The organism is Providencia sp. PROV061 (assembly GCF_011045655.1).
Taxonomy (GTDB): Bacteria; Pseudomonadota; Gammaproteobacteria; order Enterobacterales; family Enterobacteriaceae; genus Providencia; species Providencia hangzhouensis.
The window spans coordinates 3,114,260-3,171,930 of the sequence record NZ_CP042861.1; the positions used below are offsets into that span (position 1 = coordinate 3,114,260).

59 protein-coding genes, 1 tRNA gene and 2 pseudogenes (2 of these 62 running past the window's edge) are annotated in these 57,671 nt (G+C 40.7%); 17 read left to right on the forward strand and 45 right to left on the reverse strand.

Annotation, left to right across the window (positions count from 1 at the left end; translation table 11 throughout):
- From FVA72_RS21740 to FVA72_RS14235, 3 genes and pseudogenes are all read right to left on the reverse strand, one after another.
- Positions 1-9: pseudogene (locus FVA72_RS21740) on the reverse strand (IS3 family transposase); its annotated part reaches 183 nt to the left of the window's first position; the annotation flags it as partial.
- A gap of 672 nt (positions 10-681) precedes the next feature.
- A complete protein-coding gene (locus FVA72_RS14230; RefSeq protein WP_137019097.1) occupies positions 682-969 on the reverse strand; it encodes a hypothetical protein in 288 nt (95 codons plus the stop codon).
- 885 nt (positions 970-1,854) lie between these two features.
- Positions 1,855-2,043 (reverse strand): hypothetical protein, encoded by a 189-nt coding sequence (locus FVA72_RS14235; RefSeq protein ID WP_137019099.1) that lies wholly within the window; start codon positions 2,041-2,043, stop codon positions 1,855-1,857.
- A gap of 1,077 nt (positions 2,044-3,120) precedes the next feature.
- On the opposite strand from FVA72_RS14235, the gene FVA72_RS14240 reads away from it, so the two are divergent.
- Positions 3,121-3,540, forward strand: a complete 420-nt coding sequence (locus tag FVA72_RS14240; protein ID WP_008915279.1) for a hypothetical protein — start codon at positions 3,121-3,123, stop codon at positions 3,538-3,540.
- A gap of 69 nt (positions 3,541-3,609) precedes the next feature.
- On the forward strand, positions 3,610-3,981 hold the full coding sequence (locus tag FVA72_RS14245; RefSeq protein ID WP_126436657.1) for a hypothetical protein: 372 nt from the start codon (positions 3,610-3,612) through the stop codon (positions 3,979-3,981).
- Positions 3,982-5,018: 1,037 nt separating this feature from the next.
- Here the strand turns inward: FVA72_RS14245 and FVA72_RS14250 are convergent.
- The 20 genes from FVA72_RS14250 to FVA72_RS21745 all read right to left on the reverse strand — a co-directional run bounded on the left by FVA72_RS14250 (position 5,019) and on the right by FVA72_RS21745 (position 16,973).
- Entirely contained in the window at positions 5,019-8,354 is a 3,336-nt protein-coding gene (locus FVA72_RS14250; RefSeq protein ID WP_137019103.1) for a hypothetical protein, read from the reverse strand.
- A gap of 11 nt (positions 8,355-8,365) precedes the next feature.
- A complete protein-coding gene (locus tag FVA72_RS14255; RefSeq protein WP_243154711.1) occupies positions 8,366-8,707 on the reverse strand; it encodes a hypothetical protein in 342 nt (113 codons plus the stop codon).
- Positions 8,707-8,880 (reverse strand): 3-hydroxybutyryl-CoA dehydrogenase, encoded by a 174-nt coding sequence (locus tag FVA72_RS14260; RefSeq protein ID WP_080641485.1) that lies wholly within the window; start codon positions 8,878-8,880, stop codon positions 8,707-8,709. Before FVA72_RS14260 ends, FVA72_RS14255 begins: the two co-directional genes overlap by 1 nt.
- A gap of 184 nt (positions 8,881-9,064) precedes the next feature.
- Complete coding sequence (locus tag FVA72_RS14265) at positions 9,065-9,580, reverse strand: hypothetical protein (protein WP_137019105.1); 516 nt, start codon at positions 9,578-9,580, stop codon at positions 9,065-9,067.
- Positions 9,581-9,657: 77 nt separating this feature from the next.
- Complete coding sequence (locus tag FVA72_RS22080; protein WP_137019060.1) at positions 9,658-9,876, reverse strand: tryptophan synthase subunit alpha; 219 nt, start codon at positions 9,874-9,876, stop codon at positions 9,658-9,660.
- 12 nt (positions 9,877-9,888) lie between these two features.
- Entirely contained in the window at positions 9,889-10,326 is a 438-nt protein-coding gene (locus tag FVA72_RS14275) for a ProQ/FINO family protein (protein WP_137019107.1), read from the reverse strand.
- 4 nt (positions 10,327-10,330) lie between these two features.
- Positions 10,331-10,825 carry a hypothetical protein gene (locus FVA72_RS14280; protein WP_137019109.1) on the reverse strand — a complete coding sequence of 165 codons (495 nt, stop codon included), beginning with the start codon at positions 10,823-10,825 and terminating at the stop codon, positions 10,331-10,333.
- Between the two features lie 158 nt (positions 10,826-10,983).
- On the reverse strand, positions 10,984-11,121 hold the full coding sequence (locus FVA72_RS14285) for a hypothetical protein (RefSeq protein WP_165119736.1): 138 nt from the start codon (positions 11,119-11,121) through the stop codon (positions 10,984-10,986).
- A 23-nt stretch (positions 11,122-11,144) separates the two neighbouring features.
- The gene (locus FVA72_RS14290) at positions 11,145-13,892 is read right to left on the reverse strand and encodes a DUF927 domain-containing protein (protein WP_137019111.1); all 2,748 of its coding nucleotides are present in this window, start codon (positions 13,890-13,892) and stop codon (positions 11,145-11,147) included.
- A complete protein-coding gene (locus FVA72_RS14295; protein WP_137019113.1) occupies positions 13,889-14,233 on the reverse strand; it encodes a hypothetical protein in 345 nt (114 codons plus the stop codon). The genes FVA72_RS14290 and FVA72_RS14295 overlap by 4 nt, the downstream gene beginning before the upstream one ends.
- Before the next feature lie 14 nt (positions 14,234-14,247).
- Complete coding sequence (locus FVA72_RS14300) at positions 14,248-14,844, reverse strand: hypothetical protein (protein ID WP_137019115.1); 597 nt, start codon at positions 14,842-14,844, stop codon at positions 14,248-14,250.
- Positions 14,844-15,029: a hypothetical protein gene (locus FVA72_RS14305; RefSeq protein ID WP_137019118.1), complete on the reverse strand. Its 186-nt coding sequence runs from the start codon at positions 15,027-15,029 to the stop codon at positions 14,844-14,846. The genes FVA72_RS14300 and FVA72_RS14305 overlap by 1 nt, the downstream gene beginning before the upstream one ends.
- On the reverse strand, positions 15,029-15,202 hold the full coding sequence (locus FVA72_RS14310) for a hypothetical protein (RefSeq protein ID WP_165119738.1): 174 nt from the start codon (positions 15,200-15,202) through the stop codon (positions 15,029-15,031). The genes FVA72_RS14305 and FVA72_RS14310 overlap by 1 nt, the downstream gene beginning before the upstream one ends.
- Complete coding sequence (locus FVA72_RS14315) at positions 15,199-15,780, reverse strand: ORF6N domain-containing protein (protein WP_004255428.1); 582 nt, start codon at positions 15,778-15,780, stop codon at positions 15,199-15,201. Before FVA72_RS14315 ends, FVA72_RS14310 begins: the two co-directional genes overlap by 4 nt.
- Positions 15,777-15,986, reverse strand: coding sequence for a hypothetical protein (locus FVA72_RS14320; RefSeq protein ID WP_105880952.1), 210 nt, complete (start codon positions 15,984-15,986; stop codon positions 15,777-15,779). The genes FVA72_RS14315 and FVA72_RS14320 overlap by 4 nt, the downstream gene beginning before the upstream one ends.
- Entirely contained in the window at positions 15,983-16,162 is a 180-nt protein-coding gene (locus FVA72_RS14325; protein ID WP_004255431.1) for a hypothetical protein, read from the reverse strand. Before FVA72_RS14325 ends, FVA72_RS14320 begins: the two co-directional genes overlap by 4 nt.
- Positions 16,159-16,320, reverse strand: a complete 162-nt coding sequence (locus FVA72_RS14330; protein WP_004255433.1) for a hypothetical protein — start codon at positions 16,318-16,320, stop codon at positions 16,159-16,161. Before FVA72_RS14330 ends, FVA72_RS14325 begins: the two co-directional genes overlap by 4 nt.
- Complete coding sequence (locus tag FVA72_RS14335) at positions 16,317-16,511, reverse strand: hypothetical protein (RefSeq protein ID WP_165119740.1); 195 nt, start codon at positions 16,509-16,511, stop codon at positions 16,317-16,319. The genes FVA72_RS14330 and FVA72_RS14335 overlap by 4 nt, the downstream gene beginning before the upstream one ends.
- 2 nt (positions 16,512-16,513) lie before the next feature.
- Positions 16,514-16,687 carry a DUF4222 domain-containing protein gene (locus FVA72_RS14340; protein ID WP_004265088.1) on the reverse strand — a complete coding sequence of 58 codons (174 nt, stop codon included), beginning with the start codon at positions 16,685-16,687 and terminating at the stop codon, positions 16,514-16,516.
- Positions 16,680-16,973 (reverse strand): host cell division inhibitor Icd-like protein, encoded by a 294-nt coding sequence (locus tag FVA72_RS21745; RefSeq protein ID WP_137019122.1) that lies wholly within the window; start codon positions 16,971-16,973, stop codon positions 16,680-16,682. Before FVA72_RS21745 ends, FVA72_RS14340 begins: the two co-directional genes overlap by 8 nt.
- Before the next feature lie 67 nt (positions 16,974-17,040).
- Between FVA72_RS21745 and FVA72_RS21750 the strand changes: the two genes are divergently transcribed.
- Positions 17,041-17,220 (forward strand): hypothetical protein, encoded by a 180-nt coding sequence (locus FVA72_RS21750; RefSeq protein WP_111751002.1) that lies wholly within the window; start codon positions 17,041-17,043, stop codon positions 17,218-17,220.
- A gap of 706 nt (positions 17,221-17,926) precedes the next feature.
- On the opposite strand, the gene FVA72_RS14355 is transcribed toward FVA72_RS21750, so the two are convergent.
- The 7 genes from FVA72_RS14355 to FVA72_RS14385 all read right to left on the reverse strand — a co-directional run bounded on the left by FVA72_RS14355 (position 17,927) and on the right by FVA72_RS14385 (position 22,183).
- A complete protein-coding gene (locus tag FVA72_RS14355; protein ID WP_137019124.1) occupies positions 17,927-18,535 on the reverse strand; it encodes a BRO-N domain-containing protein in 609 nt (202 codons plus the stop codon).
- A gap of 12 nt (positions 18,536-18,547) precedes the next feature.
- Positions 18,548-18,943, reverse strand: a complete 396-nt coding sequence (locus tag FVA72_RS14360; RefSeq protein ID WP_094960712.1) for a hypothetical protein — start codon at positions 18,941-18,943, stop codon at positions 18,548-18,550.
- Positions 18,943-19,161, reverse strand: coding sequence for a helix-turn-helix transcriptional regulator (locus tag FVA72_RS14365; RefSeq protein ID WP_036951665.1), 219 nt, complete (start codon positions 19,159-19,161; stop codon positions 18,943-18,945). The genes FVA72_RS14360 and FVA72_RS14365 overlap by 1 nt, the downstream gene beginning before the upstream one ends.
- A gap of 290 nt (positions 19,162-19,451) precedes the next feature.
- Positions 19,452-20,180, reverse strand: a complete 729-nt coding sequence (locus FVA72_RS14370) for a hypothetical protein (RefSeq protein WP_137019126.1) — start codon at positions 20,178-20,180, stop codon at positions 19,452-19,454.
- Positions 20,181-20,192: 12 nt separating this feature from the next.
- Positions 20,193-20,507 (reverse strand): hypothetical protein, encoded by a 315-nt coding sequence (locus FVA72_RS14375; protein WP_137019128.1) that lies wholly within the window; start codon positions 20,505-20,507, stop codon positions 20,193-20,195.
- A gap of 212 nt (positions 20,508-20,719) precedes the next feature.
- Positions 20,720-21,931: a tyrosine-type recombinase/integrase gene (locus FVA72_RS14380; RefSeq protein ID WP_137019130.1), complete on the reverse strand. Its 1,212-nt coding sequence runs from the start codon at positions 21,929-21,931 to the stop codon at positions 20,720-20,722.
- A 164-nt stretch (positions 21,932-22,095) separates the two neighbouring features.
- Positions 22,096-22,183: transfer RNA gene (locus tag FVA72_RS14385), tRNA-Ser, on the reverse strand.
- A 182-nt stretch (positions 22,184-22,365) separates the two neighbouring features.
- On the opposite strand from FVA72_RS14385, the gene FVA72_RS14390 reads away from it, so the two are divergent.
- The gene (locus FVA72_RS14390; protein WP_004256090.1) at positions 22,366-22,695 is read left to right on the forward strand and encodes a TusE/DsrC/DsvC family sulfur relay protein; all 330 of its coding nucleotides are present in this window, start codon (positions 22,366-22,368) and stop codon (positions 22,693-22,695) included.
- Between the two features lie 7 nt (positions 22,696-22,702).
- Here the strand turns inward: FVA72_RS14390 and FVA72_RS14395 are convergent, their stop codons facing one another.
- Positions 22,703-22,981 carry an acylphosphatase gene (locus tag FVA72_RS14395; protein WP_004256093.1) on the reverse strand — a complete coding sequence of 93 codons (279 nt, stop codon included), beginning with the start codon at positions 22,979-22,981 and terminating at the stop codon, positions 22,703-22,705.
- A gap of 220 nt (positions 22,982-23,201) precedes the next feature.
- On the opposite strand from FVA72_RS14395, the gene hspQ reads away from it, so the two are divergent.
- Complete coding sequence (hspQ, locus tag FVA72_RS14400; protein ID WP_004256095.1) at positions 23,202-23,522, forward strand: heat shock protein HspQ; 321 nt, start codon at positions 23,202-23,204, stop codon at positions 23,520-23,522.
- 83 nt (positions 23,523-23,605) lie between these two features.
- Here the strand turns inward: hspQ and FVA72_RS14405 are convergent, their stop codons facing one another.
- Entirely contained in the window at positions 23,606-24,019 is a 414-nt protein-coding gene (locus FVA72_RS14405; protein ID WP_096864214.1) for a CoA-binding protein, read from the reverse strand.
- A 114-nt stretch (positions 24,020-24,133) separates the two neighbouring features.
- Between FVA72_RS14405 and FVA72_RS14410 the strand changes: the two genes are divergently transcribed.
- Entirely contained in the window at positions 24,134-24,592 is a 459-nt protein-coding gene (locus tag FVA72_RS14410; protein ID WP_110591470.1) for a methylglyoxal synthase, read from the forward strand.
- Between the two features lie 56 nt (positions 24,593-24,648).
- Here FVA72_RS14410 and helD read toward each other — a convergent pair whose 3' ends face one another.
- Positions 24,649-26,700 (reverse strand): DNA helicase IV, encoded by a 2,052-nt coding sequence (gene helD, locus FVA72_RS14415; RefSeq protein ID WP_110591469.1) that lies wholly within the window; start codon positions 26,698-26,700, stop codon positions 24,649-24,651.
- A 23-nt stretch (positions 26,701-26,723) separates the two neighbouring features.
- Between helD and yccS the strand changes: the two are divergent.
- Positions 26,724-28,972, forward strand: a pseudogene (gene yccS, locus FVA72_RS14420) (YccS family putative transporter).
- 98 nt (positions 28,973-29,070) lie between these two features.
- On the opposite strand, the gene FVA72_RS14425 reads toward yccS, so the two are convergent.
- Positions 29,071-29,685 (reverse strand): TfoX/Sxy family DNA transformation protein, encoded by a 615-nt coding sequence (locus FVA72_RS14425; protein WP_094960708.1) that lies wholly within the window; start codon positions 29,683-29,685, stop codon positions 29,071-29,073.
- Between the two features lie 231 nt (positions 29,686-29,916).
- Here FVA72_RS14425 and sulA point away from each other — a divergent pair, with 231 nt between their 5' ends.
- Both sulA and ompA read left to right on the forward strand, forming a co-directional pair.
- Positions 29,917-30,438 carry an SOS-induced cell division inhibitor SulA gene (sulA, locus tag FVA72_RS14430; protein WP_036957904.1) on the forward strand — a complete coding sequence of 174 codons (522 nt, stop codon included), beginning with the start codon at positions 29,917-29,919 and terminating at the stop codon, positions 30,436-30,438.
- 355 nt (positions 30,439-30,793) lie between these two features.
- Positions 30,794-31,885: a porin OmpA gene (ompA, locus tag FVA72_RS14435; protein WP_004256113.1), complete on the forward strand. Its 1,092-nt coding sequence runs from the start codon at positions 30,794-30,796 to the stop codon at positions 31,883-31,885.
- Between the two features lie 171 nt (positions 31,886-32,056).
- On the opposite strand, the gene matP is transcribed toward ompA, so the two are convergent.
- Positions 32,057-32,524 (reverse strand): macrodomain Ter protein MatP, encoded by a 468-nt coding sequence (gene matP / locus FVA72_RS14440; RefSeq protein ID WP_004256123.1) that lies wholly within the window; start codon positions 32,522-32,524, stop codon positions 32,057-32,059.
- A 173-nt stretch (positions 32,525-32,697) separates the two neighbouring features.
- On the opposite strand from matP, the gene FVA72_RS14445 reads away from it, so the two are divergent.
- The 3 genes from FVA72_RS14445 to fabA all read left to right on the forward strand — a co-directional run bounded on the left by FVA72_RS14445 (position 32,698) and on the right by fabA (position 35,434).
- Positions 32,698-32,874, forward strand: a complete 177-nt coding sequence (locus tag FVA72_RS14445; protein WP_071585857.1) for a GhoT/OrtT family toxin — start codon at positions 32,698-32,700, stop codon at positions 32,872-32,874.
- Positions 32,875-33,082: 208 nt separating this feature from the next.
- Positions 33,083-34,819, forward strand: coding sequence for an AAA family ATPase (locus FVA72_RS14450; protein WP_110591468.1), 1,737 nt, complete (start codon positions 33,083-33,085; stop codon positions 34,817-34,819).
- A gap of 96 nt (positions 34,820-34,915) precedes the next feature.
- A complete protein-coding gene (gene fabA / locus FVA72_RS14455) occupies positions 34,916-35,434 on the forward strand; it encodes a bifunctional 3-hydroxydecanoyl-ACP dehydratase/trans-2-decenoyl-ACP isomerase (protein ID WP_004256129.1) in 519 nt (172 codons plus the stop codon).
- 130 nt (positions 35,435-35,564) lie between these two features.
- Here the strand turns inward: fabA and rmf are convergent, their stop codons facing one another.
- The 6 genes from rmf to rlmKL all read right to left on the reverse strand — a co-directional run bounded on the left by rmf (position 35,565) and on the right by rlmKL (position 43,618).
- Entirely contained in the window at positions 35,565-35,735 is a 171-nt protein-coding gene (rmf, locus tag FVA72_RS14460; RefSeq protein WP_004256131.1) for a ribosome modulation factor, read from the reverse strand.
- Between the two features lie 350 nt (positions 35,736-36,085).
- On the reverse strand, positions 36,086-36,640 hold the full coding sequence (gene pqiC / locus FVA72_RS14465; protein WP_004256133.1) for a membrane integrity-associated transporter subunit PqiC: 555 nt from the start codon (positions 36,638-36,640) through the stop codon (positions 36,086-36,088).
- Entirely contained in the window at positions 36,640-38,289 is a 1,650-nt protein-coding gene (gene pqiB / locus FVA72_RS14470; RefSeq protein WP_110591467.1) for an intermembrane transport protein PqiB, read from the reverse strand. The genes pqiC and pqiB overlap by 1 nt, the downstream gene beginning before the upstream one ends.
- Positions 38,286-39,560, reverse strand: coding sequence for a membrane integrity-associated transporter subunit PqiA (gene pqiA / locus FVA72_RS14475; RefSeq protein WP_071585858.1), 1,275 nt, complete (start codon positions 39,558-39,560; stop codon positions 38,286-38,288). Before pqiA ends, pqiB begins: the two co-directional genes overlap by 4 nt.
- 30 nt (positions 39,561-39,590) lie before the next feature.
- Positions 39,591-41,498, reverse strand: coding sequence for an ABC transporter ATP-binding protein (locus tag FVA72_RS14480; RefSeq protein ID WP_110591466.1), 1,908 nt, complete (start codon positions 41,496-41,498; stop codon positions 39,591-39,593).
- 11 nt (positions 41,499-41,509) lie between these two features.
- Complete coding sequence (rlmKL, locus tag FVA72_RS14485) at positions 41,510-43,618, reverse strand: bifunctional 23S rRNA (guanine(2069)-N(7))-methyltransferase RlmK/23S rRNA (guanine(2445)-N(2))-methyltransferase RlmL (protein ID WP_110591465.1); 2,109 nt, start codon at positions 43,616-43,618, stop codon at positions 41,510-41,512.
- A 98-nt stretch (positions 43,619-43,716) separates the two neighbouring features.
- Here rlmKL and FVA72_RS14490 point away from each other — a divergent pair, with 98 nt between their 5' ends.
- Entirely contained in the window at positions 43,717-44,832 is a 1,116-nt protein-coding gene (locus FVA72_RS14490; RefSeq protein WP_110591464.1) for a YcbX family protein, read from the forward strand.
- A 125-nt stretch (positions 44,833-44,957) separates the two neighbouring features.
- Here FVA72_RS14490 and FVA72_RS14495 read toward each other — a convergent pair whose 3' ends face one another.
- From FVA72_RS14495 to pepN, 3 genes are all read right to left on the reverse strand, one after another.
- A complete protein-coding gene (locus FVA72_RS14495; RefSeq protein WP_110591463.1) occupies positions 44,958-45,503 on the reverse strand; it encodes a cell division protein ZapC in 546 nt (181 codons plus the stop codon).
- 271 nt (positions 45,504-45,774) lie between these two features.
- The gene (pyrD, locus tag FVA72_RS14500) at positions 45,775-46,785 is read right to left on the reverse strand and encodes a quinone-dependent dihydroorotate dehydrogenase (RefSeq protein WP_036958164.1); all 1,011 of its coding nucleotides are present in this window, start codon (positions 46,783-46,785) and stop codon (positions 45,775-45,777) included.
- 324 nt (positions 46,786-47,109) lie between these two features.
- Positions 47,110-49,728 carry an aminopeptidase N gene (pepN, locus tag FVA72_RS14505; RefSeq protein WP_110591462.1) on the reverse strand — a complete coding sequence of 873 codons (2,619 nt, stop codon included), beginning with the start codon at positions 49,726-49,728 and terminating at the stop codon, positions 47,110-47,112.
- Between the two features lie 544 nt (positions 49,729-50,272).
- On the opposite strand from pepN, the gene pncB reads away from it, so the two are divergent.
- From pncB to FVA72_RS14525, 4 genes are all read left to right on the forward strand, one after another.
- Complete coding sequence (gene pncB, locus FVA72_RS14510) at positions 50,273-51,487, forward strand: nicotinate phosphoribosyltransferase (RefSeq protein WP_110591461.1); 1,215 nt, start codon at positions 50,273-50,275, stop codon at positions 51,485-51,487.
- Between the two features lie 490 nt (positions 51,488-51,977).
- A complete protein-coding gene (gene asnS / locus FVA72_RS14515; protein WP_036957910.1) occupies positions 51,978-53,378 on the forward strand; it encodes an asparagine--tRNA ligase in 1,401 nt (466 codons plus the stop codon).
- A 568-nt stretch (positions 53,379-53,946) separates the two neighbouring features.
- Entirely contained in the window at positions 53,947-55,038 is a 1,092-nt protein-coding gene (locus FVA72_RS14520) for a porin (RefSeq protein ID WP_282550849.1), read from the forward strand.
- A 411-nt stretch (positions 55,039-55,449) separates the two neighbouring features.
- Positions 55,450-56,640 carry an amino acid aminotransferase gene (locus FVA72_RS14525; protein ID WP_110591460.1) on the forward strand — a complete coding sequence of 397 codons (1,191 nt, stop codon included), beginning with the start codon at positions 55,450-55,452 and terminating at the stop codon, positions 56,638-56,640.
- A gap of 101 nt (positions 56,641-56,741) precedes the next feature.
- On the opposite strand, the gene FVA72_RS14530 is transcribed toward FVA72_RS14525, so the two are convergent.
- A protein-coding gene (locus FVA72_RS14530; protein ID WP_110591459.1) for an anthrax toxin-like adenylyl cyclase domain-containing protein crosses the window boundary here: on the reverse strand, positions 56,742-57,671 show its end. The gene runs 6,309 nt beyond the window's last position; only the last 930 of its 7,239 coding nucleotides appear in the window; the start codon falls outside the window, past its right edge; the stop codon is at positions 56,742-56,744.

A 57,671-nucleotide genomic window follows, 5' to 3' on the forward strand; every position in this document is an offset into this window, starting at 1 on the left:
CACCGCATGATGTACCCCTATATGTGCCACCTAAAGGGGATAGTTTTCAATAGACGTTAGTAGATATTGGGATAATGGGATTTAGTTGGAATGCTTGTTTGCTTGTTTGTATAACTTAAGGGGATTGGAAGACTTTAGAAAATGTTGCTAGAAGTGAAGATGGCGGAGGAGGAGAGAACCATACACATCACTCATTTCATTGATATTAAATAATTATTTAAATTCTAACTTTATAGATACCCCCAAATGTACCCCCTAATATTTTTGTCATGCCTGTTTTGAGGTGATTTTTAATCTCAATGTTAGCCCTACACTTTCCAGTAACATCATTGCATAAATATCATCAATGGCAACTTCATTGCAGATAATGAAACACCAACCAGAAATAACCCTCCCCGTGTTTTTCACGACTCCGTTTCAAACGGAACTGTAAAATTAACACTTGTGAGATTTAAATGACGGCAGTGATTATTTGCGCACCTCAATATGGGTTATACAAAATAGAATAGGTAGGCTGGTGGACCTATTCGAACTGCCCCGATATTTTCGGGTTAGTTGAACTGGTCATCTTAAAGAGGGTCAGTTAAAGGTAGGTAACTAATTGTGGGTTAGTTTAAAGAGGAGAAATAGCCTATTTAGATTTTCCGATTTCAAATCGGCTTATGATGATACTAACTTTTACTAACCTGTAACTATCTGCGCCCCTGTTAGCTGATAACCATTAAACCATTCATAACGACCTGTAGCAGTTACTTTGTTTCCTTTCTGGCAGGTCATTAGCTCCAGCGCGTTAATATCGAATGCCACTATCTTTAATGGGTACGGGCTACGCTTGTCACTCTCAGCCTGAATAGTCATTGTGGCCATAACTTTACCTGTGGCTGTTTTAACTCGCTCAGGAGCTTTTATTACCGTTCCTGATGTGGTGATCCTGATTGATTTTGCTTTTCTCATTTCTGGTTTATTCATCTTGATACCATCACAATATAAGCCAGTGGTTAAAATATAATGCTAGTGGGATTCTGGAAGATCGGATAATAATTCTAATTTCTATGGTGATCTAAACGTTAATTTATCCATGATGATACGGGATAATCCCGTATGTAGCTATAACCTATTGATTATACTTAATTCCGTTAAATCGACGGAATCAAAATATAACTGATTGATAACGCTTAATTCTGTCACAAAACCAGATTAACGCTCATTGGTCATCGTTTCAGTGACCAATGGTAATAGGTGGCAATACATTGTTTTCATTACTAACGGTCAAATTGACCGCCTGAAACCTTAGCGTAACCTTAGTGTTAGTTTCCATTTGCTAAAGTGCGTTTTCACTGGAAACCTCGCCGTAATCTCGCCCTGATTCCTTACCGTAACCTTACCGTTATCGACTTAATCCTCACCGTAATCTCACCGTTCAACCTTGCCGTAACCTTGCCGTAGTTCGTTATTGTCGCTACCTATCTCTCCCTCATTAGTGAGGGCAACATCAATTTTTAAATTTTGCGGTAATGTTTATTTTGGCTCCCTCATTGATGAGGGTAGCATAGTTTAAGTTGTTGATTTTTATTCAGAGTGCTTATTTGCACTGTGGGATTACTCCCTGAGGACAAATTTGTCCTGTGGTTACTTTTGGTGGTTACCAGAGTGGTTACTTTTATCTCGTGGGCATTATTGGAATATTGCCAGCCAGTGACGAGCCTCCGATTTCAGAGCCTCATGTCTCCTTAATATCAAGGAGTCCTATTCAGTCGCCTTAAGTGCCCTTGATTTCAAGGCAACCTATAGCCTGTATACCGTCGCACTTTTTCTTGCATCGCTTAATATTTGACCATTGCGATTATCTTCGCATCACCGTTTCTGTGCTGGCTTCGTCCATTGGTAGGTAGGTGCTGTCATTCTCCGTCTGTGCCGTTCTTTAGCCTGTATCGTCTGCGCTACACCTGTTCTAATGGCTAACCTATCGCGTCCGTTGAGTGATTGCCCTTGCTGGTGGGCTAACTCCATCATAACGGCTTCTATTGCTTCACGTTGTAACATGGCTATACCTCAAAGGTGTTGTGATTATCGCTATACCTTGATTGTGCTGAATTGGAACAATCAAAGCCCATCATTCCACTAGCATAAAACATGCTGTTTTGCTGGCAACCAGAGTGGCAACCGTCAAAATGGCAACCAAGTTATATCTGTCAAGACTAGTCCAAACTTATTACCCTTGTTTTGCTGCGTACCATTCTGCGTACTTTTCCACAACATCATGATTTTATTTAATTATAGCGAAATGCGAGAATTAAACACATACCTACTGCGTACCTATTTGATTTTGGACGGGGCTTATAAATTTCTTTGGCGTGATGACAAGTTTTGACAAGTTTTCGACCACAACAATTAACAACATTTACTTTGTTCTCATGTCAGGTTTTGTCAGGTTCCCATGTCTGGTTTTGTCAGGTTCCCATGTCTGGTTTTGTCTGGTTCTGATGTCAACAATTGTCAACATTCAGCGGAGGGAGTATCCAGTAAAATATAGCCTTTTCGGTGGATACCAAAACGGATACCTTACAATCACTATAGCAACACGATAGTACCACCGTGGTTTATATTAGTACCATTTTGGTACGTTATTATTGCGATTCTTTTTGATATCAAAATAGCTACACCGTGTTTTTTGGATAGTTAGCTGTATTGCCTAATACTTAGCTACTTTGGCTAAAGGCACTAATTTTTTGTGGTTTTGATATGAGAGCTTCATTTCAAACCGTCCTCAGTATCAAGGGTAGCATTTCAACTGTCACCCTTTCCGACTATGGCCATAATCACAATCGTTACCTCTCCTCAATTTTGAGGGCATTGTTTCTATTGATAAATACAGGCTCAAAAATGAGCCGATTGATTCTATTGGTAAAATTAGACTGCGCTCAAACTTGAGCTTTGTCATGTATTCAGTCAGTTACAAAGCGCAATAATACGCTTTGCTTGTTTTACAGTGAGTTACCCTAACTTTAAGTTATAGAATTACTCGTTAAATCCACCAGCAATTTTACATTTTCTAATCTGTATAACACCGTTATACGCTGATATAATAGCCACTCATTGAGCTAATAACGGACTATTATCATGAGTAAATCTAATCTTATTGCCTTTCGGTTACCTGCTGAACTGCAAGCCCTGTTTAATGATGCTGTATCGAACTCTGGCAGCGATAAAACAGCGTGGATAGTCTCAGCTATCAAAGAGAAATTAAACCGCCCAGACAGCAATCCTGACGCTCGTATGTTATCGCTAGTGGAACGCCTAGAATCATCTGTAGCGTCTTTAATTGCTGGTAAGGCAGATATTCCACCGTATACCTATAATGAGTCTGCTGTCGTTTCTGTGGTTAATTTAGTGCTATCAGAGGGTATAGATAACGGGCGCATTATCGCTGAACGGATTAATGAGGCTGGATATCAAACTAAAGGCGGTAAAGCGTGGGATAAGGATATTTATTCAGCGTGGAAGCGTCACAAAGATATTTCGAACAAGTTGAGTTTCTGATTGTTATAAGTAAATATTTATATCAAACATCTGTCACTTGTCTACTTGTAGCAACTTAAGGGATTCAAAATGAACAATACTGAAATCTATGGGATTGAAAAAATAAATAAAGCCTATCGTTTACGCCTACAAGAGATTGAGTCTTGCCATACTTCGGGGGAGAGAATGTCTCGGATAATGGCTTGGAATGCTTTTATCAATGACCAAGTTAGATTAGATGATACTAACTCTTCAACTGATAAAATAGCCAGTTTAAAGTATATGGAATCAATTGAGCTAAATGACGGTGATATTGGAATAAGTGAGCCTGAATTTATTAACTATTTTTTTGATGAAACTTGCGTTATCAATAAAAGGGTCACACAAAAGAAAGTTAAATTTGTATTTTACTTATTTCTTGCTTTAGCTGCTTATGGAATTTACGCCATCTTTTTTAAATAAAATCAACATCCGTAATTACGTTTATTAACATCAAAGATAGTAATTTACTTGCGCACGAGACCTTATCAAAACTTATCATCTAGTGCGCAATTTACCGATACATTCCGATACATATCAAACTGCGAATGATTACTAAGTTTTACTAAGTTCAACCTGAAGTTTTATGAAGTAGCAAACTGCGAACAACCTTAACAATTGTTAACAGGCCATCATTGAATAAAGCCACCCAGAAAGGGGCTTCAACACTACATTCCCACTTCATGGCCAACTGCGAATTCGCACTTTTATTCGCACTTTTGTTCGCAGTTTTAGTGCGCAATTTTGGCATCAATGCGCAGTGCGATATTTCACTAAATATTATTTATTTCTCGACATGTTAGCTACCATCTCAATCAGTCTAAAACGTTAGGATTTGTTAGGATTAATGCGTGAGGTTTCGTGAGGTGGTATTGACTGAAATATGTTATCAAATGTTATCATTTACCCTTAAGAAACCTTAAGATTTCATCTGAATTAACGTTAGGATTTGTTAGGATTTTGGCATTAGAAAAACGTTAAGAATTGTTAAGATTTAATATCTATATTTGTCGCTAATTCAACCCTTTTTTATGGACTCCGAAAGCTCTTGCTACGATGTCCGAAAACTCCCGTTCTACGATGTGTAAAAACTATCTAACTATCTTTGCTAACGTGCCCGAAAATCATCATTCATAACGTGTCACTAAATCGTCAAAGATTTACAGCCTCGCGCACGCGCACGTAATGTTGCATAAATCATCAAAGTTCGCGCTGTAGCTTCTCAATGATTGCTTGCCTCACAAACTCCGCACGATTGCCCCTCGTCACTCTATCGGCTCTAATGTGAATATCTACCATATCAATGACTGACTGCTCACACGTTACGATTAGGCGCGTTGTCGGCACATCATTAAAATAACGGTTGGTTTTCTTCTTGGTTGTTTTCTGCATGTTTCCCCTCGCGCGTACTGGTATCTAAATCATCAAAGTTAAGGGCGATTTCTCGCCCATGCTAACTTTTATATCCTAGGTCCTGCTGTTGTATTTTCTATTACGGCACGATGTATTCTTCCTTTTTCTCTTAGGTCTGTTATCACTATTCTTGCTACATCCTCACCAGTAAGCCCTTTTTCCATTCTTGGTTCGATGGCGGCATTTGCCACATGGTTTTCAATTATCACTTGAAGAGAAGCACCACCGTTGCCAGTACCCATTAAATCTTTATTCTGTATTGCTCGCTCATTATTCTTATGGTTCAGATATTGCTTACCTGTAGGCGCTTTGGGTATCACTGGTGCGCCTGTTATTTCGTCATAACTGAACACCCTCCCGTTATTACCGGGTATGCCGATCAGCTTGTTTCCTATTTGCATCAATTCTGGCAGATTCTTCTCACCAAGTTCATAAGCTGAACCACCTTTTACGGGTCCACCGTTATATCTTGCACCGGCTAACCCGATAGAGAGAGCTTGACCAGATAGCATTGATGCTTGGAAAGCACCTAACCCTGTCGATGAGGCTGCCCCACCTGTAGCAATCGATGCGGCTATTGCTGCTGGCGTCCATGCTGCTAATGCTGCTGCTCCACCAGCTTTGGCTGCTAAAGCATTGGCAACTTGAGAGGCCTTACCAATAGTCTGCTCTATGATGAAGTTTTTCAGCATCTCAACGCCAACCTGCACGATAGAGTTAACGACACTATTTAGAATCGTATTACCCAATGAGCGCATAGCATCAGCCGCTGACATAGTGCCTGTCATTAACCCAGTAATAACGTTTGAAGCATTCCCAGCCAGAGAATCAACCGCTGAAGCCAACATTTCATAGCCTAGGTTCTGCTGCCTCATTAGCTCCCATTGCGCCGCTAATTGCTGCTGTTGATATTGCTTATCCATTGCTGTGATTAACAGATGATATTGCATATCGGTTGCAGATTTAGCCGCTGTGTACTGCTCGTGGGTCATTTGCTGCTTAGCGTATGAATCATCCAGTAGCTTCTGTTCCTGATCGTAATACTCTTTCATCATTGCAAGCTTACGGGTGTTTTCATTAGCCAATGCTTGGATAGGGTCGAATTTAGCGCGGTTTTCACCAATATCTGTGATGATATTGTTTGAGGTTGTTTCTATGCGAATATCAGACATGCCCTGCTCAAATGCCTGAGTTGCCTCTCGGCCTAATCGCGTGAACGTTTCTTTATCGATGAATCCCTCATCAAACATACGACGAATAGTTTTAGCTTCCTCCCCGAATTCACGGGCCAGCTTTAATTCTGGTGTGGCTTCTTGCGCTTGGATGAAGTCATTGACCTTTTGAGTAAGGTCATATATTTCTGCTGCTTCTTTTTCAGTGGCTTCTTTTTGCTTATCTGTAGCCTTAGCGCCTAGCTTCTGGACGGCTTCAAACATAGCCATATCTCTATTAGCATCAGCTACACCAGTGCTAAGTAATTCAAACCTTTTATTAAGTGCGGCGACTTCATTTTGTTGGCGTTTAAGCTCGTCTCCTGCCTTATCTTTTTTGCCGCCACTGCCTTTTTTCTTTCCGTTAGATATTTGCGTTTGAAGTTCATGCTGCTTTCTTAATCCACTAATTAAGCGATCAAGCATACCATCATCGCTAACGCCAGCCTTAGCCATTTGGACAGTAGCCAAATACTCTATAGCAGCGTCTTTGCCTTCTTCCATCTCTATCTTTAAGGCTTGGACGTTTTCCTCAATGCCTTGAAGCATTAATTCAAAGCTGTCAGCCCTTCCAGCTTCTAATGTTTGCTTTAAATTGGAAATTTGAGTTTCAGCTTCTTCTGAGCTAATTCCTGCCGCAGATAAACTTAGTTCAAGTGCGGAAACTTCCATTTCCATCTTGGCCAGCGCAGGAGAGCCTAGCTCTATAGTTTTGGCTAGCATTTTGTTGGATTCAATAGCACCTTTAGCAGCATCGTTAAAGATGTTCATCGCATCTACGCGTTCATCTTTAAGTCCTTTCCTATCTGCTTCAACTTTATTTAGTTGTTTTCGTTGGGCTTCTTGCTCTCTTATTCTTCTTGTTCCCTCAACAATAACAAGATTGTATTCCCCTAACTGTTTAGTAGCCAACTTGATAGATTGTAATACATCCGAGTTCTTATTGGGGATGGCATTCATCCTTTCTAGGGCACCTTCTAGCTTTTTAGCCTGTTCAACGCTTTTTGCTAATTCTTCTTTTGTTTTGGCAATCCTGATGCCAAGCTCTCTAGAAACTACTTCCGCTTGTTTAGATGTGAGCGAGTCAATCTTAGTGATCATCTCATCGATTTTAGCGTTGTACTCTTTTATTGCCGTGTCATCAGTCATTGCCTCATAGAGAGCGTAAACTCCTGCGGCTGCCAAAAGAAATAAACCAGTAGGCCCACCAAGCAAAGCCATTACACCACGCAAGCCATTCATCGCTATAGCTTGTGCTTTGGTTGCCGCTGTCGCTTTTGCGCTAGCTGTAGCAACTGCTTCATTGGCGGTTGCCAGTGTCGCCTTAGCTTTCTGTTCAAGCGCTGTAGCGGCTGTTACTTTTGCGCTTGCCGCTATTTCTGCTTCTTTAGCTTTTTTCAGGGCCTGTGATGCGGAAACTTGCTCTTTGTCTATCTGATTACCGATGGCTTGTATTTTCTTTTCGGTAGCCATCATTTTATTTCTAGCGACAACAACATCTTGAAAATTTTCATCTTTTGGCGCTATTTTATATGTTTCTTTAGCGTCCCTTAATATCTGCCTCTGGACTTTTACCTGCTGCTCTAGCTCTACTCGCTGTTTTTCTAACGATATCGTCAAGCTATCTGCTGCCGCCACTTTATCTTTAGCGAGTTCAATTGCTGATTGTGCGGCTGCTTTTTCTTCTTTGGCATTTAACACCATTTGCGCCGCTGATGCTTGATAGGTCTCAGCTTGTTTCTTGTTGGCTTCAGCGTTCGCTAATTCCGCCTGTGTCGCTTCTAAGGCTGCTTTAGTATGATTGATTAGTGATGCCGTAGCGCTACCTACATTACCAATATATCCAGCGCTTAATTGGCTTGATACGGTGCTAAGTACACCTGTAAATCTATTATGTGACTGCATGGCCTTATCTGTTGCGATGGAGTTAGCCCCCATCTTCCCTGATAATTGAGCCATATCTCTGGATAGCCTATTTAGCTCGGGCATTTTTAATGAGTTAGATACTGCCATTGCTGCTTTATCTAATCGGGCAATCCCCTTACTGGCCCCATCAAACCCTTTCTCAAGCTTGGTTAGTTCTTTTTCTACAGCCTTTCCACCTCCGACTAACCCCTCAATATTCATGTCTACATCATAATGAATACCACCTACACTTTGACTGTCAGCCATATCATCACCTATTAATTACAATTCGTTTTATTGGATAAAATATTTCGCGCTTTTAATGCTTTCGCATTTAAAAAATTAATCACGTTATAAGCACGCTCTGTTAGTGAGTAAGGCTTTGTTGAAAGGTTAATCAGTGGTGACAGTAAATTAAACGCCTTACCTTCAACGTCAATTTGCTCTCCATCCGTTTTAACGATATACACCGCATTATCAAATAGCCCTGCCGCCAGCAATTCAGGGATCACCTCGCCTGTAATGCCGTTATAAGACACTAATGTTGTTCCCGTTTCCGCTTTTAGCCCATCAACATAAATCTGAGCTATGGTACTTGCTAACTGCTGTAACTTTTCCATTAGAACCCCTCACGCTGTAAGGCATCACTTAATAGACCTTGAATTAATTGACCAATAGGCGCTCGTTGAATGAAAACATCTTTTTCACCCTGTTTTTCTTTAAATTTTTTAACACGGTCTACTATGTCGCTTTCAATTGACACTGCCTTGAAGGTTCTTTTTTGCTTATCCATGATTTTTTATCCACCCTGTTGTTATATACACCACAATTATAATTCAGAGTAAAAAATAAACAATAATATATTGCTATAAAAAGATATAAATATAGAAATATTTTCTACTTAATTTGATTTAATTGAAATTTAAGACAACAAAAAACCGACTCAAGGTCGGCTTTCATTTCTAAGTTTTAAATAGTCATTTTTTGGGGATTGTATACTCTGTTAGTATAAATACGGCGTCATTTTTACCATCTACCATATACAAGTTTACGGCATATCCATCTTTATTAAACTTGGTGGCAAATTCAGCACAGCCAGCTTTTTGTAAGCACCCAAACAAATTAGAGGCATCATCCAATCTTTTTATATTTTGTATTGGGCTACCATAAACCGCAGTCAAATTGGTGATTGCCCGTTCATATTCATTAAGCGCCTGCTCTTCGCTGGTATTCATGATTTCAAGCGTATTTGTATAAAGTATTTCAACTAACTTTGATTCTTTGTTAAACATTAGCACGGCCTGTCCGCGGGTGTGGTCTGGCATTTCTTCAACATTACAAACAGCCCCCTCATAGCATATTATCCCATCTAAGTTTAACTTTTGGATATCCTCCACCGACTGCCCCCACTTAAATCCGTAGGGTGCTGGTGGACTGTTATCACATCCCGATAGAAACAAAGCCAATAGAGCCGTTATCATGATTTTTTTCATTTGGTGATCCTTTTAGTTGATAAGGCCAATTATACATAACCGCCTCGGCTTATGCTTTGGCGGTGTTCAACTAATAACTATCTGTAACGCCTAATCAGAGCCTTTCTAGCAATTTTGATTTGATCTGGCGTACCTGTAATAACCATGCGTCTAAATATAAATCCTGAAGTTTTGACATTAACGTCAGCGATACGCCTGACGGCTTGCATGGCATATTTAATTTTATCAAGCTCAAAGATTGTATAAGCCAATTCAATTACATCTTGATTACCTTTGCTTCTGTAAATAATTTTCATAAGGCTCCTGTATCATTTCTTTAGCCACTCTATCAGTTTTTGCTCCGCTATGCTTTGTTGTTCTGGCGTAACCTCTCCGTTAGGTTGCCCGTACATATCAAACCGATTGCCGCCCAGAGTAAGGGCTTTCAAATAAGCCTTGCGGCTGATGTATGACCGTAATCCCTGTTTAATGTGGCTCTCTGGGATATCCAGCCCTTTATCTTTAACATCAGCAATCATAGCTTCCTTGATACCAATCATTAGCGGCTTGGCTTCTGGCTCACTGAATAGAGTCCAGTGCTTCGCTATACGGTCGATACGGTGTTGTTTCTTCTTCGCGTGAACATCTGCCTTGTTTTTCTTCTTCGGTTGCTGTGGGGCTTCCTGTGGCGTTTTAGCCTGTGTGTTTTTTGGTGTGTTCGTCGCTGGTGGATTTTTCCGTTTTAGTATTAATGTTGCTCTTGCCATTTAATTACTCCTTGATCCATCCGTGCGTTTGATATCCCTTTGGCTCTGCGAGTTCAGCATTTTTTAATAATCGTTCCGAATCTTCACGGACGTACATATCAAAAAACTGATTATTTTCATCACCAATAATGAATTTCCCCGTTCTTCTTTCGAGGTAGCAACTACCGCAAGCACCAAGAATATATCTATAGTATCTAGCGTTTGCTTGTGGCTTAGGTGTGAGCTGATTACATAATGATAGCGCGTATTTTTTACGCTCAGGAATTAGTTCTGGCGTATAGTCCCACCAAACACTGATTCGCAACTCGTCATATCCAGCATCTCTCCAATTAATAATTGTCGGCTTATCAAAAATAACCGTTTCTATATAGGCCGTTTGCTTGTCTGTGTCTTCGGTTTGTGATTTTCCATCAAGATCAATACACCCTTTGCTAATGATTTCATTCAGTGCAGAAACCATCACTTTTAATATGTATTTTTGTTTTTCTATTTTCTTCATTTAAATATCTCTCTATAGGCGAAAATCGATTTTTCTTTGGGATAACGGGATAAGTTGGTTATTTCTATTTAATATCATCAGGTTAACTTATCCCAAACACCCTATTTTCTTATCCCAGACTTTTTATTTTTGGGATAACTTTGGTTTTTAATTAACATTTATAACAATTTATTATCATTACCTTTGGGATAGCTTGGGATAACATGGGATAAATAGAAGTAACCTAACTTAATAATACTGTTATCTTTTTTAGTTCTTATCCCGTTATCCCACTTATCCCAGCGTTTTTGATTCATCACAAGGATTCTGTTCTGGCTGGCTATTCTTCCTCACTATCAATTAAGACAACAAATCGCTGCTGGCTACCGTTGATGCTGATAGTTTTACCGTCTACGCGCCCTGATTCTGGTCTGACTAAAATACCTGCCTCGTCGAGTGCTTCAGCCCCTAGTTTCTTTTGGATGCCTGAGAGTATTTCATCTTCGAACACTGACGGGATAATGTGATATTCGTCCTTGCCGTCCTCTCTGCGCCCAGAAACCAAATAGCCCGCAAGGTTTGTTATCCTGCCTGCGTAAGTTCGGTCTAGGTCTCCGTTACGCTTGCCATAGGTGTATGGCTGAAAGCGATTCAATCCATAGCGTTGAATGAAATCCCTTGCCCGTTTAACAACTTGGTATTTTTCGCGGTTCCCTGTGCCGTAGTTCTCCAGCCACTCATTGAAGCTATTACGAATAAAACGGCTACATTCGGCAATATCCCAACCCGTTATTGATGTTGCTAGCTCTGCGGTAGCGTCCAACATGGCAAAACGGGTAGCGACTCGTTTAACCTGCGGTGATGCTTCTTCGGGTAAACTCGATAACCATTCGTTTTCTTTGAAGGTTACTTTCTGGTTGGCCATGTCCTGATTGTTGGCTAAATATTCAATCCATGCCCTACCGACTGCCCCGCAATGCTGCGTTGATGCGCGTTTTATTGCTCGTGAATGCAAATCACCATCATCAAGGCTGTGAAACTCAACAGTATCGGTAAATGGCACGCTAACCAACCGCACTAATTGCCCTGCTTTGGGGGTAACGCCATTACGAATGAGGTAAGTTTCAAAATCTTCCTCACCCGTTGATAACGCCACAATCGCCCAACGTAAAACGGCTTTGTTTCCACCGTCTTTATTGCCTTGTATGCGCCCCGTACCATTGAATAGGCTGTAGGCACTTCCTGCGACATGCCGCACATCGTTACCCTGTCCAATTTCATCAATCGGCATAAACCCATCATTTCGTGAAGCGGCTTCAATCGTTAGCCCGTACTTCGTCGCATCCCATGTTAATTTCAGTTCATCGGGTACACCGTAGATACTTGAGGCAGCTTCTACAGTGGTGGTTTTCCCTGCTGAGGATTGAGCAAATAAGTGAATGCCAAACGAGCTACCGCCCGATAATGAGTTCAGAGGGGCAGCTAACGCGACTAAACCACCTAAAATCATGGATTGGTTGCCTTTCATTAAATTACCGACATTCTTCCGCCAGCTTTCCGCGGTTCCCCTGACGATATAACCCGCAACGGCAGACGTTCCGCCACAAAAAGCAACAGGGCGGCTAGGTGTGCCAATAATATGACCATCAGGCATCACGTATGCCCCATCATGCCAACCAGCGGTATGTGTGATCGTCCATTCGTCGCGCGTTCCTTTTCGCTGAAGATAGTTAGCCAGTAAATCCAATTGACCGCGCTTAGTTGTGATATTTACGCCACGGGAGCGCAATCTTCCCCATCCTTGAGGTGAGCCTAATTCACGCCTCGGAATGGCTTCATAAATTATGCGGTTGCTGCCCTCTTGCTTCATTTGGATAACTAAATAACTGTCTTTGCCATCAGAGCCAATGCCTACCGTTGCCATTTCATCCGAAAACCATGTTTCTTTTTCGTCAATTTCGCCCGTCGTGTTGTTTTGTTTGCGTTCGATGTAATACAAACCACCGTGACGCTTATCAAAAAATGGGGCTAAATCATCGTGTGTTCTAACTTTCTTTTTCGCGTCAATTTGGATCACGTTATCCTCTTTCACTTCCTCACCTTCCTGCTGACCCACTTGAGCATTAAATGCCTGTCTTGCTGCCTCAATACCGTGTGATAAGCGATAATCATCCCAATCGGCTTTATCATCGGTAGGCGGTAAAACCGTAATGCCATTGACTGCCTTAGCTGCCCTTTCTGCCGCCAATTTCCCTGTATTGTCTTGGTCTGGCTTAATATCGTTGTCACCTGCAATGATAATCTTGCTCTCTGGGTACTTCGCCCGCATCACCTTAGCCACATGAATTAAGTTACCCGCATCAATTGCCGCTACTGTGTGCGCTTCTGGTTGAATTAACTGGCACGTCATGGCGGTTGCCAATCCTTCAGCGATAATCACCGTAGAAACATTTACAGGCTCATTGATAGGGTAATAGCTGCCATTCTTCGTACTATCGAGTAATAGCCGTTTATCGCCATTGGGTTTAATGGTCTGTGCGGCTGTAATTGTGCCGTCAGTGTCTATCAATGGAATAATTAGCGAACCATCAGACAATAGAGTCACGGTGGTACTATCAAACCCTTTCGCCTTGAGATACTCAGACTCGCCCTGTTTAGCTTTGGCAATAGTGCGGTTGTATCGCGCTGTAAAACGTTTATGCTTCTCTATCTGCTCGTTAGCTTGGCTCTGGGCTTGCTGCGCTTTCAATGCGTCCTGTTGCGCTTTTACCTCATGGCTACGGTAGGCTGGTGGATTATCTGAACGGGTATCAATTCCAATCATGCCAGCCACTTCATACGCGGCTTCTGTCACGCTACCACCCAGAACACGCTGAACTAAATCCAACCCATCACCCGAGCCGCACTGACTACAAATAAACGTGCCGTTGCCGTCTTTATCATCGAATCTAAAACGGTCTTTACCACCACAATGAGGACAAGCCGTGTGAGTGTTTAGGGGCACTTCTGCCCCAAGGTTAGATAATATGTTTTGCCATTGCCCGTTGGCTTTCAGCTTCACCTCACGGATAACATCAATCGGTTTCATTGAAACGCCCCCTTATCAGCTAAAGAGTCGCCCATGTCATTAATCATGCTTTGCCAAACCTCGCGCCCGTACCCCGTGATATAACCATTAATCACGCACTGTTCTATCAAGCTAATAGCGACGGCCTCCCATGTGGGATAGGCCTGTTTGAGAGCTTCCAGCAAATAACTATCGACGAGCATTCGAATACCTTTCACACCGTCAATAATGGCAACCTCAATGGCCTTGTTGCCTACATTCATTGGAAACCAATCACCGCCATTACGTATGGTTACATCGTGATAAATAGCGGCTGCGTAGCTATTCGCCAGTGAATTAACTTTAAAATTCTTCGTTATCATGTCATTACGTCCTTTTAATGAATGGTCACGGTGTCGCTAAACTCACCATCTTCTATTGCCCGAATGAGATCATCGTGAAGAATAGATAACCCCTCGCGCCCTCGGTCTGATAGTCGGCAACCTTGTTTAGGCTCAAGATTGATAAAATCCCTATACATTCTTATGGCCATAGCAGGAGCATATCCTGATTCGTAATGCTCGTAAGCTGCGCCCTCAACATGGTTTGCTAATAACATACGTTCGCTTGCTGCATAGACAGTTAAGGCTGCGTGTTCATTGCGGTACACTGCTGCGGTAATCTTTCCACCTTTCCCGTTATCGGTTTGATGAAATCCGTTGTTGTCGGCCTGTTCCATGACAAACGAAGCAGCAACAATCCAACGCCAGAGAATGACGTTTTGCTCAATGGTGGATTTAAAAAAGCCTTCAACCTCACCTTTGCTAATGGCTAAAACCAACTCAAAACCCATTGATAAATCACCGTCAAAACTACCGTCATTTAATGCGTCCAATGCCTCGGTATAGCTGATAGCCTCTTGGTTAGCTGCGTCAGTAATGAGAATTACACCGTGTTCGCTGTGCTCGAATGCGTTAATGTTAGAAATATTCATTATTTGCCCTCCATAGCAGAATCAATAGCCTTAACAGCATCACTCACCATAAAGAAAACAACATCTATCATGTGGGCGGTTTCCTCGTCCTGATTCGCCTCTTGCCAAACGCTTAACAGTGTCAACACTCGGTTTACTTTCATGCGTGGTACTTCCAGTGATAAAACCATCTCTTTGTTAGCCATTACTTCACCTCACGCACATAGTTAATTCGGATATCGGTTAAACCGTCACGTTGCGCTTCTCGCATCACTTGCGATTGAGCGTCTTTCTGGGTGGCTGATATCACCTGCTTACAAATACCTAGCGTTAAGCCTTTCAGTGTTGTGCCATACCCTGCGATTTGAAACGTTCTCATGAGCGATAATCCCCCATATCCTGAATGTGTAGCTGTGAGGCTTGTTCAATGGCCATTACCATTGGTTTAAGTGCTTTCTTCTCCTTACGACGTAAGTTCATGGCATAACTGCCGCGCCTACCGTGACCTTGATAAGAGTCAGCTTCTAAACTACTAATCAAGTTCTGAGCCTCTCCAATTGGCATGGCTTCAAGTTCCGCCAGCGTGGGAATCTGAATGTGCTTAATTTCGGGAAACTCAGACAGTCGAAAGTAGCTGTTAACCATTGAGCGTTGAACCTGCCACGACAAATCATCAGTAAATGGCTTAACCAACATGAGATAACCAGATTCAGCCAATACCATTAGTTCAGGCGTGTACTTGGTGATATTTTCATCAAGGTATGGACGTAATACGTCCTGACCTAACAAAAAGTAATCAACTCCATCAATGAAATGGCGTTTATGCTTGGTGAATGTACGCCTTGCTGTACCTTTCGGGCGTTGGTGTACCTCGTCAATCATGGCAAAGGTCACAACTCGCTTACCTTGATACATGAACGGGCTTAAGCTGGTGGCATTGATAGTGACCTGTCTCATTTCATTACCTCCGCTAACCTAGTGATTTCTTTCTGCTGAGCACACACAAGGCGGTTAACTGCTCTCAGAAGAAAATGCGTATCGGTATCAGCTTCATTCTCTACAGCGGTTAACAGTGGGATTAGTAACGCTTGGAGTTCTTCGTTAATATGTTCGACTTCTTCTAAGGTAGATAAGTGACCAACTTTTAATTTAACTGTTTTCATTTGGTCGCCTCCTCGAGGGATTCGCATATTTCTGCGTTGAAGTCATACGCAATAGAAACGAGGTCGATTAACTCACGCGAACAATCGCTACTCACTTGCTCCAAGATAACGGCAAGCAATGAATTATTTTGCTGCGCTTTGTATGCGGCTCTGTCTAATGGAATAGGCTTGCTCATGCTTCCCCCTCAGATACGGCTTCTTCTGCTGTCTTGCTGATAATTTCAATTAGCTGAATTTTGAGTTCTGCTTCATCACGTTGGTTCGATAAAGACAAAGCGGCTTCTGCTAGGCGTTGGATTTTGTTCAATGCGTCAGATAGGCGTGAAATACTCATGCTTTCACCTCCTGTGCCACAATTTCCTCTTGAAGAAATACACAAACATCACCTGATAACTTCGCCATAAGAGAAGCCAAAGTGGATATTTCACTGTCTTGTAACTGGTGCGGGTGTGATTCAATGAGCAGGTTAATTAACTCAATCTGATGCGCCTTTTCAGCGGCTTGATGAATATTGATATCTGCCATGATTAAGCCCTCCCTGCATAGGTGTATTCGTTGCTGAACTGGCTTAATGGAACAATGACAGGACTATCAAAGCCGTCTCTCTGAAAGGTCACACGGTTGAATTGAACCGATAGAACTTTGACGGTTTCGCCATTATTTTTGTGAGTGTAGAAATCATTAGGTTGAGGGTTACGCATGATGTTTACCTCCAATAGCAGGTAAGCGACCAGCGAATATCAGCATGTAATCACGTACAAGCATCAGTCTTGCACTGTTCTCGTTCGATGCTGTAACAACAATACGGCAAGGTTTAGCGGTGTAATCGCTACGGTTTAACGCGAGGAATAACCATCTGTACGATTGGTTAGGGGTGAGACTAGTCCGCCCTGTGACGGGTGTGTTATGATCTGGCATAGCTACCTCGATACTAGTGTTATCGTTGGTGGTTAGATGCCCTGTTAGTGTTCCACCACTTCGGGGCATTGTTTTTTGTGTCGCTAGTGTGTAATGTGTAATGACACATAAATACCATACTACGGGTGTAATTGACGTGTCAACACACAAAACAGAAAGACGAGGAAATCCACCATTCCAATTCAGACTTGATCCTGAACTACGAGAAATGATGGAAGTAGCACAGGCGCAAGATGGCGATGAATCCCTTGCTGCGTGGATTAAAAGAGTTATACGAAAAGAATTACAGTCACGAGGCATTGAGCCTAAAAACTGATATTTGCCATACCAGAGAAGTAAGCTAATATTAATATTCTCACTTGCTCGGTATTTAATATCGACGTTTCCAAGGGTAGCCGATTGGCTACCCTTTTTTATGGACTGACAAAACTCAATTCGTTCCTTTTTTATGGTGTCTAATAACTCAATATTTCCCTTTTTTATGGACTCAAAAAACTCAATTATTTTGCCTTTTATGGACTGTAAAAACTCAATTTCGCCTTGTGTAGTGATGCCGAATAAACCTTGCCAATGAGGATAATTCTCCTCTTTAGAAAGGTGAGAAAAATCACCTTTAGCAAATGGTGTAAATTCTCCACCTTTTGCGCTCCCCCGTTTTGGGGTGCTCAAATGTTCGCCAGAATTACAATCTGAGAAATATTCCCCTGATTGATTTCCCGTAAATTTGGGTGATTGATTGGCGTAAATTTTCGCTGATACATCGGCTAAAGTTTTAGCTGATTGCTGAGCCAAAATATTGACCGAGTAACCAGACGAAAGTTTGTCTGATTGGTTGCCAGTAATACCGTAGTTTAAAGCTACAGTATTATTAAGGGAGTAAATTAAACCTACCCCCTTACCTGCCAGTAGGGAATCATTCACTTGGTAGGCAATATTCCCCAACTCTGGGGATAATTGATTAATATTTGAACTTTGATACACCGCTTTGGGTGTACCAATCATTTGTAAGTTAATAGCCGTCATTAGTGGATTTCTCCATCAAGAAAATCAGGCTGATACTTCTTCCATAGTTCGCGTTCTTCACGCTGTAAATCAGCTTTCTTTTGCTTACAGGATTGCAGGTCACGCCCATGCTGTGAGGATGTAACTTTGTATTGTTGCTGACGTTTGGTGAAGTCATTTAACGCTGAGAATGGCACACCATACGCGCCAGTTTTACGGATGGATGGGATAACGTCACGGAATACCCAATTAGTGAATCTATGGGCTAAAGTTCCTTTAGTGGTGGCCTTACGACTACGGGCAATCAGTTTATAAAAACCAGATTCCGAAACGATTATTAACTTTCTTACTCCGCCATGAGAGGAAACTTGACTATAACTTAAAGTTACAGTCATCTTTTCATCATCATCTAACCCCTTTACCGCCTTAGCTGTATTGCTTTGCTCCAAGGCGCTACATAAGTCAGTAGCAATAAACCACGGGTCATTATTAATTTTAACTATCCGTACCTCTACCTCCTCAAAACGAATAACGGAAATATCATCTGAGTTAATATTTAAAATAGTCTCGTCGCTGAATTTAGGGTGAGCGAATCCACCAGCATTTAAGCTGTTATTTTTTAGTTTCATTTTCTTATTCCGTTATTTTGTCGGGTAGAGGCTTAAAATATTATTTACGTGAGCTTTATCTAGCGTTTGGTAATTACCTTGTTCAGCGCGTTCATTAATTAAATTGATAACCTTCTGCGCATCCTGAGCCGTCTTAAAGCGGTAACGGTAGTGTGACCCGATACCATCAGGATTAGGCTCATCAATGCGTTCTAGTTCGATATTTAATAAACGTTCCAATTCATTTGGATAATTACGACCTGACGATAAGCGACAATGAATTAATATTTCATTCTCAGTAAATCCATTAATGCCAGTACCTAACATATATAAACGGGCACGGTGTTTTTTTGGTGGGTTCTTTGATAGAATAGATGCTGTCGCGTTATCCTGAGAAGCCACCTGTAGCGGGTGGTTTTTCTTTTCCATTATGCCACCTCACCAGTACGTGATTCCGCAATCTTATTTGCTACCCACTCATCGACTTCTGACTCAACAAAAGCAATTGAACGAGTACCGATTTTTACTGATTTCGGGAATTGACCTGTTTCAATGAGACGATAAATCCACGCTTTACCATAGCCAGTACGACGCATAACTTCAGGTAAACGAATGAGGTTTTCTTTTAAGGTTGTTACTGTTGGCATGATGCCCCCTGTTATCTAGTTAATGATACGCCTTGATGGACGTTATTGGATTCAGGGGTATCTTTGCATGAAAAAATGCTTTTTGATCATACCATTAGGCCTAATGGCTTTTTTGAAAAATTTACTATGAGGGTTATAACTTGGGTGGTTATTAATTAAACAAATCACTATGAGGGTAGAGGGTAATTTGTGGTTAATTACTATCATGGTTAAGGGTAATGGAGCATTTTTACCCTCATGGTTGAGGGTAATCTTACTTTAGAGTGAACAGTTCAGATATTCAGAACCATCTATTTGCGCTTAATAGGGCAAGCTACTTTCTCGATTGCTTGTGCTTGGGCTTTGGTCATTTCAAATTCTTTATAATCATCTATAAGCTTTGCCACCACCCATTCTTGCGTTGGTATTGTTGACCTTGAATCTTCGTCATAATCTGCCCATACTTCATTTCTTAATTTAATAGCTATTGATAATGGGTCATCATCTCTATATACCGATAATAATAGTGGTATATTTACTTTTAGTTCATTGAGCTTTTCTTTTAAAGATTTATTTTCTAATTCTAAACTCTCAACTTTTGATAACAAATCAACCGAATCGCTTGCATTGTCTAGCTCGCTTTCGGGTAAATCAAAAGGCCAATCTAGGTTATGTTCTCTAGCCCATTTAGTAACTTGATCTTTAACTAAAGTAACATCGACCCTATATTCTTCATTATAGTTATAATCCATGATGACATTAGTACCTGACAATACATCATTATCATATGCATCCCAGAGAGAAGCTCTATAACCACGAATAATATCAACCAATGGGCCAGAATTTATATGTTCACTAGGTCTACACCCTGCAAAAATATTTGCAGCCTCATCTAATTGTATACCTATTCTTGTTTTATACGGTTTTAGGTAATCGGGTAAAGAACGCTCTCCTCCAAGAGAGAACCCTAAAACATCCTCAAGTTGGGATTTAACAAAGCCAAACTTACGGTATTCGCTAGATAATTTACGCTCAGTCATAGTAAACTCACTCTAAAAAGGGATACTGTCTTCAAAGCTAAATGGATCATTTTCAATAATATTTTTTAGTAGCTCTCGAATAAGAGGCCTATTATCACAATATGAAAATGTGGCTATTCCTAATTTTTCGCCAAAAAAAGGAGGATTAACTGGGCTATTATTCCAATCTCTATCATCTGGTAATTTCAATAATATAATTTCAGCTGCTGTCACTAAAGAACAATCCAGCATCTCACAGATAATATTTAAAGCCTCTTCTACCGAAACAAAATCTTTGGCTTTGTTTTTTAATTCACTAAGTGGATCAGCTAAAAACATGTTACTCATCACGCCACCTCACGCCCTCATTATGTAGGAGCTATGCCAGCTAGTAGAGGTGTACTAGTTTTCGGGGATCAGCCTAGACATAGCTTTATTCTTTATATTTTACACAAGTCTACTACAGTCTATAATTACTGTCTATTTGTCCAGTTATGACTATTTACGATACAAAAAAACCAGACTTTTTATTGTCTGGTTCTATCTTGGTTGCTGGTGGATTAAGCACGTTTAAAGTGACCGTGGACAACGTTATCCCCGTTCTCTAATGCCCCCATATAATCAGCGTACCATTGAAGCATTTCTCTACGCCCATCAATATACTGAGCATGGTTATACGTTCCACGAATAGAGTTTTTATCAACGTGCGCTAGCTGTGTCTCAATCCATGCAGTGTTATAACCTTGTTCATGTAGGATGGTGCTCATTGTGTGCCTGAATCCGTGGCCTGTAGCTCTGCCACTATAACCCATACGTCTAATCATCGTATTCAGTGCCATATCTGATATATGCTTTCTATAATCAGTACGGCTAGGGAATATATATTGATAACTGCCACTGATGGGATGTATCTGTTTCAGCAAATCAATAACCTGCTCTGATAGCGGCACAATATGAGGGCGGCGCATCTTCATTTTTTCAGCTGGTATTTCCCATACCCCAGTATCAAAGTTAATTTCTGACCATTCCGCCTTTCTCAATTCGCCTGGTCGAACTCCAGTTAAAATAAGCACCCTTAGCGCCACTCTAACAATCTGGCTCCCCATATACTTATCTATAGAAGAAAGAAACTCTGGTAATTCACTAACTGAAAGATGGGCGTAGTGCTCACGCTTATGTGGTACAAAGGCACTGGCTAAATCTGGCGCAGGGTTATACTCTGCCCTACCAGTAATAATGGCGTACTTCCATACCTCGCCACAACGTTGACGCACTTTCTTTAGCTTCTCGGTTGCTCCGCGCTTTTCCATAATAGAAAGTACTTCGAGTAATTCCATAGGTTTGATTTCAGCAATCGGGCGATTACCTATATAAGGAAAGACGTCTTTTTCGAATGCGTCCATCATGTCATCACGATAACCAACAGACCAGCGATCCTTTCTTCCCTCATACCATTCAAGGGCGATATTTTTAAAAGTGTTTACACTGTCAATCTTTGAGGCTTGCTTTTGTTCTTTGCGTTGTTGGTTTGGGTCAATTCCATCCGCCAGCAATCTCTTTGCATCATCTCGCTTTCTTCTCGCATCAGCTAGTGTAACGGTTGGATAAATTCCAATAGCTAAAAGTTTCTCTTTGCCATCGATTCGGTATTTTAACCGCCAATACTTTCCGCCATTAGTTTTAACCAATAGATACAGTCCACCGCCATCAGATAGTTTGTAGTCTTTTTCTTTAGGCTTACTGGAATCAATTTGTTTAACTGTTAGCTTCATTTGGGGGTACTCAAATCATGGGGTATAAATGTACCCCCATATGTACCACCTAAAGGGGGTAGTTTTCAATAGACGTTAGTAGACGTTGGAATAATGGGATTTAGTTAGAATGCTTGATTTACTTGGGATTGGAAGACTTTAGTAGACTTGATTGGAAGTGAATATGGCGGAGGAGGAGAGATTCGAACTCTCGGATGGTTTCCCATCGGCGGTTTTCAAGACCGCTGCCTTCAGCCGCTCGGCCACCCCTCCGCAATGACGTGCACTATAAACATCCTCTCATTGGATGTAAACCCCTAATTTGATCATTCGCTTTAAAAATATACGCCTTTCATACTGTTGGGTGAAAATATCGACATTCTAACGACTTTACTTGGGTTATATCTCGATTTTTGCTAAATTTACGTTCTAATTTTATTTGAGTTGAAAAGAGTATGTTGGTTTTTAATAATCAAGAGATAGAAACAGACGCGCAAGGTTACCTGCTTGATAGCCAACAATGGAGCGAAGAATTAATTCCTTTGCTAGCGCAGCAAGAAGATATTGAAATTACCAATGAACACCTAGAGATTATCCGTTTCGTCAGGAACTTCTATTTGGAATTTAATACCTCACCTGCTATTCGCATGTTGGTTAAAGCAGTTTCTCAACAATTTGGCGAAGAAAAAGGCAATAGCCGCTATCTATACCGGCTATTTCCAAAAGGGCCAGCTAAGCAAGCCACTAAACTTGCTGGCCTGCCAAAACCGGTGAAATGTATTTAATTTTTCACTAATAGCGGACACTAAAGTCCGCTATTGGCTCGGTCTTCCAGTTTTCTGTGAAAAAATGGTCTACTTTTGCTCCCGGTGGTCCCCCAGCTTTTAGCCACTCATCAACAAATTCAATATCTTGCTCTGTTCCGTAAACGGCTAGCTTAACACTGCCATCATCTCGGTTACACACAAAACCTTTTATGCCGTTCTGATTAGCCCAATGATAGGTTTGGTAACGAAACCCAACCCCTTGAACACGACCATAAATATAAAAATATCGACCTGATGCAGTCATGTGAGCCTCCGTTGTCAGAGCATAATGTATTGATACCTTCTTTTTAACAGTTGTTTTTTATTCATTGAACAGATAATCTGCTAAATGAGGCACTGCTTTTCATAGTTGCGTATAAAGACAGTGTATTGCGTTATTAATAATTGTCCATATATTAGCTTGAAAACGCGTAGCACTGCCCATATATAGTTTGAAGTATAAGCAAGGCTTTTAGGAGGTCGCTATGATGATCACCAGTAAATATGGAATCGGGCAACAAGTTAGGCACAAACTTCTCGGCTACTTAGGCGTCGTTGTAGATGTTGACGCTGAGTATTCGCTCGAACAACCACATGATGATGATATTGCCGCTAACAGCACACTACGCGATCTACCTTGGTATCATGTTGTTATGGAAGATGACAATGGGGATGCAGTTCATACATATTTGGCTGAAGCTCAAATTACTTATGAAACCGTAGAAGACCATCCAGAACAACCATCAATGGATGAACTAGCGGAATCCATAAGGTCTCAGTTGCAAGCTCCTCGCCTTCGCAACTAACCTTCAATTATCTATATTGTTATTTATGAACGCAACCGTAAAGCAGCTCACTAGCTGCTTTACTTTTTAACGCTAGAAATACTTTATTTTTCAAGGCCTAAAGCGGGTATTTCTTGTTTCGGACATTTATCCATAACAAACTGCAAACCAGCCTGCAAAGCGATTTGCTGTGCTTCTTCGCTAATCACTCCTTTTTGTAACCACAAAACTTTAGCTTTAATTTCCACGGCTTCTCTGGCCACTCCTACTGCAGCTTCTGCATTACGAAACACATCGACCATATCAATAGGCACAGGTATATCACTAAGCTTTTCGTATACTAGCTGCCCTAACAAGGTTTGACCTGCCAATTTAGGGCTGACAGGAATAACGGTATAACCTTGATGTAAAAGATATTCCATTACTTCATAACTCGGCCTATTTGCCTTATCACTCGCTCCCACTAAAGCGATTGTCCGGACACGCTTTAAAATTTCAGCAATTTCTTGATCTCTCATCAAAATATCTCCCAAAACCTATAAACTATTCATTAGTATTATGATATATGTTGTATATCTTTGCTCATTCAATTTTTAAAGATGTCTATCTCGCATCTTATTTAAGGGAATATCATGGAATCAACTACCCGTAAAATTACAGCCTCAAAAAATATTGCTTTGGTTGCCCATGACCACTGTAAACCTTCATTATTATCTTGGACTAAGAAAAATAATGAACGGCTTCAAGCTCACAATTTATACGCAACAGGAACTACAGGCAATTTAATCCACCAGCACACTGGGTTGCCTGTTAAGAGTATGCTAAGTGGCCCAATGGGGGGAGACCAACAAATAGGCTCAATGATTGCGGAGCAAAAAATTGACCTTTTAATTTTCTTCTGGGACCCTCTTAATGCTGTGCCTCATGACCCAGATGTTAAAGCACTACTACGTTTAGCCACCGTTTGGAATATTCCTGTCGCAACCAACTCTGCAACCGCTGATTTTTTAATCACCTCACCCTATTTTGATAATACGATAGACGTCGTTATTCCTGATTACGAAAGCTATTTAACCAAACGAACTAACTAATTCTATCTCTATTAAGCGCCAGAGTATTCTGGCACTTAATAGATCATAATATAGCTTTAAGGTTTCTTTTGTTTTGGAACGCCCAATTGCTTGAGTTCATCGACAAATTCTGACGGTTTTTCTGGGTGATAAAGCAACCAAACTTGCTGCTTAGCCCGTGTTAATGCAACATATAGCAAACGCCTTTCTTCTGCATGGTCAAAATCTTCGGGCTTAGGCAATAATGCTTGCTCAATAACTGATTCGCGCGCAGGAGCAGGGAAACCATCCTTTCCGCTATTCAGACCACAAATTATCACATGATCTGCTTGCTGCCCTTTTGAGGCATGAATAGTCATAAACTGAATATTTAATTTTGGCCAACGAGTTTTGGCTTTATCTAAAATATTAGGTTTTAAATAATGGTAGCGGGCTAGTACTAATATCGTTTCATCATCAAGGACATAACCACTCATTTTATCCAATAAGCGTTCCAAGGCATCTTCATAAAGAAGAATAACAGATTTTTTATTCCCTTTAGTTAAACTATTCAATGGCTTATCTAACTGCATAGGGTTTTGTAAAATAAACTGATTTGCAACCTCACCAATGCGTTGGTTAAAACGATAAGTCGTGTCTAAAGCGCAAAGTTCCCCAATACCAAAGTTATGTTCAAACGATGTCGTTAAGTCTAATTCTGCACCACTAAACCGGTAAATGGCTTGCCAATCATCTCCAACCGCAAATAATGTGGTTTGCTTATTCTGCTGACGTAGTGCTTGCAGTAACTTCGCCCTGAGAGGTGAAATATCTTGAAACTCATCAACTAAAATATGTTTCCATGGGCTAATAAAACGCCCTTTTTCTAAAATATTAATGGCTTGATGAATTAATCCAGAAAAATCAATTGCACCTTCATCTTTCAAAGCGCTTTTCCATACTTTCAATAGCGGCGCCATTAAACGAATACGTTTTTGAAAAAGATCTCTTATTTCTTCCGACGTATTATCAATCATGTCCTTCTGGCTACCGCCATGCATACGCATTAAGCTTAGCCAACGGTCTAAACGGGCAGTGACTTTAGTGCTAATTTTTTCGTCTTTCCAGAATTCACCATCTGGAATTTCCCATTGCAACTCTTCAGAAAGCCATTCTCGCCATCCTTTTGCCTGCGCTTTCTTTGCTGAACATTGTTCTCGCCATTCGTTTAATAACAGTGTTTGTCGTTTTTGAGTGTCTGTTTCTAACTCGCTAATCACTGGCGATTTTTTGCTACCTTCACGAATAATATGTAGAGCAAGCGCATGGAAAGTTTTAGCTTCAATATCTTGTTGTAAACGCGAGTGAATACGCCCATTCATTTCATCTGCAGCTTTACGGCCAAAAGCCAACAAAAGAATTTGTTCTGGTTTTGCCAAACCTCGCAAGATTAGCCAACCCGCTCTTGCAACTAGGACTGATGTTTTACCACTTCCAGCCCCCGCCAGTACTAATACATTATCCTCACCATTAATCACAGATAAGGACTGTGAATAATTGAGTGGTGATGTTTCTACTTGCTGGAAAAAATCGTGATAACGAACTAATACAGACTCACACCAGTGATCGTTAATTTGTTTTCGGCATTCTTGACCGCTATTCAGCCAATTCAGACACTCGTGATATTGTGCTGCACAATTTTCATATAATGAAATGCGCGCCAAAGGCATAGGCAGAGACGAAAAGCTTTGTGATATTTTATCTTTTATTTCAGATAGATGACGTAATGTTAGCCACCTGTCTTGTTGTGTCAATTGTTCAATCGAATTAACTAATTCAGTCAATACACTAGCACTGACTTGACTCATTTCAGTGCTCCATTGTTGCCATTTTTCATTCAAATAATGGTAAAAGCGCTGAGTTTGCTTCCATTCAGTACCATGTAAACGAACAACTTGTTCATTCACAATTTCAAATTCTAACTCCCCCCAAACAATCCCTCTCTTACAACGAAGATCGATAAGTTCATTAAATGGGATAAGATATTGGTGGTTTTCACCACTCACTTCAATACCTGCGTTGAGTAAGCGAACCCGATTGTAGGGATGCTGAGCCAGACGCTGTCCAATCTGTGTTGATTTCAGTTCCATACGTCCTGCACCTGAGAAAATCAATGACAAAATACGGTTGGCTTGATTCCAAACGGTTTTTTATTCCTTGCAAACAAGCTATCCTATATAGATTAGGGCTTGTCTTACCTTTGAGGTACTTTGTGTTAACACTGCTTACCAGTTATCGTCGTGTGCTATATAACAGCCATTTTTTATATTATATCCGAATATTTATAGCCCTGACAGGCGCAACCTTAGTGCCGTGGTTGTTAAACCAAGAGCCTAAAATCACCATCCCACTGACATTGGGTGTGGTTGCTGCAGCACTAACTGACTTAGATGATAGGCTAACTGGCAGAATAAAAAATTTAATTATTACACTTTTTTGTTTTTTTATTGCATCAGTTTCTATTGAACTACTTTTTCCCTACCCTTTATTTTTCTTTTTTGGCCTCGCATTTTCTACCTGTGGCTTTATTCTTCTTGGCGCTTTAGGGCAGCGATACGCAACCATCGCATTTGGTGCGCTGTTAATTGCCATTTATACCATGCTCGGCGTACCCATTTTTGATACTTGGTACCAACAACCTGCATTATTACTCACAGGGGCAATTTGGTATAATATTTTAACCTTGATTGGGCATATCTTATTTCCTGTTAGGCCATTACAAGATGCAATAACCCAATGCTATCAGCAACTTTCAGCTTATCTAGATGCAAAAGCCAACTTATTTGACCCTGACTTAGAAGATGACTACCAACGCTCAGTTTATGATTTGGCATTAGTGAACAGTCACTTGGTCAGTACCATGAACCAAGCAAAAATTGCATTACTGAGTGGTTAAAAGGAGACCGGGGACAAAAAGGTACCCGAAATTCGCTACAATACTATTTTGTTGCCCAAGATATTCACGAGCGAGCAAGCTCATCTCATATACAATATCAACAACTTAGCCGTACTTTACGTCATTGTGATATTTTATTTCGTTTCCAACGCCTATTAACTATGCAAGCGAGAGCCTGCCAGCAAGTTGCTCAATCTGTTTTATGGCGTAAACAATACCAACATAACCCTCGTTTTGAGCGTACTTTCACTTACATTGAAAAATCGCTACAGCTACTAAAACAGCAATCGCCTGAGCTTCATGAAATTAAGGCCCTATATAACTTACTTAAAAACTTAAAAGGAATTGACGTCCAACTGAAAGGCCTAAGCCTTGAGCAGAGTTCATGGCAGCAAAATAATAAGCAAATAGAACAGTTATCTGACGAATCGTTATCAGGTATTAGTGATATTATTTCGCGAGTTAAGCACCATTTAACACCAAAATCCTCTTTATTTCGCCATGCAGTAAGAATGTCAATTCTCCTTTGTACTGGCTATATCATCATCCAACTATTTGATATGGAAAGAGGATATTGGATATTACTCACGAGTTTATTTGTATGCCAACCAAACTACAGTGCCACTAAACGGCGCTTAGCCCTTCGCATAATAGGAACTATCGTTGGTATTCTTATTGGCTTACCTTTGCTGAATTTAATCCCCTCAATGGAAGGGCAACTTACGCTAATCGTTATTTCTGGTTTACTGTTTTTTATGTTTCGCAGTAGTCAATATGCCCAAGCAACATTATTCATCACACTTCTCGTTTTGTTTTGTTTTAACCTACTGGGCGAGGGGTTTGATGTTGCACTTCCACGGATCATTGACACATTAATTGGTTGTTTTATTGCATTACTTGCAGTGAGTTTTATTTGGCCAGACTGGAAGTTCCGCCAACTTCCCCAAGTCATTCAAAAAACTATGGATAGCAACTGCCGCTATTTAGATGCTATTTTACAACAATACTACCAAGGTAAAGACAACCGCCTTGAGTACCGAATTGCACGTAGAGATGCACATAATAATGATGCAGAGTTCGCTTCTATTGTGTCCAATATGGCTTCTGACCCTAAGTCTTATCGAATCACCCAAGAACAAGCTTTTCGCCTACTCTGCTTAAACCATACCTTACTCAGTTATATTTCTGCATTAGGCGCACATCGTGAAAAAATGCAAAATGAAGGTAACCTTTCATTACTCAACGACGCAATTTGCTATGTTGAATCGTCGTTACAAATCACCACCATTGACCCACTCGTTATTGATGAAAAATCAGATAAGCTTCGCCATAGTTTATTAAACCGAATAGATAACATTTCAACTAGTGATGACGAAAAAACGTTACTTATCATGGAACAAACTAAGTTATTACTCGAATTAATCCCTGAGATAAAACAGATAATTCGAACCATTAGTGCGTCATAAATATACCGATGAGCGGGTATTAAAATCCTAAATACCCGCCCATTTCATATCGCGTAATGTAATATTAATTATAATAATAACAGTCGCTTTCCGCAGGTTTAGGCTGATGTCAACTCAAAACTATTATACCAAGCAATTAACTCTTGTTTGATATCCTTGGGTAAAACAGCACTATGACACCCTTCTATTGCAGCGGCTAAGCCAATGAGTAACTTAATACTTGGGTTATTCCTACCATGTTTTTTTAGCTTCATAAAACAAGCCTTTGCCCCCATCATACGCAGCTCATCAACATGCGATACTCCGATTTTCCCTAGTGCGCGCTCAACCGACATATTCATATTAGGCAAATCTTTTATGCGCATAGTCATTGATTGCTTTTGTTTTAATTCCTCGATAGCTGAACGGTACGCCAACTCAATATATTGGAGAAACAAGGACTCGTCATGCCAAACTTGTTCCGAAAGTAGATAGTAGCGCATTTCCAATGGAATGCCTTTTTTACTATAAACTAACCGATTGAACCCTGACGCTTCAAAGTGACTTCTTGCCACTAAGCAGCCACGCAAATAAAAACAACCGTCGAGTACCAATCCTACAATGGCATCATCGACTAATAGACAAAATCCACCAAAATGATTTTTGCGTTTTAGCTCGCCAAACTGACTTAACAAACGAGATAAATAAAAAATTTTTTCTTCTTCTAACAACATTACCAAACTCCTTTTTGGGTATGCTCAATTTTCATCCTTGAGAAAAATAATTTTATAACTTCTTTTTTTACAGATAATTACGCATAACTAATTTTGAGAGCTTCCATAAAAAATGCCAAGAAGAATGCAGAAAAAAACAACAAAGTTGCGAAGCGCTTTGAAAAAATAGTCTTGATATTGGATGGATATACAGTTACTGTATGTTCATACAGCATTGTAACGAGGTAAATTATGAGCATCTATTCTTGGAACAACTCAACAGAACATTCTCTTAATAATTACGCACAATCAATCCCTGCGACAGGGCTTACTAACAGCTCTATGCAACAAGGTATGGTGAGCGAGCTTGTTTACGATGAAAAACACCCTATTATGGATTACATTTTGTTGCCAATGCTTCGCCAGTTTGGGGTTCAATCACGCTGGTTGCTCTGGTTAAGCCCTAATAAGAAACTCAGTAAGCACTGGTTAGAACAATCAGGAATACCAACTCATAAAGTTATGCAATTAAACCATATGGAAGATATCACTACGATTGGCGCCATGGAAAAAGCACTAAGAAGTGGTAATTACAGTGTGGTTTTAGGGTGGCTACCTGAAATAAGCGAGCAAGATTTTGTTCGCTTGCAATACGCAGCTCAAGAAGGCCGTTCTATCGGTTTAATTATGCGCCCACAGAAAACGTTTAATATGATTAATACACTAGCAGGACAGCCAAACCACTTAAAAATTCATTCAAATCATTACCACTAGCCAAGATTAAGAATTTTCTTACTAAATTTAACCTTTAGAAATATTTTCCTCTAAAGTTAAATTAAATGTATTGTAGATCAATCAGATAGATAAAAAATAATCATTACAGAAAATATACATATCTCTCTGATTTATACACTAAAAAAATACTTTTTTTAACGATTATTGCTCACTCTACTTGTATCTTTTTAAGTTCGTTGTAGACTTTAGCTTGTTCGGCTTATGGCATTATTTTTTTACTTTTATTATTTTTTTGTAGATAATGTCTGCGAAACCTAGCAAGTAAATTAAACCAATGGCATATAATAAGGCTCAGCGAAGCCAAGCCAATATTGGATGATAACGAGGCGTAAAAATGAAAAAAACAGCTATCGCAGTAGCAGTGGCAGTAGCAGCTTTTGCAACCGTTGCACAAGCAGCTCCAAAAGATAACACTTGGTATACCGGTGCTAAATTAGGTTGGTCTCACTATGAAGACACTAGCCTGAATCCAGCAAAAACTGGTACAGACTATGCAGGTTGGGGCACTGTTGGTAACAGCACTGACCGTGACACAATCGGTGCAGGTGCCTACGCTGGTTACCAATATAACCAATACTTAGGCTTCGAGCTTGGCTATGATTGGTTCGGTAAAATGAAATACAAAGGCGCTGGTAACAGCGGTGACCTGAAATCTATGGGTGTTTCATTAACTACCAAATTAAGCTATCCAATCATGGATGACTTAGATGTTTACACTCGTTTAGGTGGTATGGTTTACCGTACAGAAGCTAAAGCTCACCAAAATGGCCAACGTTTCAAAGAAACTGACACTGGCGTTGCACCTGTATACGCATTAGGTCTTGAGTATGCAATCACTCCAGAGTGGGCTACTCGTTTAGACTACCAATGGGTTAGCAACTTAGGTGATAAAGACAACATCGGTACTCGTCCAGACAACGGCATGCTGAGCGTTGGTGTTGCATACCGTTTCGGTCAAGCTGATGCTCCAGTTGTTGCTCCAGCTCCAGTTGTTGAGCCAGCAGCTCCAGTTGTTGAAAACAAACGTTTCACACTGCGTTCAGACGTTCTGTTTAACTTCAACAAAGCATCTCTGAAACCAGAAGGTCAGCAAGCTCTGAATGAACTGTACAACGAACTGAGCAGCATCGACCCAACTCAAGGTCGCGTACTGGTAGTTGGTTTCACTGACCGTATCGGTTCACAAAACTACAACCTGCCACTGTCACAGAAACGTGCTCAGTCAGTAGTTGACTACTTAGTATCTAAAGGCGTTCCAGCTAGCGCAATCGCTGCAGAAGGCCGTGGTAAAGAAGATCCAGTAACTGGTAACAAATGTGACAACGTTAAAGGCCGTGCAGCTCTGATCGAGTGTTTAGCGCCAGATCGTCGCGTTGAAATCGAAATCCAAGGTACAACTGAAGTTGTAACTCAGCCAGGTGCTTAATTCTTAGCCCTAGTTTGAATTTCGAACTGAAATACAAAAACCCCAATTAATATTGGGGTTTTTTATTACTAAAAATAATAGACACGATACAAAAATTCATTTTTAAAATTAAACTTCCCGCAATCATGTCATATAGCTTGAACTACCAGCACGGATCCTCACAGATCTTCTTTAATTATCTTTTTCCTTTGGTGTTCCAAGGATCGCTTGCAAATCTTGTTTTAATGAGCTCATTTGGCTTTCATATTTATCTTTATGTTCCGCATCTTCAATCAACTGAATAATAGTTTCAGACAACGTTTTATTACGCTTCACAGCAAGATTAGACAAACGCTGCCATACTGAAAAATTTAAATCTATTGATTTCTTACGTGTATGTGGATGCTCGGCATTGAAATGACGCTTACGCCTCGCCCGAATACTCTGTTTCATTCGGTTATCAAGCTCTGGATTCATATGCTGAGTGATCCACTTTAGTACATCAACCGGTCTATTTTCCATTTTTAGCAGCAAGTCTATGGCTTCTTTTTCTGCGCTTCTTTCTATATAGCGGGTAATTGCTTCGCCACCTCTTGCTTTATTGACGAGGTATTCCCATTTCCAGCCACATTCAAGATTTTCAAGCTGCTGATATTTCATAATTTTTCCTGAAGAAAATTGAACCTATTTTTATATTAGCAAGATTATAAACAAAATACTCATGCAGATATTCGATTTAGTGGAATATTCACTTTTTCAATAAAGAAGGTAAGCCTACCTTGTAAAAATAGTGTACAATCCGCCCCTATCTGTTAACAAATTAATAAAACTGCATGTCCACATTTGAATACATACTCGTCATCTATGGGATTGGCGGTGTATGCGCAATGCTATTTACCCTACTCGTAACAAAAGATCCAAACTTTTTTATGCGCCTACTGAGCGCCATACTTATTGGCTTAACTTGGCCAATGACACTACCCATTGTATTTATGTTTTCGTTATTCTAGTCGATAATTCAACAATTATTGCTGCAAGATTGCCTATCAAAGGCTAATATAACAAGCTTGCCCATTGGGTAATGAATTAGCCTGAAATTTGTTTATAAAACAAACAATGCTATTTAGCAAATTTATTAAATAAACCTTTTTCAGGCATATACGCCCAGCTTACTGGCAGGCATTTTATTTATAACTCTATTAATAGCAGATAATTATAGTGATCAGTCAAGAACTAACATGGCAAGGCCTAATTCCTAACTTATCGTCATTTCAGACGAAATTTGTATCTTCAGAAACGTTGACCCCTGCAATTTTATCAGACATTCAGCCTAGGCTATCTGATGGCATACAACATTTTGTTGATGAATTTGCCCAAACGCGCTTTATGTTTATCAAGTCTGATGAAAGTGAGACATATCTTAGCCTTTATGCTAATGCAATTACCCCATTACTGGCAGAGATAAATACTATTGATGGTGACTATCAATTATCTGAAGATAACCGCGTTTTCCAGTGGGAAAATGGTGTTACAAGCCGTTTTTCTTCTCGTGATAAAATAGCTTACCGTAATTGGATAGAACCCGAACAATTATTTGGCTATGTTACCCCTTCCTTGAATTTAGTCCCAGGCTTACTTCACCAAATCAATGGTGGCATATTAGTTATCGCTGCTAGCACATTAATTAATCAACCTTTAATGTGGGCTCGCCTAAAAAATATGGTTAACCGTCAACAGCTTGAATGGCTACCTTATTCGGATAATCAACCTTTACCCATTGAAATTGAGCCACAGCCTTTAGAACTTAAAGTCATAATTGTTGGTGACCGACTCGCTCTAGAAGAATTTGAATTTACATCACCAGAGTTATTTAGCTGCGCTATTTATGGCGAATATGAGCCTGTTATGTTCTTCGAAGATGAAGAACAATTGGCCTTATGGATGCGTTATATTAAATCCATTATTGATTCCAATAAATTACCGAATATTTCTCCGGATGGGTGGCTTCCTTTTATCCAACAAGCTGTACGTTACTGTGAGGATAAATTTAATCTTCCTCTTGATAATCTTTGGTTAGTTCGCTCCCTTGTAGATGCCAGCCATTACCATGTCAACCATTTGCTCACTAAAGAGTCATTTAACCAAGCTAACGAAAATCGCCAATGGCGCCATAGTTTCCTAGCAGAACGTACTCAAGATGATATTTTGCAAGAACAGATCTTTGTTAAAACCGAAGGCGAAGTTATCGGCCAAGTTAATGGTTTATCTGTTTTGCAATACCCGGGGCACCCTGACGCTATTGGTGAACCTTCTCGAATTACCTGTGTCGCCCATTTAGGTGATGGCGAATTCACTGACGTAGAACGCAAAGCAGAGTTAGGTGGTAATATCCATGCCAAAGGCATGATGATCATGCAAGCCTATTTAAATTACGAGCTTAAATTAGAGCAACCTCAACCTTTCTCAGCCTCTATCGTCTTTGAGCAATCTTATGGTGAAGTTGATGGTGATAGCGCATCACTCGCAGAGCTGTGCGCTTTAATTAGTGCATTAGCACTACAGCCTATTGACCAGCAAATTGCTATCACTGGTGCGGTTGACCAATTTGGCTATGTCCAACCTATTGGTGGGGTGAATGAGAAAATTGAAGGTTTCTTTGATATCTGTGAAAAACGCGGGTTAACTGGCAACCAAGGTGTCATCATCCCAATGGCAAATGTCCGCCATTTATGCACCAAATCTGCTGTCGTTGAAGCCGTAAAAGAAGGCCAATTCCATATTTGGCCCGTTGAACATGTCGCCCAAGCCATTACTTTACTCACTAAACAACCTTACTTTGAACAGCAAGCTGAAGAGGAAAATGTACACCTGTTAGCTTTAATTCAAGAACGCATTAATCAAGCAAATTCACCGGATAAGGCTAGACTTCCTTGGTTCTTAAAATGGATGAGTTAAGTAAAGATTGCGTAAAAAATAGCAGATCGGAGTTGTTCAGCGTACAAGTGTAAGCTATCCTGTAGCCCTACACATAATAAAGGCTATCTTAAGAACATGGTTGATAAACGCGGATCCTACACAAAAGATGATTTAATTGCTTCTGGTAAAGGCGAATTATTTGGAGAAAATGGTCCTCCACTGCCATCAGGAAACATGTTGATGATGGATCGCATCGTCAGTATGACTGAAGATGGTGGCACATTTAATAAAGGTTATGTGGAAGCTGAACTGGATATTAATCCAGACCTTTGGTTCTTTGGCTGCCACTTTACAAACGACCCTGTCATGCCTGGCTGTTTAGGCCTTGATGCAATGTGGCAGTTAGTTGGCTTCTATCTTGGCTGGCTTGGTGGTGAAGGAAAAGGACGTGCTTTAGGCGTTGGCGAAGTTAAATTTACAGGCCAAGTCCTCCCTACTGCGAAGAAAGTCACTTACCGCATCAGCTTTAAACGCGTGATCAACCGTAAGCTGATCATGGGGTTAGCAGATGGTGAAGTCTTAGTTGATGGTAAATTAATTTATACTGCAACAGACTTAAAAGTGGGTCTTTTTAAAGACACGAGCGCATTCTAAGCTTTGAAATGCAAACCTCCGCAATGGCGGAGGTTCTTAAATTGATTGATATCTTTAACTTAAAAACCCGAAAATACTCAAATAAACGAGTACAGGCTATTTAACCTAAAAGATTAAAAGAATGTGGGGGTTACACTACCGCTATGGTTCGATCCTCCATCGCCTTTCGCCAACCACCTAGCCAATGCGACCGAGCATCTACTGCTTGATATGGGCACAGTTCTTTAGAGCGCCCTGCTAAACCTGCTTGATAACCTCTTGATAAAGCTCTTTCTAAACGGTCTCGCTTCTGTCTTTTCATGCCTTACTTCCCTCATCATTTAAATGGAAAAGAAAACAGCACCTACTATTTTTTAATAGGTACACTATAGAAATAGCGCCCGTTGATAAAAAAATCAAGTAAAGATTTTCATATATTTGTCATAAATAGCATAAATGTGACTTGTATGTGGCAATTAATATAATCTATTGATTTTAATCATAAATAAAAATATCCTTTTATTTATCATCATATTAGAGAACAAAAGAATTTATCATTCACTAATATATAAATTAAAAATATATCTATATTTAATAAAAATAATAATGCACCTAAAATATATAAACCATATATATTAAAGGTGCATTTAATATAAAATACTTAGGTAATAACTAGTATTTATCTATCTCTTTCGCAATACTCTCAGCCACTTGCTGCCAGCCCATCGATAACGTACGGACCAACTCCGGGTAACCATCTTCATTTTGATCTAATTGCACATCAAAATTACGGCGGATCACGTTGTTATTATGAGAGTAAGTCCAAAAGCCTTGAACTAATACTTTACCGTCATACCGCCCATTAAAGGCCGTTAAAGTGATATCGAGCGTATCCGGCGAGTTCTGTAATGGCTGCAAAGAAACTAGTTTTTCAGGTAATGCCGCAGATAATTCTCTCACCATCGACTGCCCAAGCTGTTGTTCTAATGGGCTAGCCCATAAGTGTGTACTCGCATTAGTATAACTGACATCTGTCGTTTGGTAAGTAATACCATTTGACGTCAATACATCCGATAACATGATGCGCTGTAACCATACTTGGCCTTTATCCATCACCTCTGCAGATTGTGTCTGAGGAGTTTTCATTGGCAATTGATAATACTTTTTCTCAGGAGTACTACTACAAGCCGCCAATAATAAAACAAATATCGATAATAAATATCTCATTATTTTTTCACTCCTTTAGGCTCAACATCCTTCGTTGGCTCAGCTTCAAAAACTAATGCGTTACTCTTATTATTTAAAGTACGTAAAAGTGGCTGAACTTCTCTCAATACTTGGTCTAAACGCTGCATGTTATCCACCATTTTATTATAGGCTGGTGAACCAGGTTGGAAACCTTGCATTGCACGGTTCATTTCTTGCAGTGTTTTTTGCAAGTCATGAGGTAAATTTTGGAACTCTTTACTCGCCATCACTTTGTTGAGCTGTGCCAACATGGCATTAGCTTCTTTAACAACTTTCTGCCCTTCTGCCAATGTTTGTGTGGTTTGATTAAGCATTGGTTCAATTGGCATATTGTTAATTTTATCCAACACTGCAATGACTTTTTGTTGAATTTGCGCTAACCCTGCACTGGTTGTCGGGATAATTTTATAGCCAGCAACTACAGTTGGGCCTTTATAAGGCTCTGCATTTTGCACAAAATCCAAATCAACAAATAATGCGCCAGTTAGCAAGTTTCCTGATTTTAATGATGCCCTTAAGCCATCTTTCAAGGCTAAATTTAATTCATTTTTCAAATTAAAATTCTTACCGACATCTTTAGAGAAACGCTCTGGCTCAATGTGAATCAAAACCGGAATTCTAAAGTCATTATCCAGTGATTGGTCTAAACCTTCCGTATAAAAAGGCACTTGTGCAACGGTACCTAAACGAATACCACGGAACTCTACTGGCGCTCCGGGTTGCAGGCCTCGCACTGAGTCTGAGAAAAACAAAACAAAATCTTGATACTGCGTATACAAGGAATTTTGAATACTACTTTGGTTATCAAACAGTTGGAATTCAGTATTTTCCTTCACATTTGCACCTGGAACCCACCCTGTTGGAACATCAAAACTCACACCACCAGTCAGTAATGTGGCTATTGAGCCCATTTCAACGTGAACACCTTGGGATGACATATCAAAAGCAATACCGCTATCTTTCCAGAAACGTACATTTGAACTAATCAATTTGTCATAAGGCGCATTGATAAATAATTGGTAGCGCATATCACGCTTGTTCATATCAAAGTCACTGGTTTCAACAGAACCAACTCGGTAACCACGGAATAATACTGGGTCACCTGGGTTTAGTTGCCCTGCCTTATCGCTCACCAATACAACACGAATTCCCTTAGCATCTGGTGATGCAAGAGGCGGAGTATCCAATAAGGTGAACTCGAAATGTTCTTTTGCCGCTAACCCCGGTTGAAGCTCAATGTAAGCACCTGAAAGTAATGTGCCAAGACCAGTGACACCATCTCGCCCAATTGTCGGTTTTACAATCCAAAACGCGGAATCGGTACGCAACAATTCCTTCATTTCATTATTCAAGCGCGCTTTTATAATCACTCGACTAAAGTTGTCATCAAGTGTCACGCTTTCCACAACGCCAATATCAACGCTGCGACTTTTAATTTTCGTTTTACCCGCTTCTATTCCTTCAGCATTGTAAGTGATTAATGTCACTTCAGGGCCTTGGTTGCTAAAGTGGTAAAATAAAACCCAAGCACCAAGCAAGAGCGTCACTATTGGGATCACCCATACAGGCGACCAACTTTTTAGCTTGCTAATTTTGGCATTGGCCTGCGGTGTTTCTTTTTCAGTCACCCGATGACTCCTTCTTGTTCAACAGTATTTACTGCATTTTTTCTTTCACAGCGATCCCAAGTTAATCTAGGGTCAAAGGTCATCGCTGCAAACATTGTGAGAATAACAACCACACCAAAGAAAATAATCCCCATAGCAGGGACAATATTCATCAACTGCCCCATTTGAACCAAAGAGGCTAAAATAGTGATAACAAATACATCTATCATTGACCAACGACCAACATATTCCACCAACTCATAAATAAAATGCATACGATGTGGGTCACGATTACCGTACCCCTTGGAATCTAGGCAAAGCCATGCAATTCCTATCATTTTCAATGTAGGCACCATGATACTGGCCACAAAAATCACCATGGCAACAGGGTATGACCCGTCTTCCCACAACAAAATGACTCCGTCAATAATGGTCGAGTTTAATGCGGTTCCCAACGTATTTGTGGTCATCATTGGCAGTACGTTAGCAGGGATATACAACATAATTGATGTCACTAAAAGTGCCAAAGTCCATTGTAAACTTTGGTTTTTCCGTACACTACCATGGGAGTGACAACGTGGGCATTTTGATTGTTCGGCAGGTAAAATCGCCGTACACACAAGACATAAACGTACATCTTGTTTAATACCCGTCTGGCCCACGATTAACGGCTTATCTAATTTCGGAGCCGCTTCAATTCGGTTCCATAGCCAGTGACGATCTAAGCATTGAAAAGCCCTTACTTGCAGCATGCAGTACGCGCAATAAGGTAAAAAGCTTAACCCGATGCCAATATCGCCGTAAGCTATCAATTTAACAAAACTGACTAAGACCCCCGCTAGAAAGATCTCAGCCATACACCACGCTTTCATTTGGAACAGTATACGGGTGATCACCACTTTAATACCTTTAGGAATATGAACTTGCAACCCTAAAAGGATAATGGTGACCATACAAAATGCAGGAATAATCAATGAAAAGAATAGAAAAAATAGTGCCAGACCGCTATAACGCGTGGTTGCTATAATTTCAATGATTTGGAATAGTGAAATTTCATTTTCAATCCCTGCGGCGCCCATCTTAACAAAAGGGAACAAGCAGGCAACAAACAGCATAATTAATGCACTGAATGCATATGCTGCCGGCTGCTTATACGGATATCGCCACTTTGAGACCAATGTGGTTTCGCAGCGTGGACACGTTGCCTTGCTCCCTTGTTCCAACTCAGGAACTGCAACCAACATGTCACACTGAGGACAAAGCACATGTTCATGAGACGCATGGTTGCACAAAGTGTATTTGCTCCTTTAATTAAAACGTAATTAGCCGTTTTTCAGCAATTCTAGCTCTTGCCAACGGTCAAATGCTTGCTCTAGTTCAGCTTCTTTTGCAGCTAGCTGACTCAGCGTTTTTTCTGTTACATCATGTGGTTGATTGAAAAAATCGGCATCACCAACTTGAGTTTGCAATGTTTCAATTTCACTTTCAAGTTGTTCCAATTTTGCTGGCAATTGTTCCAATTCACGTAATAAATTGTAACTGAGCTTATTTGAACGTTTTACCGTTTCTTTCGGTTTCGTCTGTTTATCTTGGGCAGTCACTTTACCCGTTTGTTCTGCTTTCAAACTCACTGTTTGTGCTTTTTGCTGCTGAGCATCGTAATATCCGCCCGCAAAACGCTTAATAACCCCATTACCTTCGAAGATCCAACATTCTGTCACACTGTTATCAACAAACTCTCGGTCATGGCTAACCAATAAAACCGTTCCTTGGTAACCATCAACTAGCTCTTCGAGTAACTCTAAGGTTTCGACATCAAGGTCGTTAGTCGGTTCATCGAGGATCAATAAGTTACTTGGTTTTAGGAATAAACGCGCAAGCAACAAGCGGTTACGCTCACCACCAGAAAGCGCCCTAACAGGAGTCATCGCACGTTTTGGTGGAAACATAAAGTCTTGTAAATAGCCTAAAACATGGCGTGGCTTGCCATTGACCATGACTTCTTGTTTGCCTTCTGCCAAGTTATCCATCACGGTTTTATCTGGGTCCAACGCCGCACGATGCTGGTCGAAATAAGCAACTTCCAACTTAGTCCCACAATGAACTCGTCCGCTATCTGCTTGTAAATCCCCTAGCATTAAGCGCAATAATGTTGTTTTACCACAACCGTTTGGCCCAACTAGCGCGATTTTATCGCCACGTAATACTTGAGCTGAAAAATCTTTTACCAGTACTTTATTATCAATCTGGTAATTCACATTTTCCATTTCGAACACAATTTTGCCAGAACGGGCTGCTTCACCCACTTGCATTTTCGCTGTGCCCATCACTTCACGACGCTCTGAACGCTCTACGCGTAGCGCTTTCAGCGCACGAACACGACCTTCGTTACGAGTACGTCGCGCTTTAATACCTTGGCGGATCCACGTCTCTTCTTGGGCTAATTTACGGTCGAATTCTGCATTTTGCATCTCTTCAACACGCAATGCTTCTTCTTTATTCACCAAGTAGTCATCATAATTACCCGGCCAAGAAGACAGCTGCCCACGGTCTAAATCAATAATACGTGTTGCCATATTACGGATAAACGAACGGTCATGGGAGATAAATACGATGCTGCCTTGGAAATCTTTTAGGAAGTTTTCCAGCCAAAGAATTGTTTCTATATCTAAGTGGTTGGTTGGCTCATCTAAAAATAGTACTCTTGGGTTACTCACTAACGCACGGCCCAAAGCGGCTTTACGAAGCCAACCGCCTGATAGTGAAGACAGTTCTGCATCCGCAGGTAAACCGAGTTTTTTCAGCACATCACTGATACGAGAGTCCAGCAACCATAAATTGTGGTTATCTAACACCTCTTGCAATTCAGCCAATTTATTTAGATTTTTTTCACTCGGGTCGGTTTCGACCTCTTTTGCAACATGGTGATAATCTTTGAGGTACTGAGCCTGTTCTGCAACACCTTCAGCCACAAAATCAAAAATAGTGCCTTCAATATTACGCGGTGGGTCTTGCTGCAAGCGTGCAACAACTAAATCTTGCTCATAAACCAATTGGCCATCATCTAACGGCTGTTCTTTCGTTAACACACGCATTAACGTTGATTTACCCGCACCATTGCGGCCAACCAAACATACACGTTCGTTATCTTCGATATGAATTTCGGTATTATCCAGTAATGGGGCATCACTAAACGAAAGGTATGCACCCGACAAATTAATTAAAGCCATTGATTCTATCCTTACTCTGCGTGGCTAATTAGCCAGCAGTTATGTATTTGGCGGTTACGAGCAAAATCTTCTGACAGTGTTTTCGCTGTGATTTCTTGTGCTTGTAATCCTAATTCTTTAATTGCTTCAAGATCCATTTTGAAACCGCGTTTGTTATTAGAAAACATTACGGTTCCACCACCGCGTAATAACCGCTTTAGGTGGGTAATCAATTGGATATGATCTCGTTGTACGTCAAACGTACCATCCATGCGTTTTGAATTTGAGAATGTTGGGGGATCAATAAAGATCAAATCAAATTGTTCCCGGCTATTCGCCAGCCAACTCAAGCAATCCGCTTGAATTAAACGATGTTGGCGACCTGTTAGCCCATTCGCTTGTAGGTTTTTCTCAGCCCACTCAAGATAAGTGCGTGACATATCTACGGAAGTGGTGCTTTTCGCGCCGCCAAGCCCTGCATGCACAGTGGCAGTGCCGGTGTAACAGAACAAATTTAAGAAATCGGCATCTTTACTCATCTGGCCTAACATTTTACGGGCAATACGATGGTCAAGAAATAACCCTGTATCCAGATAGTCCGTCAAATTCACCAACATTTTCGCATTGTATTCTTGCACTAAAAAGAAATCGTCTTTTTGCGCTAATTTCTCATACTGTTGCTTGCCTTTTTGGCGCTGGCGCGTTTTTAACACTAGCTGATTCGATGTCAGTTCTAGCACATTCATTGTTGCAGTGATCACATCAAATAGGCGTTGACGAGCTTTGCGTTCATCAACGGTTTTCGGTGGCGCGTATTCTTGGATCACCACTTTATCGCCATAAATATCAACCGCAACATTGTATTCAGGTAAATCAGCATCATAAACACGGTAACTATCAATGCCTTGTTGTTTTGCCCATTTACTTAATTTCTTGATATTTTTACGTAAACGATTTGCAAAATCAGGTGAAATTTCCGCTATCGTTTCTGATGGCGTAGCCGCTAGCTGGTAGTTTTTCTGGACACAATCTAAAGGACCATTCTTAGCTTTAAATTCACGCTCTGAACGCAGTTGCAAACAGCTGAGTAACTCAGGAGAAGCACTAAAAATCGATAAACGCCAACCAGGGAAGCGTGCCTTCACGATCCGCCCTAACTGGCTATGTAGCGCAATTAAAGCAGGCTCACTTTCTAAACGCTCCCCATAAGGGGGATTGCTAATAATCGTGCCTAACGCATCGGCCTTAACTGGGTTTTCCAATGCAGCGGCATCACCTTGCTTAAAGGTGATTAAATCTTGTAACCCTGCACGGCGCGCGTTCGCACGAGCCATTTCCAGTACGCGCTTATCGATATCAAAACCATAAAAACGCGATGTCGTTTCTTTCAAACCTTGGCGGAAACGCACTTGCGCTTCCGTGGTTAGTTCACGCCAAAGTTCCGCGTTAAATTTCGACCATGCATAAAAGCCCCAATGCGTACGGTGTAACCCGGGGGCTTTATCTGTTGCCATCATTGCGGCTTCAATTAACAAGGTTCCTGAACCGCACATTGGGTCGACCAAGGGTGTTCCTTGCTGCCAACCTGAACGGTTGATAATTGCGGCTGCCAGCGTCTCTTTTAAGGGGGCTTGGCCTGCCAAATCACGGTAGCCACGAATATGTAATGAATCACCACTTAAATCGAGTGCTACACTGGCTTTTTCTTTATTAAGGTAGACGTTGATGCGGATATCCGCTTGCTGGCGAGCGACATCAGGACGTTGGTCTAGCTTGCGTACGAAGCTGTCTACGATAGCATCTTTCACTTTCAATGCACCGTATTGGCTGTTGCGAATTTCTTCGTTAGTCCCTGTAAAATGAACAACAAAGGTATCATTGACGGAGAAAATCTCACTCCAGTCGATTGCTTGTACACCGAGGTACAAATCTAAGTCACTGTAGACGTCAAAATCATTCAGTGGCAATAAAATACGCGATGCCAGCCGACTCCACAGTAGGCTTTGGTACATCACACGTTCGTCGGCCTGAAAATAGACACCCCCTTGGGCCACTTTGCATTGGCTAGCGCCAAGCGATTCTAATTCCGTTTTCAGTAGTTCTTCAAGGCCGCGAGCTGTGCTGGCAAACAGAGAATTCATAGTATTTATTACCAATTTGGATGAAAAATTGTTGCGCATTATAGCTAATCTTATGCAGTTGTCATAAAGTTGCTACGCACAATTATAAGGATTAAAAAATGATAACGCTTTCGCGCCTTTACACACACCCAGTTAAATCTATGCGAGGAGTTCGTTTATCCCACGCCTTCGCTGATATTAGCGGTTTGACTTTTGATCGTAATTTTATGGTAACCACGCTGGAAGGTAAATTTATTACGGCGAGAAAATATCCACAAATGTTACTTTTTACACCGGTAATGCTCAATAATGGTCTTCACTTGCGAGCACCAAATGGCGAAAGTGCGACGGTATTGTATCAGGACTTTGATGAGAAGCAGAGCCCTACTGAAGTTTGGGGCAATCATTTTCATGCACTTATTGCACCTGAAGCGATAAATAGCTGGTTAAGTACTTTTTTTGACGAACCGGTACAACTACGCTGGCTAAGCCCGCAGCTTTCTCGTCGCGTCAAAGAACACCAAGATGTGCCGATGTCTTTTGCTGACGGCTACCCTTTCTTACTGATCAACGAAGCTTCTGTCCAAGAACTGCAACGCCGTTGCCCTGCCAGTATTAAATTAGAACAGTTTCGTGGCAACTTAATTATTACAGGCGCCAAGCCTTTTGAAGAAGATACATGGAAAACCATTCAAATTGGTGATGTCATCTTTACATTAGATAGGCCATGTAGCCGATGCATTTTAACTACCGTTAGCCCAGAGAAAGGGATCAAACATCCCCACAGTGAGCCACTTGCGACATTACAAACCTTCCGTTCAGATGAAACAGGGGATGTCGATTTTGGCCAAAATGTGATTATTAAAAATACCGGTGTTATTCGTGTTGGCGATACTCTGACGGTATTAGAAACTAAACCAGCAAAACAGTATTTAGTTCAAGAGCGGGAAAGTGACCTAGCAGCTAATAGTTTAAATACTCAAGCCAATAAGGTCAGTTTAGTTTTTGAAGAAACAGAATATACCGGTGATAACCAAAATGTGATCCTGGAGCAATTAGAATCCAATGGTTTAACTATCCCTTATTCATGTCGAGCTGGCATCTGTGGTCGCTGTAAAATTAAACTTATTTCAGGGGAAGTCACCCCGTTAAAACAAAGCGCCATTAAAGAAAACGGTTATATACTCGCCTGTAGTTGTATCCCGAAAACATCCGTTAAATTAGCGTTTAATTAAGCGTTGATTTTGCTTTTTAACACCATCAAGGTTTCAATTCTACGATGGTGTTAAACGCTCAAAACTAGATTAATTAGCAAAAAAACTTTTTGTTTCACTATTCTTTTTTGATCTCTAGCGATCATTTAAATAGCATTACCGTATAATTGACGTTTCACTTTAGATGAATATTCAAGCATGCGATCGTTCATGATCTTAATTGGATCGCAAAATCGTAAAGTTCGATCGGGTAATTCTAAAATTGGTTCCGCTAATAAACATAAACTCGCAGAAGGGCCAGCCTCAGCAATAATAAATGTGGAATAATGGTTCGTATTTTCTAAACACACTTGAATTATTTGCCCCTGCTTAGGCGCATTAATATAGTGAAATGAAGAAAAGTACCAACTCTTTGGCATCTGTGGCTTTAAAAAACGAAAAGCAACTAAACTATTTAAGACTAATTCAGCTCTTTCTTCTTGAGTAATATTTAGCCTTTTAGCCTGCTCATCAAATAAATAATATTCACCTGCATCTTCGATACTAAAAGGCATCTCATTACGAGCAAAAACCGTTAGCATCTTAGCAGGAAAACATGAACGAAATATCATGCCGTTGGCGAGATCTAACATCACCCTATTATGGTCATGATCAAAATACCAACGCCAATGATCATCAGGTTTAATATTCATAAACGATCCTTTAGCGATTTACCGGTAAATAAAGTAGAAATGATCTCTATAATGATCCTTTCTAAATTTACTCTAAGGCTATTTTTATATGCTAAAAATTGGATCTGCTAAATAAGAAGATGCGTTAGAAATAACTGGATAATATTGTTATCTAAATAGCAAATCTACTGAAAATTGAGTTCAACTTGATACAAAAATAGCCACTATTAGCAATATAGTTTAAAAGGGGGAATAAATAAACCCCCTTGATACGTAAATTTACAATTTATTACTAGATATGATTAACAATATCTTTAATTAATTTTGGCCCATGATAAATAAAACCAGAATAAATTTGAATTAAAGAGGCACCCGCTTCCATTTTTTCACGCGCCGCGGTAAGGGAATCAATTCCACCTACTCCAATTATTGGCAGCTTTCCATTTAACTCACGTGAAATAATCTTAATAACTTGTGTACTTTTTAATTGCACAGGACGGCCACTTAACCCACCAGCCTCATTACAATGATTTATCCCTTGAACCAAAGAACGATCTAGCGTGGTATTCGTTGCAATAACGCCATCAATATTATGCCTAACTAGGCTATCTGAAACTTGGATAATTTCCTCTTCAGATAAATCAGGCGCAACCTTTACAGCGACAGGTACATATTTTTGGTGCTGTAATTGTAATTCCAGTTGTTTTGCTTTTATGCTACTTAATAAATCATCTAGTGCTTCGCCATATTGTAATGTACGCAAGCCTGGCGTATTTGGTGAGGAAATATTAATAGCAATATAACCTGCATGAGCATAGACCTTATCCATGCAAATTAAATAGTCATCTTTACCTTGTTCAACAGGTGTATCTTTATTTTTACCAATATTGATACCAATGACCCCGCCGTAATTCGATTTTTTAACATTCTCAACAAGGTTATCGACACCTTTATTATTAAAACCCATCCGGTTAATTAAACCTTCTGCTTCTACAAGCCGAAATAACCGCGGTTTGTCATTACCAGACTGTGGACGAGGAGTTACCGTACCAATTTCTATAAACCCAAAACCCATTGCACCAAATGCATCAATACATTCACCATCTTTATCTAAACCCGCGGCGAGCCCTAGTGGGTTTTTAAAGGAAAGCCCCATGCATTGAACGGGTTTAGTGGCAACAGATTGGCGAATAAGACATTGGAAAGGGGAATGGTTCAAACGTTGAAGCTGGCGAAAAGTCAATTCATGAGCTTTTTCAGGATCGAGCTGGAACAGTGCCTTGCGGGCAAGATGATATAACATATCCAATAACCTATTTTTACTAGTGCGTTTCAATAAAATAGACATTATGTCGCGCGCCAAAACCCTCGCCAAAGACTGATTGCCGAGTTTTCACTGTGCGAACTATTTTTCGTCGGATAAAACGCGCTATAGATTACCCTATCTCACCGCGCTTTTACCATGAAAAAATCAATAAAAATTCATTTGCCTGGTTTTTTGGGGGAAAACAACCACTTTATGACAGTTATCTCTCATTTAATATTCCATTATTGTCATAAACAAATAAGCCGCTAAATTAAATTTTAGCGGCTTATTAAAACCAATAATTGGTTAGCTATATATAAATCAGCTTTCTAACGCTTTGGTAATTTTTTCAAATAGATCACCAGAAAGGTTATCGAGCGCTTTTAATTGCTCAAGCACTTTGCGCATCTGTGCTTGGCGCTGTTCATCATAACGTTTTAAACGGATCAACGGCTCGATCAGCCTCGAAGCCACTTGCGGGTTACGTGTATTCAGATCGACTAAAATTTCATACAGGAATTGGTAACCACTGCTATCTTTCGCATGGAAATTAACGGGATTCCCTGCTGTAAAAGCACCGACAAGTGAGCGAACACGGTTAGGGTTACTCATGCTAAATGAGCGGTGATTCAATAATGCACGTACATTGGCAAGCGCTTCTTTTGCAGGGTTTGCCCCTTGCAATGTAAACCACTTATCCATGACTAACCCGTCATGGTGCCAACGCTCATCAAAGTCTGCCATTAACTGTTCTTTACAAGCTAACTGTGATTCATTAGCGGCTGTCAATGCGGCCAATGAATCAGTCATATTATCGGCAGATTGGTATTGTTCCAGCACTAATTTATTCGCCAGTTCGCTATCATCACCCGCCGCTAAGTATTGCAGGCAAATATTACGCAATGAACGTTTAGCAATATCTTGGTGATCAACACGATAGCCATCAATATTAATGGAGCGATAAACGGTGAGAAGCTCATCATGCATTTCTACTGCTAAATGATGATGGATAAAATTCACCACTTCGTGGATCGCTACCGGGTCAATAACCGTAAATAATTCTGCAAGTTCATTTTCGGAAGGCAACGTTAAGATCAAGGCGACTAACGCAGGGTCAATCGAATCACTTAATAATACACCGCGAAAAGCATCAACCACAGGCTCAGGTAAAACTAAAGTCTCGCCATTTTGATAGTGAGCCACGTTAATTTTTACATAATTATTAATGAGTTGCTGAGCAGCATCCCAACGAGCAAATTCATTGCTTGCATGCTGCATCAAGAAAGCTAATTGCTCATCTGTGTAGTTGTAATCTAATTTTACAGGGGCTGAAAACTCACGCAATAAGGAGGGAACTGGGCGACTTGTCACCTCATCAAAAACAAACGTTTGAGTTTCTTGCGTAATGTTTAGCACTGAATTTACCACACTACCATCACGTTTTAGCGTAATAATTCCACCTTGCTCATCATAGAGCTCAATATCCAATGGGATATGTAATGGCAGCTTTTCAGCTTGATCCGCTGTAGCTGGCGTCATTTGGCTAACATGTAGCGTATATTGCTGTTTTTCTGGTGAATATTCATCACGCACAGTTAAAACTGGCGTCCCTGATTGGCTATACCAACGACGAAATAGTGATAAATCAACATTTGACGCATCTTCCATCGCCTGCACAAAATCGTCACAGGTTGCCGCACTGCCATCATGGCGATGAACATAAAGTTGTATTCCCGCTTGGAACATTTCCTCACCGAGCAGCGTATGGATCATGCGAATGACTTCAGACCCTTTTTCATACACTGTTAAAGTATAGAAATTGTTCATTTCAATGACTTTGTCAGGGCGGATCGGGTGCGCCATTGGGCTTGCATCTTCAGCAAACTGGGCTGAACGCATCACTTTAACATTGTTGATACGGTTAACAGAGCGAGAGCCTAAATCAGAGCTAAATTCTTGATCGCGGAAAACAGTTAACCCTTCTTTTAAGCTCAATTGGAACCAGTCACGGCAAGTGATACGGTTACCAGTCCAGTTATGGAAGTATTCGTGACCAATCACAGATTCGATATTCAGATAGTCTTTATCCGTCGCTGTCTCACTTTTAGCTAAAACATATTTAGAGTTAAAGACATTCAAACCTTTATTTTCCATGGCTCCCATGTTGAAGAAATCAACGGCAACAATCATATAGATATCAAGGTCATACTCTAAACCAAAGCGTTCTTCATCCCATTTCATGGCATTTTTAAGGGACTGCATTGCCCATGGTGCACGGTCTAAATTACCTTTATCAACAAAAAGTTCTAACGCAACTTCACGGCCACTACGAGTCACAAAGGTGTCTTTTAAAACATCAAAATCGCCTGCGACTAAGGCAAATAAATAACTTGGTTTTGGGAATGGGTCCTCCCATTTCACCCAATGGCGGCCGTCTTCTAACTCACCTTCTGCGATACGGTTACCATTTGATAATAAATAAGGATAACGTGATTTATCCGCTGTAATTGTGGTGGTATAGCGAGCCAACACATCTGGTCGGTCTTGGTAATAGGTAATATGGCGAAAACCTTCCGCTTCACATTGTGTGCATAACGCCTCACCTGAAACATATAGACCTTCTAACGCTGTATTTTTTTCAGGGCTAATTTCATTCACAATCCGCAGTGTAAAAGATTCAGGTAATGATTCAATAATCAATTTACCTTCAGATTCTTTATAGTTTTTCCACGCTTTGCCATCGACTTCAATACTGACTAGTGATAAATCTTCGCCATTGAGTTCAAGTGTTGATGACTGAGAGTTAAGGCGTTTTACCTTGCTTATTGCGGTAACGACTGTCTTCACTGGGTCAAGATTAAAATCGAGGTCAATTTCTGTAATTGTGTAATCAGGTGCTTGATAATCCTGACGATATTTCGCTTGTCTTAGCTGGGTCATAAGTAACCTTTTAATTCGTTATATTCAATATCGTACTACTTTATTACTTATACAATACTATAAGCCACAATAATGTGAATGGATTTGAGAAACATTTTCATCAAAAAATGTTATCTATTTTTATGGCAATGTTAGCTTTGTATGTCACACCCTGCTTAACTTTGTTAAAAATTCGTTTGTTTGTTGGTGCTATAGTACTATTAAATATTTTATAGCGTGTTAGTATCTTTTCGTGATTAATGCTTTTTGTCTATTTCTATGGAACATAATACGAATAAAACGTATTTATTTGATTTTATAGTAATACAAAAAGGCAATGCGCGAATTTAGGTTGCCGTGCTCCTTGAAACCAAGTGGTAGAATAACACTTCTATCTTTTGCTAAAGTGGGTATACTTTTGCAACTTTAACGATTTAGCTAACGACTATTGCTGCTTTTATCTCATTGTGACTTTTTGAAAAATCAAACAGGTTTTAAGGGAAACAAGAGTAAAAATGAATAGCATTAGTGGTAAAGATAAGCTCCGCGAGGATGTCTGCGTGCCATGAATTTAGACGCTACACCAATTATTACATCACTGCTTGATACCGATGCTTACAAGCTTCATATGCAGCAGGCCGTTTTCCACCGTTACCACCAGGTACCGGTTGTCGCTGAGTTCCGCTGTCGTAGCAGTGAGATCTTAGGTGCTTACGCCAATGAAATCAGGCAACAAATTCAGTTGATGGCTAACTTATCACTTTCTGATAATGAACTGAATTTTCTCCGCCGCTTACCTTTCTTCCAAGAAGACTATCTTACGTGGTTAAAATCATTCCGCTTTAACCCTGAACAAGTCGTTGTCAGTACCACCGACGAAGGCCAATTGGCTATTCGAATTAGTGGGCCTTGGCGTGAAGTGATCATGTGGGAGGTACCACTCCTTGCATTGGTCAGTGAAATCATCCAAAAAGATAGGCACCCAAACATTCATCCTAGTGATGCTGTTCAGCAACTTAAAAAGCTGTTAAATGTTTTTTATCAACAAGCTGATGAGCACCAACTTGATTTGTCTAACTTTAAGCTCATGGACTTTGGGACACGCCGCCGTTTCTCCTACGATGTGCAATCCGCCATTGTTTCAATGCTTAAACAAGAATTTCCTTATCTTGTGGGGACGAGCAATTACAAACTTGCTCACGAGTTAGACCTAGCCCCTGTTGGCACACAAGCCCATGAGTGGTTCCAAGCCCACCAGCAAATCAGCCCTGAATTGGCAAATAGCCAACGCGAGGCATTGCAGAGCTGGCTAGATGAATACCCTAATCACTTAGGTGTCGCATTAACTGACTGTATCACCATGGATGCCTTTTTGCGTGATTTTGATGCTAACTTTGCGAACCGCTACCAAGGGTTGCGTCATGATTCAGGGGACCCGATCGAATGGGGTGAAAAAGCCATTGCTCATTACCAAAAATTGGGTATCGACCCTATGAGCAAAACACTGGTGTTCTCTGACAGCTTAGACTTACAAAAAGCACTTGAATTATATCGTTATTTCCACCAACGGATTAACCTTGTTTTTGGTATCGGCACTCGTCTAACCTGCAATATTCCGAATGTTACACCGCTAAATATTGTGATCAAATTGGTAGAGTGCAATGGTAAGCCTGTCGCTAAGCTCTCAGATAGCCCAGGAAAAACCATTTGTGAAGATGATGAGTTCGTCAATCAACTCAGAAAAGCGTTCGACCTACCTAAAATGGAAAAAGCCAGCTAATTAAGTCACTTTTCCCTAGCTCTGAGTAAGAATTTGCACTTTTCTTGCCCAGAGCTTCAAAACCCCCTTTTTCTTTTATTCACTTACTATTACTATAGCTTTTAAGCTCAATAACCACGCTTCGCTTCAACAGAAATGTTTTATCGCGATTTTTTACTTGTTTCCTAATAAATGGCAAGTAACATAGAGCTTTGGCCCCTGAAAAATGGGATTTCGTTAATATCCCTACTTTAACTATTTTAATCGCCATAAACCGATGACATTTTTTGAATAATATTCATAGATATAAGCGGTCGAATGGATTTAAAACAATTTGAATTACATCCTAAATAATTCGAGTTGTAGGAAGCCGGCAAACAAAGTGAGCCCTAGGAGCATACATAAGTATGTGACTAGGGTCGGTTTGTGAAGCCAACGCATCTACGGCTCGAAGTATGACGGATTGAGATAGTCGAAGTAGATATCGTTAAATATGAAGAGAGTGAATTATATGATAGTAGCGCCTGTAGTCGACGTACTGCAAGGCCGAGTGGCGGTAGGCACAGAAGTCACCGTTCAAGGCTGGGTACGTACAAGGAGAGATTCAAATGCTGGTTTTTCTTTCCTCGCCGTTTATGACGGTTCTTGCTTTAATCCGTTACAGGCTATCATTAATAATAATTTACCGAATTATAATGACGAAGTCCTGCACCTAACAACGGGTTGTTCTGTTGAAGTTACGGGTACCGTAAAAGAATCCCCAGGCCAAGGTCAATCATTTGAACTTGAAGCCACTGCTGTAAAAGTTGTTGGTTGGGTTGAAGATCCTGACACCTACCCAATGGCAGCGAAGCGTCATAGTGTTGAGTTTTTACGTGAAGCCGCACACTTGCGCCCACGTACTAACTTAATTGGTGCTGTTGCACGTGTGCGCCACACTTTAGCGCAAGCTATCCACCGTTTCTTTGATGAGCAAGGCTACTTCTGGGTTTCCACTCCAGTGATCACTGCCTCAGACACCGAAGGCGCGGGGGAAATGTTCCGTGTTTCTACATTGGATTACAATAACCTGCCACGTGATGACAAAGGTGAAGTCGATTTCAGCGAAGATTTCTTTGGTCGCGAAGCTTTCTTAACCGTTTCAGGCCAACTGAACGGTGAAGCCTATGCAACAGCGATTAGCAAAGTTTACACTTTCGGCCCAACCTTCCGTGCTGAAAACTCAAATACTAGCCGTCACTTAGCTGAATTCTGGATGGTCGAACCTGAAGTGGCATTTGCTTCTTTAGATGATGTCGCAGGCCTTGCAGAAAAAATGCTGAAATTCGCCTTCAAAGCCGCTCTTGAAGAACGCCGTGATGACTTAGAATTCTTTGCACAACGTGTTGATAAAGACGTTATCAACCGCTTAGAAAGCTTTGTTAACTCAGACTTTGCACAAGTTGATTACACGGATGCCATTAAAATCCTAGAAACTTGTGGTCAAAAATTCGAAAACCCAGTTTATTGGGGTGTCGATATGTCGTCTGAGCACGAGCGTTACCTTGCTGAGCAACACTTTAAAGCCCCTGTGGTTGTGAAAAACTACCCGAAAGACATCAAAGCTTTCTATATGCGCCTCAATGAAGATGGCAAAACTGTTGCTGCGATGGATGTATTAGCACCGGGTATTGGTGAAATCATCGGTGGCTCACAACGTGAAGAACGTCTTGATATGCTAGATGCCCGTCTTGAAGAAATGGGTATGAATAAAGAAGATTACTGGTGGTACCGTGATCTGCGCCGTTATGGCACCGTTCCTCACTCAGGTTTCGGCCTTGGTTTTGAACGTTTAGTGGCTTACGTCACTGGTGTGGGTAACGTACGTGAAGTGATTCCATTCCCACGTACCCCAAGAAATGCAGCGTTCTAATAACTGCTTTTCTATGTTAACACCTTAATATACGGGCCAACTAATGTTGGCCCGTTACTTTTCAGTCCTAATATACTTTCACTATACAACTATCTCATCTTGTTACATCAAATTACAGCCACATGATAACCAGGTCACAATTTTTACGTTATCACCTTATTATTCTCCGTAAACAGCCAGCAATCTGCTACCGCTAAGAATAATCTGCTTTTTAATCTCACTATTCTCTTTTTACTGGTGATAAATAACCGCTTTGCATTCGCTAAACTGCTCAAAAAAAACTCAATTTGTCTTTTGAAAAAGTTCCCTAATTTTTGTAATATTTTTTAAACTGGTACGATGAGTGATTGTTTATTGATCTATTTTTTACATTTTGAAACATCTAGTTACTATTTGTTTCAGAATCTTTGATTTTGTAGCACTTTGAGGGTAGATAATTTTATTTAGCAATGGAACACTGGTCGCCGACATAGACGACACTAATCTCTCACAAATAGTTCCAATTATTTTTTGCGAATTATTTTTGGCAGTGGCAGGTGTCCGAATAACACCAATGAGGGTAATAATAATGATGAAACGCAATATTCTTGCAATGGTTATCCCAGCTCTGTTAGCTGCTGGTGCAGCAAACGCAGCTGAAGTATACAACAAAGACGGCAACAAATTAGACGTTTACGGTAAAGTTGACGTTCGTCACTACTTTGCAAACGCTGAAAGCGGCGAAGATGGCGACGATTCACGTGTTCGTTTAGGTGTTAAAGGTGATACTCAAATCACTGATCAGTTAACTGGTTTTGGTCGTTTCGAGTGGGAAACTAAGACTAACAAAACTGAAAACAACAACGACAACAAAAACCGTTTAGCATACGCGGGTCTGAAATTTGCTGATTTCGGTTCAATCGACTACGGCCGTAACTACGGTGTTATCTATGACACGAACGCATGGACCGACGTTATGCCTTTATGGGGTGGCGACACTATGGAACAGTCTGATGTATTCATGACTAGCCGTAACCGTAACCTGTTAACTTACCGTAACAACAATGCTTTCGGTTATGTTGATGGCCTGAGCTTCGCTCTGCAATATCAAGGCAAAAACACCGAAGACAACAAATCTGGTGATAAAGTTCCATACAACAAAAATAACGGTGACGGCTTCGGTCTGTCAGCTGCTTATGACTTAGGTTGGGGCGTATCACTGGGTGGTGGTTACTCAAGTTCTGCACGTACAGAACAACAAAAAGCTCCAGCATCTACAGCTGGTGGTGACAAAGCTCAAGCATGGAACGTTGGTGCTAAATTCGACGCTAACAACCTTTACTTAGCAGCTATGTACGGCCAAACTCTGAATACTACTTACTTCGGTAGCGATAACGAAATCGCTAACAAAACTGAAAACGTTGAGTTAGTTGCTCAGTACCTGTTCGACTTCGGTCTGAAACCATCTTTAGGTTATAACCAATCTAAAGGTAAGCAAATTGCTGGCGGTGACGGTGACATCGTTAAATATATCTCTGTAGGTTCTTACTACTACTTCAACAAAAACATGTCTGCAGTTGTTGATTACAAAATCAACCTGTTAAAAGACAACGACTTCAGCGAACGTCATGGTCTGATGACTGATAACGTAGTTGGTTTAGGTTTAGTTTACCAGTTCTAATTATCAGTTAACTGATAAACTAGAAAACGGTAACATGTTTTTGCAAGCAGCGCTTCGGCGCTGCTTTTTTATTTCGTTCTTCCTACCTCAAACTACCTCCTCCTAAAAACTCCCAAATTATCGGTAAGACAGACTGATTCACCGCCTTTATAGATATTTATGGTTAGATTACATGCAATTCCTACCTAGTTCACAAGATCTCGCCGATTTTTGGTAAAACGGTTGGCAAAAAGCCTTTATCACGTTACCCTGAGAACTCGACTCGTTCGACTAAACCCGTTTTCAGCTACACCCGCGAGTTTCGTATGGTATGGGCAGATTACAAGCAAGGATAGCCAACCGCATTCTCACTTATGCCTTCATACCTTAGGAACTGTGTGGGTACCACTACAGAGCTTTGGAATCGACAACATGTTTGAAAAAATTACTTCTGCCCCTGCTGACCCAATCTTAGGTCTTGCTGATAGTTTCCGTGCTGATCCCCGCGATAATAAAATCAACTTAGGTATTGGCGTCTATAAAGACGAATCAGGGAAAACCCCTGTGCTTGATACCGTTAAAAAAGCAGAAAAATTCCTGCTGGATAACGAAAACACCAAAAACTATCTTGCGATTAGCGGAATGCCAGAGTTCGGCCGTGTAACACAAGAACTGTTATTCGGTGCACAACATGAAATTGTCACCTCAAAACGTGCACGTACAGCGCAAGCACCCGGCGGTACTGGTGCCCTGCGTATCGCAGCTGATTTTATTGCGAAGCAAACTAATGCAAAACGCGTTTGGATCAGCAACCCAACTTGGCCTAATCACAAAAATATTTTTGAAGCGGCTGGCTTAGAAGTGCTGACCTACAATTACTATGATGCAGCCAACCACGGTATGGATTTCGACGGTATGCTTAACAGCCTGTCATCCGCTGTTGCTGGCGATGTAATTGTTCTACACGGTTGCTGCCATAACCCAACGGGTATTGACCCAACTTCTGAGCAATGGACAAAGCTGGCAGCATTATGCGCAGAAAAAGGTTTATTGCCGGTTTTTGACTTTGCTTACCAAGGTTTCGCAAAAGGCTTAGATGAAGATGCCGAAGGCCTGCGTATTTTCACCAAAAACAACCCTGAAATGATTGTGGCGAGCTCGTTCTCTAAAAACTTCGGTTTATACAATGAGCGTGTTGGTGCTTGTACCATCATAGCCAAAGACAGCGATAACGCCGAGCGTGCATTTAGCCAAGCGAAAGCGGTTATTCGCGCAAACTACTCAAACCCACCAGCGCACGGTGCTGCAGTGGTAACAACCATCCTTTCTGATGACGTATTAAAAGCTGAGTGGATCCAAGAGTTAACCGCAATGCGCGAGCGTATTAAACGCATGCGCCAACTGTTAGTGAAAACATTGGAAGAAAAAGGCGCTAAACAAGACTTCAGCTTCATTATTAACCAAAACGGTATGTTCTCCTTCAGTGGCCTAACAAAAGAGCAGGTAGAGCGTCTACGTAGCGAATTTGGTATCTATGCCGTAAGCTCTGGCCGTATTAACGTGGCAGGCTTAACATTAGAGAACATGGTTCCATTATGTGATGCCATCGTTAAAGTGCTGTAATCATTCAAATGTGTTAACGCTTAACCTTTGAAAATAATAAAACAGCACCTTTAATATCATGCCAGTCAGTCCCATTACTGACTGGCTATTTTTATAAACAACTATTTAAGGTGGCTAAGGAAGCGCTCAGTTATTTGTACCGCCCCCCAGTTCTTTCTATAATTACTGTTATTTATACTAAGGTCGAGATTGCTTTCATAATCAATGCGTTCCTCAACAAGTAACTGAACCAAACGGTCGATGGTTTGCTCTATATGTTGTTCTGATAACAGCTGGTAACTATTGAGATGACGCACCTGCATGACACTATTCATTGACCCTATATGGTTATTATGAGATAGCGTCACTTGCCTGCCACTCTTTGAGCGATATATTGTTTCGGTAACCTTAGCTGACAATTGTTTATAACTGACTTCTTCAGTATCAAAATCAATTAGAACCACCTGATTGCGCCCCTCAGAATCAGTGATCTTCACATCGCCTTTACCGTGACCGCTGACAATATAGAGGTCGTCCCCTTGAGCTGCTGCTAATTGGTCTTTTCCATCTAAAGAGATGAGCACATCTTGATGCATGCCTTGCGCCCATAAAATATCATCACCTTGCCCACCATATAGCACATTTTCACCACTATAAGTTATCAGCTTATCGTGACCACTATCTCCTTTGATGATACGCCCATATTCACTCATATCCATGACGCTATCATTGCCAGCTAAAGTATCAATAAGCCAATTATTTCTAGGGCTATCCTGCTGTAATAGAATCCCATCATCTCTCAACGTTAGGTTTAAAGGCCTTGCTACACCATCAACTACCACGCCATTTAATGTGCTTGCAAGCTCATCAACGGGTTTCCAAGTGGTGAACTCCCCTGACTGTTTGGCTTTATGGAGTTTTTCAGAGAGATAATTAACGAGCGGAGTCATCCCGTGGCTCGTGGAGGAGTTAAATTTTTCGTCCAGCCGCTCATAGTGGTGAATATTGAAGCTCCCCTCACCATCATCGTTAGAAGCCTTAATTTTTACCAG

Coding starts and splice junctions, on each gene's coding strand:
- FVA72_RS14445 (WP_071585857.1), top strand. CDS start 32,698: ATGTCCACATTTGAATACATACTCGTCATCTATGGGATTGGCGGTGTA.
- FVA72_RS14295 (WP_137019113.1), bottom strand. CDS start 14,233: ATGATAACGAAGAATTTTAAAGTTAATTCACTGGCGAATAGCTACGCA.
- FVA72_RS21745 (WP_137019122.1), bottom strand. CDS start 16,973: ATGCCCCGAAGTGGTGGAACACTAACAGGGCATCTAACCACCAACGAT.
- FVA72_RS14305 (WP_137019118.1), bottom strand. CDS start 15,029: ATGGCTAACAAAGAGATGGTTTTATCACTGGAAGTACCACGCATGAAA.
- FVA72_RS14355 (WP_137019124.1), bottom strand. CDS start 18,535: ATGAAACTAAAAAATAACAGCTTAAATGCTGGTGGATTCGCTCACCCT.
- FVA72_RS14310 (WP_165119738.1), bottom strand. CDS start 15,202: ATGAGAACGTTTCAAATCGCAGGGTATGGCACAACACTGAAAGGCTTA.
- pepN (WP_110591462.1), bottom strand. CDS start 49,728: ATGACCCAGCTAAGACAAGCGAAATATCGTCAGGATTATCAAGCACCT.
- hspQ (WP_004256095.1), top strand. CDS start 23,202: ATGATGATCACCAGTAAATATGGAATCGGGCAACAAGTTAGGCACAAA.
- FVA72_RS14255 (WP_243154711.1), bottom strand. CDS start 8,707: ATGGAAAAGTTACAGCAGTTAGCAAGTACCATAGCTCAGATTTATGTT.
- ompA (WP_004256113.1), top strand. CDS start 30,794: ATGAAAAAAACAGCTATCGCAGTAGCAGTGGCAGTAGCAGCTTTTGCA.
- matP (WP_004256123.1), bottom strand. CDS start 32,524: ATGAAATATCAGCAGCTTGAAAATCTTGAATGTGGCTGGAAATGGGAA.
- asnS (WP_036957910.1), top strand. CDS start 51,978: ATGATAGTAGCGCCTGTAGTCGACGTACTGCAAGGCCGAGTGGCGGTA.
- FVA72_RS14320 (WP_105880952.1), bottom strand. CDS start 15,986: ATGAAAACAGTTAAATTAAAAGTTGGTCACTTATCTACCTTAGAAGAA.
- FVA72_RS14490 (WP_110591464.1), top strand. CDS start 43,717: ATGATAACGCTTTCGCGCCTTTACACACACCCAGTTAAATCTATGCGA.
- helD (WP_110591469.1), bottom strand. CDS start 26,700: ATGGAACTGAAATCAACACAGATTGGACAGCGTCTGGCTCAGCATCCC.
- FVA72_RS14405 (WP_096864214.1), bottom strand. CDS start 24,019: ATGAGAGATCAAGAAATTGCTGAAATTTTAAAGCGTGTCCGGACAATC.
- FVA72_RS14315 (WP_004255428.1), bottom strand. CDS start 15,780: ATGAGACAGGTCACTATCAATGCCACCAGCTTAAGCCCGTTCATGTAT.
- sulA (WP_036957904.1), top strand. CDS start 29,917: ATGAGCATCTATTCTTGGAACAACTCAACAGAACATTCTCTTAATAAT.
- FVA72_RS14495 (WP_110591463.1), bottom strand. CDS start 45,503: ATGAATATTAAACCTGATGATCATTGGCGTTGGTATTTTGATCATGAC.
- rlmKL (WP_110591465.1), bottom strand. CDS start 43,618: ATGAATTCTCTGTTTGCCAGCACAGCTCGCGGCCTTGAAGAACTACTG.
- FVA72_RS14340 (WP_004265088.1), bottom strand. CDS start 16,687: ATGCGTAACCCTCAACCTAATGATTTCTACACTCACAAAAATAATGGC.
- FVA72_RS14370 (WP_137019126.1), bottom strand. CDS start 20,180: ATGACTGAGCGTAAATTATCTAGCGAATACCGTAAGTTTGGCTTTGTT.
- FVA72_RS14245 (WP_126436657.1), top strand. CDS start 3,610: ATGAACAATACTGAAATCTATGGGATTGAAAAAATAAATAAAGCCTAT.
- FVA72_RS14520 (WP_282550849.1), top strand. CDS start 53,947: ATGATGAAACGCAATATTCTTGCAATGGTTATCCCAGCTCTGTTAGCT.
- FVA72_RS14290 (WP_137019111.1), bottom strand. CDS start 13,892: ATGAAACCGATTGATGTTATCCGTGAGGTGAAGCTGAAAGCCAACGGG.
- FVA72_RS14230 (WP_137019097.1), bottom strand. CDS start 969: ATGAATAAACCAGAAATGAGAAAAGCAAAATCAATCAGGATCACCACA.
- FVA72_RS14250 (WP_137019103.1), bottom strand. CDS start 8,354: ATGGCTGACAGTCAAAGTGTAGGTGGTATTCATTATGATGTAGACATG.
- pqiC (WP_004256133.1), bottom strand. CDS start 36,640: ATGAGATATTTATTATCGATATTTGTTTTATTATTGGCGGCTTGTAGT.
- pncB (WP_110591461.1), top strand. CDS start 50,273: ATGAATTTAGACGCTACACCAATTATTACATCACTGCTTGATACCGAT.
- FVA72_RS14480 (WP_110591466.1), bottom strand. CDS start 41,498: ATGGCTTTAATTAATTTGTCGGGTGCATACCTTTCGTTTAGTGATGCC.
- rmf (WP_004256131.1), bottom strand. CDS start 35,735: ATGAAAAGACAGAAGCGAGACCGTTTAGAAAGAGCTTTATCAAGAGGT.
- FVA72_RS14260 (WP_080641485.1), bottom strand. CDS start 8,880: ATGGATAAGCAAAAAAGAACCTTCAAGGCAGTGTCAATTGAAAGCGAC.
- FVA72_RS14365 (WP_036951665.1), bottom strand. CDS start 19,161: ATGCCAACAGTAACAACCTTAAAAGAAAACCTCATTCGTTTACCTGAA.
- FVA72_RS14330 (WP_004255433.1), bottom strand. CDS start 16,320: ATGAGTATTTCACGCCTATCTGACGCATTGAACAAAATCCAACGCCTA.
- FVA72_RS14360 (WP_094960712.1), bottom strand. CDS start 18,943: ATGGAAAAGAAAAACCACCCGCTACAGGTGGCTTCTCAGGATAACGCG.
- FVA72_RS14240 (WP_008915279.1), top strand. CDS start 3,121: ATGAGTAAATCTAATCTTATTGCCTTTCGGTTACCTGCTGAACTGCAA.
- FVA72_RS14300 (WP_137019115.1), bottom strand. CDS start 14,844: ATGAATATTTCTAACATTAACGCATTCGAGCACAGCGAACACGGTGTA.
- FVA72_RS14280 (WP_137019109.1), bottom strand. CDS start 10,825: ATGAAGAAAATAGAAAAACAAAAATACATATTAAAAGTGATGGTTTCT.
- FVA72_RS14375 (WP_137019128.1), bottom strand. CDS start 20,507: ATGAGTAACATGTTTTTAGCTGATCCACTTAGTGAATTAAAAAACAAA.
- FVA72_RS14410 (WP_110591470.1), top strand. CDS start 24,134: ATGGAATCAACTACCCGTAAAATTACAGCCTCAAAAAATATTGCTTTG.
- FVA72_RS14380 (WP_137019130.1), bottom strand. CDS start 21,931: ATGAAGCTAACAGTTAAACAAATTGATTCCAGTAAGCCTAAAGAAAAA.
- FVA72_RS14275 (WP_137019107.1), bottom strand. CDS start 10,326: ATGGCAAGAGCAACATTAATACTAAAACGGAAAAATCCACCAGCGACG.
- FVA72_RS14390 (WP_004256090.1), top strand. CDS start 22,366: ATGTTGGTTTTTAATAATCAAGAGATAGAAACAGACGCGCAAGGTTAC.
- FVA72_RS14235 (WP_137019099.1), bottom strand. CDS start 2,043: ATGTTACAACGTGAAGCAATAGAAGCCGTTATGATGGAGTTAGCCCAC.
- FVA72_RS22080 (WP_137019060.1), bottom strand. CDS start 9,876: ATGAAAATTATTTACAGAAGCAAAGGTAATCAAGATGTAATTGAATTG.
- fabA (WP_004256129.1), top strand. CDS start 34,916: ATGGTTGATAAACGCGGATCCTACACAAAAGATGATTTAATTGCTTCT.
- FVA72_RS14335 (WP_165119740.1), bottom strand. CDS start 16,511: ATGGCAGATATCAATATTCATCAAGCCGCTGAAAAGGCGCATCAGATT.
- FVA72_RS14325 (WP_004255431.1), bottom strand. CDS start 16,162: ATGAGCAAGCCTATTCCATTAGACAGAGCCGCATACAAAGCGCAGCAA.
- FVA72_RS14265 (WP_137019105.1), bottom strand. CDS start 9,580: ATGAAAAAAATCATGATAACGGCTCTATTGGCTTTGTTTCTATCGGGA.
- FVA72_RS14395 (WP_004256093.1), bottom strand. CDS start 22,981: ATGACTGCATCAGGTCGATATTTTTATATTTATGGTCGTGTTCAAGGG.
- FVA72_RS14285 (WP_165119736.1), bottom strand. CDS start 11,121: ATGAATCAAAAACGCTGGGATAAGTGGGATAACGGGATAAGAACTAAA.
- FVA72_RS14525 (WP_110591460.1), top strand. CDS start 55,450: ATGTTTGAAAAAATTACTTCTGCCCCTGCTGACCCAATCTTAGGTCTT.
- FVA72_RS14425 (WP_094960708.1), bottom strand. CDS start 29,685: ATGTTGTTAGAAGAAGAAAAAATTTTTTATTTATCTCGTTTGTTAAGT.
- pyrD (WP_036958164.1), bottom strand. CDS start 46,785: ATGTTATATCATCTTGCCCGCAAGGCACTGTTCCAGCTCGATCCTGAA.